The following is a 55,637-nucleotide window of genomic DNA, read 5'->3' as shown; positions in this document are numbered from 1 at the left end:
TGTGCTGCGTCACACTGGACGGGAGGGCCAGAACTTCCGCCAGCCGTCGGCCTCGAGGGTCGTCGGCTCCAGCCCGGCGTCCCGCGCGGCCTGCTCGGCGGCCTGGACGTCCTTCGCGAACTGCTTGGCCAGCGCCCGCAGCTCCCCTTCGGGGTCGACACCCGCGCGACGCGCCGTCGCCGCGATGCGGAACAGCTGCTGCGCCGTGCCGGACCCGGCCGGGAAGAGGTCGAGCGGGATGCCCGCGCGCCCGGACCGCTGGCCGAGCTTGCCGGCCAGCGCCACCGCGGGCTGGCCGAGCGCGACGCCGTCCACAATGGACTTGCGCTGCTTCTCCCGCTGCTTCAGCTCTTCCCACTTGAGGTTCTGGTGCTCGACCGTGTGCACCTGGTCGGCGTCGGCGAAGACGTGCGGGTGCCGGCCGACCAGCTTCGCGACGAGCGCGCCCGCGACGTCGTCGATGCTGAAGGGATCTTCGGGGTCTTCGGCCGCGACGCGGGCGTGGAAGAGCACCTGCAGCAGAACGTCGCCGAGCTCTTCGCGCAGCGCCTCGCGGTCGCCCTCCTCGATGGCGTCGAGCAGCTCGTAGGTCTCCTCGACCAGGTACTGCCGCAGCGAGTCGTGCGTCTGGACCGCGTCCCAGGGGCAGCCGCCGGGCGAGCGCAGCCGGTCCATCACGTCGGCGGCCTCGACCAGCGGCGGCACCGGCGTCTCGATGACCCTCGCGCCGGTGGCGATGAGCAGCGACGCCGCGGGCTCCTCCCGCGAGCCGGCCAGCAGCACGACGTCCACCAGCGAAGGCGCCTCGGTGACGGCCGGGACGCCGAACACGGCCGGGTCGACGTCCGTGGCCGCGTAGACCGCGGTGGACTCACGCAGGATCTTCAGCGCCGCGCCGGGCAAGGTCGCCCCGCGGACGACAACGACGACGCCCGCGCTCACCGCTGGGCGGGTGCGCCACCACGCAGGGGCAGCACGGTGCCCTTGGTGGCGTCCTGGTTCGGCGCGAGGTTCATGCTCACAACATCCCACACGCCGTACCGGGGGTTGACGCGCAGCCCGCCTTCGCCGAGGTAGGGCTGCAGCAGCCGGGTGCCGATCTTGGTCAGCTGGTCGTCCGTCGGCTTCTGCGCCTCCTGGTCCGCCGGCAGCGCCTGGGTGGTGCCGCGGGTGTGGAGGACGAAGACGTACCAGTCCGGCTTGGCCGGCATCCGCGCCTGGAACGCGACGACGCTGTTCGCGGCCGAGCCGAACAGCGCGGTCTCCGCGAGCGAGAGGTACTGCGAAGCGCCGAAGAGCTCGGTGAGGCCGGCGTCGGAGTAACCGCCAGGGCCGGGCGCACCCGTCTGCTGGGCCTGTTGCGCCTCCTGGCTCGCCTGCTGGATGGTGCCCTGGATCTTGCCCGGGTCGTCCGCGAACTGCTTCGCGAGGTCGAAGGCGCGGGTGCGGGCCTCGGGGTCGTTCTCACTGGTGGCGCTGACGCCGACGTAGTCCGCCCCGACGGACAGCTTCGGCAGGTACTTGGCCGCCAGCTGCTGCTCGAGGTAGGTGTCGGTGGCGCGCTCGGTGCGGTCACGCAGGTTCGCGACGATCTGCGGCACGGCGACCGCGTCACCCTGGCCGGTGTCCTTGACCGGGGTGCTCGTCTGCGTCGCGGCCTGCTGCGCGATCTTCCCCTGGTCCGCGACGAGGTTCTCCTGCTTCGCGGCCCGCAGGACGAGCTCGTGGAGCACCGTCTGCTTGACGATCTCGCGGCCCAGCAGGTCGAGCTTGTGCTCACCGGCGAGCTTCTGCGCGTACGGCTGTTCGCGGACGGCCTGGTCGATCATCGACTGGACCTGGTCGAGGGAGACCGAGCGGTCGCCGACGATGACGGCGCTGCCGACCTGGCTCGGACCCGACCCGCACCCGGCGAGCAGAAGAGCACCGGCAACAACCGCGACCAGCGCGCGAGGGCGCCCCATGATCCGCATCACAGCGCATACCCTCTCACACCATCGCACCCGAAACGCAACACCCGTGCGGTGTGGGCGGGCGTAATCTCGACGGCATGGACCACTGGCTGACCATCGAGGTCTTCGATGGCGAGTCCACGGCTTCGTTGTGGCGGCTCGCCCGCGGTGACGCGCTCACCGAAGCAGCATTGACCAACGGCGCCGAGCAGTGGGTGTGGCACGAACACCGCTGGGGCGTGGTGCTGGAGATCGAGTTCAAGTCCGAGGAAAGCCGCGACGCGTTTCGCACCCTTCCGGTCGTTACGGCGGCTTTGGACGCGGTGCCCGATCCGGCGCGGGGATTGCTCGTGTACCCGGGGCGTGGTGGGGGTGCGGGATCAAGGATGCCGCGCAAGCCCCGGCCGTTGCCGATGGCCGGAGCCGGGGCGGTTCCGGTGCCGGTGGAGTCGGTGAAGATGGGGTTGGCGGAGGCTTTGCCGCCGATGTTCAGCGAAGTCGGGTGAGGAGTTCGCGCCAAGTTGTGGTGGACGCGGTGAGGGTGCCGCCGGTGCGGTCTTTGGTGTCCCGGACGAGGATTTCACGGCCGGTGAGGATCTCGACGCACTCGCCGCCATTGGTGCTGTAGGTGCTGGTCCGCCAGCCGATCTCAACGCACTCGTCGCCGTTGGTGCTGTAACTGCTCTTACGCCAGATCACCATCATCCCGCCGCACTCCCGGTGAGTAGAGGTTTCTCGCCAAGTCGAAGAAGAACTCTCTAGATTGTGCCTCATCGAGCGCGACCCGATCCAGACCGCGGAGAAGGCTCCGGTAGGCCGCGATTTCCGCGGGCTCCTCGAGGAATAGCGAGGAAACCTCGCTGTCGATGTAGACCACCGGATCGAAGGATTCCGATTCGATCAGCTGGAAATGCCCTGCCATCGCAGGATGGCCGCCGTAGCTGGCGGGGATGATCCGGATCGAGGTGTTCTCGCGACCGGCGAGGCGATGCAGCTGAGCGAGCTGGCCGCGCATGACATCGGGCGCTCCGCGCCCGATGGGCAGCCGCAGAACGAATTCGTGCAGGTAGAAAACGAAGGCGACGGCAGGCTTCTTGTCCAGGAGGACCTGGCGGGACATGCGGGCGAAGACCAGCTCGTCGATGCGGTCCGGCTCGGTCGCGTTGCCGATCTCGGAGATCAAACTGCGGGCGTAGTCGGCGGTTTGCAGCAGGCCCGGCACCGAGCAGCCGTGGAACTGCGAGATGGCGGTGGCCCGCTCCTCGTGCCAGATGAGTGTGCGCAGCTGAAGGGGCTTTTCGAGGAGGCCGGGCCTGCGCATCTCGTCCCCCAGGGCCATCAGCTCGCGGTATTCCGCTCCCCGGACCCCGAGCACCGTCAGAAACCGCGCCAGCTGCACCGGATCCGGCCTGAGCAGCCCGCGCGTCACCGACGACACCCACTGCGCGCTCATCTCCAGGCGGCGCGACATCTCGCGGACGCCCCAGCCCTTCTCCGTCATGCGCTGGAGCAGCCGCTCGCCCAACTGCCTGCTACGGATGTTCATGGGGCGAACGTAAAGCCACCAAGACGGAAAACCCCTGCGCCACAACGGGAGTTCCCCCGAAGTGGCGCAGGGTGTCCACTCCGCTTTACACCGCCGCGGGCTTCTTCGTCAGCTGGTTCAACAGCTTCGTGCACCAGTCCAGCAGCTCGTCGTCGCGCAGCATTGGCGCACCGATGCGGCCGCCTGCCGGGCCTTCCGTGGGCTTCGGGATCGAGACCGTGTTCGTCACCGCCTTGAACGTCGCCTTCGGGTACAGCCGCTTCAGTCTCACCAGCTGCGAGTCCGCGAGCGGCAGCGGCGCGAAGCGGATCGTGTTGCCCTGGACCGCCACCTCCGTCACGCCCGCTTCGCGGCACGTGTGGCGGAACTTCGCCACCGCCAGCAGGCGGTTCACCGGCGCCGGCGGCTGGCCGTAGCGGTCGATCAGCTCTTCGCGGACCGCGTCCAGGCCCTCGGTGTCCGGCGCCGCCGCGATCTTGCGGTACGCCTCCAGCCGGAGGCGCTCGCCCGGGACGTAGTCGTGCGGGATGTGGGCGTCGATCGGGAGGTCGACGCGGACGTCGGCCATCTCCTCGTCCTCCGCCGGCTCGGCGCCCGCGTGCCGACGGAACGCGTCGACCGCTTCGCCGACCAGCCGGACGTACAGGTCGAACCCGACCCCCGCGATGTGCCCCGACTGCTCCGCGCCCAGGATGTTGCCCGCGCCGCGGATCTCGAGGTCCTTCATCGCGACCGCCATGCCCGCGCCGAGCTCGGTGTTCTGGGCGATCGTCGCGAGGCGGTCGTGGGCCGTCTCCGTGAGCGGCGCCTCCGGCGGGTACAGGAAGTACGCGTACCCGCGCTCGCGCCCTCGCCCGACGCGCCCTCGCAGCTGGTGCAGCTGCGCCAGCCCGAGCAGGTCGCCGCGCTCGACCAGGAGCGTGTTCGCGTTCGAGATGTCTAGGCCGGTCTCGACGATCGTCGTGCAGACCAGGACGTCGTACTCGTTCTCCCAGAAGCCCTGGATGATCTTCTCGAGCTTCTCCTCGTTCATCTGCCCGTGCGCGGTGACGACCCGCGCCTCCGGCACCAGCTCCCGGATGTGCCGCGCGGCCTTCTCGATCGACGAGACGCGGTTGTGGACGTAGAACACCTGGCCGTCGCGCAGCAGCTCGCGCCGGATCGCCGCGCCGACCTGCTTGTCGTCGTACGCGCCGACGTAGGTCAGGATCGGGTGGCGGTCCTCCGGCGGGGTCAGGATCGTCGACATCTCGCGGATGCCGGCCAGCGACATCTCGAGTGTGCGCGGGATCGGCGTGGCGGACATCGTCAGCACGTCGACGTGCGTGCGCAGCGCCTTGATGTGCTCCTTGTGCTCGACGCCGAAGCGCTGCTCCTCGTCGACGATCACCAGGCCCAGGTCCTTGTAGCGGATCCCGGTCTGCAGCAGGCGGTGCGTGCCGATCACGATGTCGACCTCGCCGCTCGCGAGCTGCTCGAGGATGACGTCCGACTCCTGCTTGTTCGTGAACCGGGACAGGCCCTTGATCGTCACCGGGAACGAGCGCATCCGCTCGTGGAACGTGCTCAGGTGCTGCTGCGCGAGCAGCGTCGTCGGGACGAGGACCGCGACCTGCTTGCCGTCCTGCACCGCCTTGAACGCCGCGCGCACGGCGATCTCCGTCTTGCCGTAGCCGACGTCGCCGCAGATGACGCGGTCCATCGGGACGCCGCGCTGCATGTCCGACTTGACCTCGTCGATCGCGGCGAGCTGGTCGTTGGTCTCGGTGAACGGGAAGGCGTCCTCGAGCTCGCCCTGCCACGGCGTGTCCGGCCCGAACGCGTGCCCGGGCGCGGCCTGGCGCGCGGCGTAGAGCTGCACCAGCTCGGCGGCGATCTCCTTGACCGCCTTCTTGGCGCGCGCCTTGGTGTTCTTCCAGTCGGAGCCGCCGAGCTTGTTCAACGTCGGCAGCTCGCCGCCGACGTACTTCGACACCTCGTCGAGCTGGTCGGTCGGCACGAACAGGCGGTCGCCGGGGTGGCCGCGCTTGGACGAGCCGTACTCCAGCAGCAGGTACTCGCGGGTGGCGCCGGCGACCGTCCGCTGCACCATCTCGACGAACCGGCCGATGCCGTGCTGCTCGTGCACGACGTAGTCGCCGTTCTTGAGCGCCAGCGGGTCGACGGCGTTGCGCCGCCGGGATGGCATCTTGGTGTTCAGGTCCTTTGTGGACGTTCCGGTGCCCGCGCCGCGGCCGGTCAGGTCCGCCTCGGTGAGCACGACCAGCGCACGCTCGGGCGAGAGGAAGCCGTCGGTCAGGCCGCCGCAGGTGACCGTGACCAGGCCCGGCGCCGGCGCGCTCTTCAGTCCGTCGCCCGCCAGGGCGGCCGGGACGTCGGCGGCCGAGAACTGCTCGACCGCGCGGGTCGCCGTGCCGTGCCCGGCGACGACGAGCACCGCCGTGCCGCCCGAGGCGATGTGCGCGCGCAAGTCCGTCGTCGCGCGTTCGAGCTCGCCGCGGTAGGCAGGCGCGGCCTCGACCGAGACGCGGAAGACGTCGGGGTCTTCGCTGGTCAGCTGGGTGAGCGTCCACCAGGCGCGTTTGGTGTCCTGGGCGTGGGACGCGATCTCTTCGAGGCCGCGGTAGGCGGACGCGCCGAGGTCGATCGGGGCCTGGCCGCCCGCGGCGGCCGTCGTCCAGGACGCTTCGAGGAACTCCTGGCCGGTGCGGACCAGGTCGGCGGCGCGGGCGCGGATCTTCTCCGGGTCGGTGAGCAGCACGTGCGAGCCCACCGGCATCGCGTCGGTGAGCAGCTCCAGCTCGTCTTCGCAGAGCACCGGGATGAGCGCTTCCATGCCCTCGACGGGGATGCCGTCGGCGAGCTTGGTGAGCATCTCGGCCAAGTGGGCGTCGGCTTCGTACGTCTTCGCGAGCTCCGCGGCCTTCTCCTTGACCGGCGCGGTGAGCAGCAGCTCACGGCACGGCGGCGCGGTCACACTCGCGATCTCACCCGGCAGCGACCGCTGGTCGGAGACGGCGAACGCGCGGATCTCGCTGACCTCGTCACCCCAGAACTCGACGCGGACCGGGTGCTGCGCGGTCGGCCCGAAGAGGTCGAGGATGCCGCCGCGCACGGCGAACTCACCGCGCTTCTCGACCATGTCGACGCGGGAATAGGCCAGCTCGACGAGCCGTTCGAGCAGCTCCTCGAACGGCTGCTCCTCGCCGACCACGAGGTCGATCGGCTTCAGCGAGCCGAGGCCGGGGGCCATCGGCTGGATCAGGCTGCGGACGGTCGCGACGACCACCCGCAGGTCGTCCTCGCCGGTCTTGAGCCGGTGCAGGACCTCGAGCCGGCGGCCGACGGTGTCGGCGCGCGGCGAGAGCCGCTCGTGCGGCAGGGTCTCCCAGGAGGGGAAGTCGGCGACGCGGCCGCGGCCGAGCAGGGCGCCGAGCGACGCGGTCAGCTCGTCGGCCTCGCGGCCGGTGGCGGTCACGGCGAGCACGGGCCTGGCCGCGCCCTCGTCACTGGCGAGGGCGGCCGCGACGAGCTGGCGAGCGGCGATCGGGCCCTGCAGTTCGAGCAGCGGCGCACCGGCGCGCTCGACCACGCCGCGCAGCGCCGGGTCGGGAAGGATGGCGGTGAGGAGTCCGGACAATGGAGCGTCGGTCACGGTCCCAGCCTACGTGCCACCCCCGACAGGTTTCCGATCACGGCTGGTCGCGCAGCAGTTCCGCCACCTCCGCGAGCCGGGGCAGCTGCTCGTCGAACACCTTCGGCTCCGTGCTCGCGATGCGCAGCAGAACGTGCTCCGCGCCTTCGTACTCCCGAAGCCGCGAAGCGACCTCCGCGACGCTTCCCGTCACCTGCATCTGGATCCCTTGCACAAACGAAGCGGGCATCCCGTAGTTGGTCAGGCAGTACTCCTCCAGCAGCGCGCGGCCGCGGTCCGCGTCGTCCTCCACCAGAACCGTCGCGAACAAGGCGGGGGTGATCGGGCGCGAGGACCGGATCTTCGCCAGACCGGACACGTAGTCGGCCGGCGAAGGCGGGTACGGCAGCCAGCCGTCGTACAGCCGTCCGACGCGTTCCAGCGCGCCCGGCGTGTACGCCGCCAGCCACACCGGCGGCCCGCCCGGCCGCGCGGGCGCCGGGAACGACGGGAGCGAGTCGTAGTGCAGCACCTCGCCGTGGAACGACGGCTCGCCGTTCCACGCCGCCCGCCACAGGCCCACGATGTCGTCCAGCCGCGCCCGCCGCCGCTCCCACGGGACGCCGACAAACGCGAACTCCGGTTCGCTCCGCCCCGCGAACCCGGCGCCGACGGCGACCGTGAGCCGGCCGGCGCTGAGCAGGTCCAGGGAAAGCAGCTGGTTCGCCGAGAGCAGCGGGTCCCGCAACGCCGGGAGCAGCGCGGACGTCCCCAAAGTCACCCGCGAGGTCCGGGCGGCGAAGGCCGCGAGCATCGCGAAGGCGTCGAGCGGGGCTCGCGCGAGGGTGTCGCCGACCCACACCGAGTCGAGCCCGAGCTCTTCGGCGTGCACCGCGGCGTCGACCAGCTCGGGCGCGGTCCGCCCGGCGTCGAGGATGGGCTGGTAGGTCGGCACGACCAGGCCGTATTTCGTCATGCCGGAAGCCTCCGCGAACCGGGGTATGCGCTCAATTCCCCGCGGGGAATGGCCCGCCCGAGCAGGATGGACCCGTGGACTTCGGAACGGCGCTCAAGGACTGGCGGACCCGGCGCCGCCTCAGCCAGCTCGACCTGGCGTTGCGCGCGGGCACGACCCAGCGGCACGTCAGCTTCATGGAGAGCGGGCGCTCGGTGCCCGGCCGCGGCATGGTGCTGCGGGTCGCCGAGTCGCTCGAACTGCCCCTGCGCGAGCGCAACGGCCTCCTGCACGCCGCCGGCTACGCGCCGACGTACCCCGAGACGCGGCTCGACGACCCGGTGATCCGGCCGGTGCTCGACGGCCTGCGGCGGCTGCTCGACGGCCACCGGCCCTACCCCGCGATCGTCGTCGACCGCTACGGCGTGCTGGTCGCGAAGAACGACGCCTTCGGCCTCCTCACCGAAGACGTCGCGCCGGAGCTCTTGGAAGAGCCGGTCGACACGCTGCGCCTCGCGCTGCACCCGCGCGGGATGGCGCGGCGCGTCCGCAACCTCGACGACTGGGCGCGCCACATCCTCGAGCGCATCCGCAACGACCTGGCCCGCACCCCGGACGACCGGCTCGCGCGGCAGCTCGCCGAGCTGGCGGGCTACCTGCCGCCGGCGTCGGCGCCCGGCCCGGAGCACCTGGGGTTCGCGGTGCCGGTCCGGCTGGCCACCTCGGCCGGCGAGCTGCGCCTGATCACCGCGATCACGACGTTCGCGACGGCGGCGGACGTGACCGTGTCCGAGCTGAAGCTGGAGACGTTCCTGCCCGCGGACGCCGAAACCGCGCAACGGCTTCAGACCACCAGCCCGGTCAGGTGACCCACCAGCAGCTCCGCGCTCGCCCACAGCACCGCGGCGCTCACGCTGCCCACGGCGAACCGCCGGTACGGCATCGCGGCCGAGCCCGCGACGCGCGGCATCACCGTCCGGACGCCGACCAGGCAGCGCCCGGCGATCACCGCGGGGACGCCGTAGCGCGCGACGGCCGCCTCCGCGCGTTCCCAGCGGTCCTGGCCGACGCGGCGGGCCAGCCGGCGTCCCCAGTGCCGTCCTTCGAGGTAGGCGAGCTGGTCGCCGAGGACGGCCGCCGCGACCGCGACCGCCAGCGCGAGGCCCAGGTCGAGCGTGCCCCGCTCGGCGAGGAACCCCATCAGCAGCAACGCCGACAACGTCGGCAGCACGATCCCCGGCAGCAGCGCGGTTTCCGCCGTCACGAGGGCGGCGCAGACCAGGTAGACGACCAGCGGGGGCGCGTCAAGCAGTGGCCGCAGCAGGCTGTCCATGCCGGGTCCTCCCCACCGCCACCGGCAGCGCAGCGCGGTAGACGAACGCCGGCGGCAGGTTCCCCCAGACCACCGAAGTGCGCTCCACGACCGCGAAACGGCTTCGCAGCGAAGCGGCGAAGCGACGCGCGGGCGGTGTCCAGGCCGTGTGGGCGTACACGAACGTCGTGAACCGGCCGTTCGCGGCCAGCGCCGTGGTGACCGCGTCGAGGATGCGCCACTGCCGGTCCGCGGTCATGGCCGTCCACGGCAGGCCCGAGACGACGACGTCGACGTTCGTGGCGGACAGCTTCTCAGCGGAGGCGGTCACGACGTCCACCTGCGGAAACCGTGAGCAGAGCGCGTCGGCGAATCGCGGGTTGATCTCGAAAGCCGTGAGACGCGCTTCGGGGCGAAGCAGCGCGAGGACCGCTTCGGTGAACACGCCGGTGCCCGGCCCGAGCTCGACGACGGACGTCGCGCGCTCCAGGCCGAGGCCCGCGGTCATCGTCTCGGCCAGCCGGGCGGAGCTCGGCGCGATCGCGCCGGTCAGCATCGGGTGGCGGAGGAACTCCCTGGTGATCGACATGGCCCCGACGCTAGGAACCACCCGGGTGGCCGCGAATCCGCCGGTCCGGCCGCCCTTGTCCTCCCGCGAGAGGACAAGGACCGCCCTCGGGTAGGACGCCGTGGCGGGCGGATCGCGTTACGTTCGGTGCGTGGAACGACTCGTGGTCTGGGTGCGCCGGCACCGGTGGACGGTGGACCTGCCGCTGTACGCCGTGTTCCTCTTCCTCGCGCCCAGCTTGAGCGGCGAAGAGCCGTGGGCCACCCGCGCGTTCTCCATGGTGTTCCTGCTGCCGCTGCTGGTCCGCCGCCGGTTCCCGCGGACCGTCGCGGTGCTGACCGTCGCCGGGGCAACGGCGGTGTACACGAACGAGATCTGGGCGTACGACCGCGGTCGCACCGAGCTGGCCATGGCGGTGGTGCTGTTCACGCTGGTCGCCCGGGGCGACCGGCGGTTCGCCGCGCTGACCGCCGCGTGTGTCCTCGTGCTGGACGTCATGTGGGGGTTCACCTGGGGCACCTACACCGACAACCCGACCTTCACGATCATCGGCGTGCTGCCCCTGCACATCGCCGCGTGGGCGCTCGGGGAGTTCTTCCGCGCCAAGGAACAGCTCACCGTCGAAGAGGAGAAGCGGGCCGACGCCCAGACCCGCGCGGCCGCCGCCGAGGAGCGCACGAGGATCGCGCGCGAGCTGCACGACGTGCTCGCGCACAGCATGAGCGTCATCGTCTTGAACGCCGAGGGCGCGAAGCTCGCGCGGCACCGCGATCCCGCCGTCGTCGACCGGACGCTCGACACCATCGGCCGCACCGGCCGGGACGCCCTCGCGGAACTGCGCCGGCTCCTCGAGGTCCTGCACGCGGGTCAGGAGGCGCGCAGCCCCCAGCCGACCGTCGCCGAACTGCGGGAGCTCGTCGAGAAGTCCGGGCGAGACATCACGCTCGACGTCGGCGGCGACCTCGGCGGCCTGCCCGCGAGCGCCGCGCTGCAGGCGTATCGGATCGTCCAGGAGGCACTGACCAACATGATCAAGCACGCCCCGGCCGACGCGACCGGCCGCGTAGCCGTTCGGTTCGAACCACCCGGGATCCGGATCGAGGTCACGAACACCGGCGGCCGGGCCGCGCCCGCCCCGGCGCCCGCGCTGCCGTCGTCCGGCCGCGGGCTGGCCGGGATGCGCCGGCGCGTCGAGATGTTCCACGGCGAGCTGGAGACCGGGCCGCTGCCGGACGGCGGCTACCGCGTGCGCGCGAGCCTGGTGGTCGCGCCGTGACCACCCGGGTGCTGCTCTGCGACGACCAGGAGCTGGTCCGCGTCGGGCTGCGGATGATCCTCGAAAGCCAGGACGACCTCGTGGTCGTGGGCGAGGCGGTGAACGGCGAGGACGCCGTCGCGAAGGCCCGCGAGCTACGGCCGGACCTGGTGCTCATGGACGTCCGGATGCCGGTGCTCGACGGGGTCGCGGCGACCGGGCGGATCTGCGCCGAGCTGCCGGACGTGCGGGTCCTCGTCGTCACGACGTTCGACCTCGACGAGTACGCCTACGCCGCGCTGCGGGCCGGGGCCAGCGGGTTCCTGGTGAAGGACGCGCCGTCGGAGGAGATGCTCGTCGCGGTCCGCGGGGTGCTGCGCGGCGACTCGATGGTCTCGCCGTCGGTCACGCGGCGGCTGCTCGACCGCTACCTCGCCGACGACCGCGACCCCGTCGACACCGCGAAGCTCGACGCGCTGACCGAGCGCGAGAAGGACGTGCTCGGGCTCATCGCGCGCGGGCTGTCGAACGGCGAGATCGCGACGAAGCTGTATATCGGCGAGACGACGGTGAAAACGCACGTCGGGCGGATCCTCGGGAAGCTGCGGCTGCGCGACCGGGTGCACGCGGTCGTCTTCGCGTACGAGTCCGGGCTGGTGCGACCGGGTTCCTGACGAAGGCCCCGATCCCGCACGGTGATTTCACCGGTTGCTGGCAGGATGGGCCGTATGCGGAGTGTGCTGGGTCTCCTCGGTGTGGTGTCCCTGCTGGTCGCGGGCTGTTCGGGGGCGGCGAGCCAGCCGGTCCAGAGCGTCCCGCCCGCGGCCACGCCGGCCGCGACCACCGGGAAGTTCAAGGTCGAGACGGTGACCGCCGGCCTGCAGCACGGCTGGGACATCGGCTTCCTGCCCGACGGCGGTTTCCTCGTGCCGCAGCGGCCCGGCAAGCTCGCGCTCGTCCGCGACGGGCGCGCGAGCGAGGTCCGCGCCGACTTCTCCGACGTCCTCGTGCAGGGTGAGGGCGGGCTGCTGGGGATGGTGCTCAGCCCGGACTTCGCGACCAGCCGCGAGTTCATCACCTGCCAGGACCACCAGGAGGGCGGCAAGGCCGTCGACATCCGGCTGGTGACGTGGAAGCTGGCCGAGGACGGCGCGAGCGCGACCCGCGTCAAGAACCTGCTGACCGGGCTGCCGGTGAACCCGAGCGGCCGCCACTCCGGCTGCCGCCCGACGTTCGCCCCGGACGGCGCGCTGCTGGTCGGCACCGGCGACACGGCCCGCTCGACGATCGCGCAGGACCGCCACTCCTTGGGCGGCAAGGTGCTGCGGCTGGACGCGAAGACCGGGAACCCGTTGCCGGACAACCCGTTCATCACTTCGGCCGACCCGCACGAGCGGCTGATCTACACCTACGGGCACCGCAACGTCCAGGGCGTGGCGATCCGCCCGGGCAGCGGCCAGGTGATCACGGCGGAGCACGGCCCGACCTTCGACGACGAGGTCAACCTCCTGAAGCCGGGCGCGAACTACGGCTGGGACCCGTCGAAGGGCGGCACGGACTCCAGCTACGACGAGAGCGTCCCGATGACGGACCTCAAGCGCTTCCCGGACGCAGTGAGTCCACTGTGGACGTCCGGCAAGATCACCGAGGCCATCAGCGGCGACGCGTTCCTGACGGGCCCCCAGTGGGGCCCGAACGACGGCGCGCTGGTGGTGGTGGCGCTGAAGGGGCAGAAGCTGCTGCTGTACCACTTGGACCCGGCGGGCAAGGTCCTGGACGTGACGCTGCCCCCGGAGTTCGACGACAAGTTCGGCCGGCTGCGGGCGGTCCGGAGCGGGCCGGATGGCGCGCTGTATGTGACCACGTCGGATGGGACGGATGACAAGCTGTTGAAGGTCACGCCCGCCTGAGTATGAAAAAAGCACGCCGAGCCGGTGTCACGGACACTGTCGCGCGGCCGCCGGATCGCGGAACATGGTCGGTACCAGGAGTTTTCGCCCGCCACCGACGAGTGTTGGACGCGGTCCGAAGATAGCGTTCCCGCGGCAGCACCGCGCCGGTCCCCGAGCGCCACCGCCGACCTGGCGGTCGGGGACCGGCATTCCAAACCGTGCCTGGTTGCCGAGGTGGGCCCCGCCGCTGACGTGCACCGCCGGACCGGCGTCGTGCCCGGCGGCGGGGCCTCGCCAGAAACCGTGGGTCGCGGGGTGCGCCTAGGATCGGGGCATGACCAAGATCGACCCGGCCACCTCGGCGCTCGTGCTCGTCGACCTGCAGGAGCGGATCGTGGTGCTGCCGACCACGCCGTACAGCGGCGAAGAAGTCGTCGCGAACGCGCTGCGGCTGCGGGCAGCCTTCCGTGCGGCCGGGGCGCCGGTCGTGGTCGTGCAGGTGTCGCGGCCGGACAACCCGCCGGGCAACGAGCTCGTCTTCGACGCCCAGGACGACAAGATCGTCACCAAGTACACGATCGGCGGCTTCGCGAACACCGACCTCGACGAGTACCTGCGCGGAAAGGGCGTCCGGACCGTCTACTTCGGCGGCATCGCGACGGAGTTCGGCGTCGAGTCCACGCTGCGCGCGGCGTCCGACCACGGCTACGACACGGTCGCGGTGTCGGACGCCATGACCGCGCTCGCCGAGATCTCCCACGAGAACGCGATCACCAAGATCTTCCCCCGCCTCGGCACGGTCGTGACGACCGAAGAAGCGCTGGCGGGCTTGGCATGATCGACAAGATCGCCTGGCTGAACGTCGTGGACGGCCGCATCCTCGCGACGCGCTCACGCGGCAAGGACCTGTTCTACCTGCCCGGCGGCAAACGCGAGCCGGGCGAGACCGACGTCGAGACGCTCGTCCGCGAGATCCGCGAGGAGGTCGGCGTCGAGATCAAGCCGGAGTCGATCACCCCGGCGGGTGTCTTCGAAGGCCAGGCGCACGGCCGCGCGGAAGGCACGGTCGTGCGGACGACGTGCTACTCGGCGGAGTACGAGGGAACCCCGCGGGCCTGCAGCGAGATCGAGGAAATCGACTGGCTCGGGTACGCCGACCGGCCACGGGTTTCGCTGGTGGCGCAGCTGATCTTCGACCACCTGCACACCGCCGGCGTGCTCAGGTAGCCAGGAACTCCGCCAGGTCCGCGCTGAGGCGCCGCAGCTCTTCGCCCGCGGTCACCCCGGTCCGGACGGTGCAGGACCAGGGCCGTGTCTCGTCCCCCGCCGGTTCGAGGCCGTGCACCGTCCACGCCAGCTCGACGAAGTGGCCGTGGTGGATCGCGCGGAGTTCGAGGTCGCCGCGAAAGGACTTCCACCCCCGCTCGCCCGGCCAGCCGCGGAAGTCCCGGTCGAGACCGGCGGCGAAGGAGCCCAGACCGTCGCCGGTCAGCGTGCCGCCGGGTCCGGAGACGAAAAGGTCACCCGAGCAGCTTCGGCTTGTCTTCCAGGTGGGACAGCCCGTTCCACGCCAGATTCACCAGGTGCGCGGCCACTTCGTCACGCTTGGGCTTGCGCGCGTCCAGCCACCACTGGCCGGTCAGCGCGACCATCCCCACCAACGCCTGCGCGTACAGCGCCGCCAGTTTCTCGTCATAACCGCGGGCCGCGAACTGCTGGGCCAGGATGTGCTCCACCTGGCTCGCGATGTCGTTCAGCACCGTCGAAAACGTGCCCGTCGAGCTCGCCACCGGTGAGTCGCGGACGAGAATCCGGAAGCCGTCGTGGGAATCCTCGACGTAGGAAAGCAAAGCGATCGCGGCCTGCTCCAGCATCACGCGGGGGTGGCCGCCGTGCAGGGTGGAAACCATGCGGTCGAGCAGCAGCTGCGTTTCGCGGTCGACGACCACCGCGTAGATGCCCTCTTTGCCGCCGAAATGTTCGTACACCACGGGTTTCGAGACGTTGGCGCGGTGCGCGATCTCCTCGATCGACGTGCCGTCGAACCCTTTTTCCGCGAACAGCGCCCGCGCCACGTTCAGCAGCTGCTGACGGCGCTCACTGCCCGTCATCCGGACACGGGTCACCGGGGCGGCCGGACGTGCCCCGGTGACCTGCTGCTCACGCTTCGAACGTCGTCTCCCCGCCACTCTCGGCAGCCTACGGGACTAGTGCTTCTCCGTCGTGATACGGGCCAGCCGCTGCGGCGTCGGCCAGCGCACGTCGTGCACCCAGCCGAACTTCTCGAAGATCCAGATCAGCCGCGCGGAGATGTCGATCTGGCCGCGCTTGACGCCGTGGCGCGCGGACGTCGGGTCGGCGTGGTGCAGGTTGTGCCACGACTCGCCGAAGCTGAAGATGGCCAGCGGCCAGAAGTTGGCCGAGTTGTCGCGCGCGGTGAACGGGCGGTCGCCGATCATGTGGCAGATCGAGTTGATCGACCACGTCACGTGGTGCAGCACGCAGATGCGCACCAGGCCGGCCCAGAAGAAGGCGGTGACCCCGCCCCAGACCGACCACGAGATCAGGCCGCCGGCGATGCCCGGCAGCACCAGGCTGATCAGCGCCCACAGCCAGAACAGGTCGTCGACCTTCTTGATCGCCGGGTCCTTGACCAGGTCCGGCGCGAAGCGCTCGGCATTGGTCTGGTCACGCTCGAACAGCCAGCCCATGTGCGCGTGCCAGAAGCCCTTGGCGATGGCCCACGGCGACGTGCCGAACGCCCACGGCGAGTGCGGGTCGCCGTCGCGGTCGGAGAAGGCGTGGTGACGCCGGTGGTCGGCGACCCAGGTGATGACCGGGCCCTGCAGCGCGATGCTGCCGGCGATGGCCATGACCACGCGCAGCCACTGCTTGGCCTTGAACGAGCCGTGCGTGAAGTAGCGGTGGTACGACACCGTGATGCCGAGCCCGCTGATCGCGTAGAACACCACGAAGATGCCGACGTCGACCCAGCTCAGTCCCCAGCCCCAGGCGAACGGCACCGCGACCAGCAGCGCCACCAACGGCGCGATCACGCCGAAGTAGACCGAAAGCTGCACGCCGATGCCGCGCTGGCCTTCGATGACAGGTTTGGGCCCCTTCGGGGCCGGAGACTCCCCGCTGGGCTGCGAACGGTCGAGCGTGGCCGTCATACGCTTCACTTCTTCCTGCGCGGTGCCCTGGATAGGGTCGCCTAACCTACGATGCCGTAAGTTACGGTACAGGAGGTTTCGGCGGCTGGGGAGTGCCGGAACCTCACACCGGTACTTCGGAACCGGGGACCCGGCGGACGGGCTCCTAACGCAGCCCGCGCGCGGGCTACACCCGATCGTCGCTATCCTGACCAGGATCGATCCGCCGTAGTGTAATCGGCAGCACTTCAGATTTTGGTTCTGACAGTTCAGGTTCGAATCCTGGCGGCGGAGCAGCAGGAGGACCGAACCCACGACACCGGGAGGTTGGCGCTGACCGAAGAGGCGACCGACCCGGTGGCGGCCAGACGGCCCGCCCTCGCCGAAATGTCCGACGCGTGGTTGGTCGGACGTGCGCGCGAGCTGATCGCCGCGGTCCAGCGACAGGAGTACACCCAGCAGCTGCAGATCGTCGAGCTGATGGACGAGCTGCTCGACGAGACCCAGCGGCGCGGCGAGCCGACGATGGTGGCGCAGCTGCTGCGCGCGTCGGCGATCGCCCGGCTGATCACCCGCGGTCTGGCCGCGGAGGCCGAGCCCCGGCTCGACGAGATGCTCGCGCACACCCGGCGTCACGGCCTCGCCCTGCTGCGGGCCGACGCGCACGCGCTGCGCGGCCGCCGGCTGGTGATCGCCGCGCAGGAGGACCCCGCGCTCACCGAGATCGCCCGCGCGCTGGCCATCCTCGACGACTCGGCGATCCCGAACCGCCAGATCGGCATCCGCGCCTGGAACCGGATGTTGTGGTCGACGCTGAACGACTGCTGGATCGTGCTCAACCAGCTCGGCGTGTACGAGGCCGCCGAGGAGGTCATCGGCCGCGCGGCCGCCGCGATCCGCGAGAGCGCGAGCCCGCATGAGATCACGTTGCAGCTGATGAACCGCGTCAAGATGCTGCTCGGCTGGGGCCTGCGGCTCGAGCGCATCGACGAGTACGACGAAAGCGCCGAGAAGTTCCGCACGGCCGCGTCCATGGCCGTCGCCGCCGAGGGCCCGTTCACCGAGTCGCTGTTCCCGCGGAAGGCGAACGTCCCGGCCGTCGACCAGGTCGGCGTGCTCGCCGCGGCGCAGGCGCTGCACGGCCCGAGCGCCGACCAGATCGACCGGCTCCGGCAGCTGCACGAAGGCACCGGCTACCCGGGTGAACGCGAGATCGTCGCGATCGCGCTGGCCCGCTGCCTCGACAAGGCCGGCCGCCGCGGTGAGGCCCTCGACGTGCTGCGGTCGGCCCGGGAGTCCCTCGGTGACGACACGTCGCAGCCGTCCATGCGGCTGAACATCGCGCGTGAGCTGGCTCGGCTCGACACGAGCCCGGACTACGCGTCCGGGGCCAGCGAGTCGCTGATCGACTACGCGCGGCGGCTCGAGACCGAGATGTGGAGCCTCCGCGAGTCGCAGATCGCCACGCTGAACGCGCGTCGCGAGCACGAACGGCTCTCGGCCGAGCATGGCGCGATCACCCAGCAGGCCCTGCAGGACCCGCTCACCGGCCTGCCCAACCGCCGCGCGCTGGACGAGAAGCTGCGCCAGCTCGCGTCGTCGGCGGACGCGCAGCCGCTCGCGGTCGCGCTGGTCGACCTCGACGGCTTCAAGGGTGTCAACGACAAGCAGTCCCACGCCGAAGGTGACAACGTGCTGCGTGTTGTCGCGAGCACGCTTCGTGACGCGTTGCGCGGTGACGACCTGGTGGCGCGCTACGGCGGGGACGAGTTCATCGTCCTGCTCCCGGGCACTCCGGCGTCCGCGGCGAAGATGGCGCTCGGCCGCGCGGTGAAGTCCGTCGCGGGCCTGCCGCACCACCTTTCGCACGGCGTCACGCTGTCCATCGGGCTCGTCTCCCTGCGGCCGCAGGAGCGGGGCGAGCAGGTCCTCGCCCGCGCGGACGCGGCCATGTACCAGGCGAAACGCGGGGGTGGCAACCAGGTGGCGTCGGCCAACTCGATGGCCGCGGACCCGGCGTCGGCGTGGGCGGGTGAGGGCCTTCCCACCGACCCGACGTGGGAGCCGGAAGAGCCCAGTTAGGATCTGAGCCCGACAGAAGCCACCTGCTGGTAACCGTTGGGAGCGCCGTTGACCGGCCCGCTGAGCACGTTGATCCTCGCCGCGGGTGAGGGCACCCGCATGCGATCCGCGACCCCGAAGGTGTTGCACCCGATCGCCGGGCGGCCCCTCGTCGAGCACGCCGTCCGGGCCGCCGCCGGCCTGGACCCCGAGCACCTCGTCGTGGTTGTCGGCCACGGCCGCGAGGCCGTCGGCTCCCGGCTCGCCGAGGTCGCCACGGCCCTCGGCCGCGCGGTCGGCACCGCCGTGCAGGCCGAGCAGAAGGGCACCGGCCACGCCGTGTCCTGCGCGCTCGCGACCCTGCCCGCCGACCTCACCGGCACCGTGATCGTCAGCTACGGCGACGTCCCGCTGCTCGACACCGCGACCCTGGGCGCCCTCCTCGACGAGCACACCGAGGCGAAGAACGCCGTCACCGTGCTGACCGCGGTCGTCGCGAACCCGGCGGGCTACGGCCGCATCACGCGCGACGCCGCGGGCAAGGTCACCGGGATCGTCGAGCACAAGGACGCCACCCCGGAGCAGGCGGAGATCACCGAGATCAACTCCGGCGTCTACGCCTTCGACGCCGCTGTGCTGCGCGACGGCCTTTCGCGGCTCTCGACCGACAACGCGCAGGGCGAGCTCTACCTCACGGACGTCCTGGGCATCGCGAACGGCGACGGCCTGCACGTCGGCGCGCTGGTCGTCGACGACCCGTGGCTGACCGAGGGGGTCAACGACCGCGTCCAGCTCTCGGTGCTCGGCGCCGAGCTCAACCGCCGGATCGTGCAGCGCTGGCAGCGCGAGGGCGTCACCGTCGTCGACCCGGCCTCGACCTGGATCGACGCCGGCGTGACGCTGTCGCGCGACGTCGTCATCAACCCCGGGGTGCAGCTCAAGGGCGCCACCTCGGTCGGCGAAGGCACGACGCTCGGGCCGGACAGCACCCTGACGAACATGACCATCGGCGCCGGCGCCTCCGTGGTGCGGGTGCACGGCTCGGACTCGGAGCTGGGCGACGGCGTCAACGTCGGCCCGTTCACCTACCTGCGGCCCGGCACGAAGCTGGGCGAGAAGGGCAAGCTCGGCGCGTTCGTCGAGACGAAGTCCGCCGACATCGGCGCCGGCACGAAGGTGCCGCACCTGACCTACGTCGGCGACGCCACGATCGGCGAGCACAGCAACATCGGCTGCTCCAGCGTGTTCGTGAACTACGACGGCGTGAACAAGCACCGGACCGTTATCGGGTCGTATGTCCGGTTGGGCGCGGACAACACGTTCGTCGCCCCGGTGCAGGTCGGTGACGGCGCTTACAGTGGGGCGGGTGCCGTGATCCGCGAGGACGTCCCCCCGGGCACACTCGCGGTGTCGGCGCCGCCCCAGCGCAACATCGAAGGCTGGGCGATCCGGCGCCGGCCGGGTACGCCCGCGGCGGAGGCGGCCCAGGCCGCCCTCGACGCCGAGTCAGCAGCAGGAACCGACGGGGAGTCGCCAGCATGAGTCCGAAGTCAGGTACGCCGAAGAAGAACTTGATGCTCTTCTCCGGACGGGCGCACCGGGAGCTCGCGGAAGAGGTCGCCGAGCACCTCAACGTGACGATCACCCCCCAGACGGCGCACACCTTCGCCAACGGTGAGCTGTTCGTCCGGTTCGAGGAGTCCGTCCGCGGCACCGACGCCTTTGTCATCCAGGCGCACACCACGCCCATCAACGAGTACGTGATGGAGCAGCTGATCATGGTGGACGCGCTCAAGCGGGCGAGCGCGAAGCGGATCACCGTGGTGATGCCGTTCTACCCGTACGCGCGCCAGGACAAGAAGCACAAGGGCCGCGAGCCGATCTCGGCGCGGCTGATCGCGGACCTGTTCAAGACCGCTGGCGCCGACCGGATCATGACGGTCGACCTGCACACGGCGCAGATCCAGGGCTTCTTCGACGGCCCGGTCGACCACCTGATGGCGCAGTCCGTGCTGGCCGACCACATCAAGAAGACCTACGGCAACGCCGACATCACGGTCGTCTCGCCGGACTCGGGCCGCGTGCGGCTGGCCGAGAAGTGGGCGCAGCAGCTGGGTGACCGGCCGATCGCGTTCATCCACAAGACACGCGACCCGGACAAGCCGAACCAGGCCGTGGCGAACCGCGTGGTCGGCAAGGTCGAGGGCAAGCTGTGCGTCCTGATCGACGACATGATCGACACCGGCGGCACGATCGTGAAGGCCACGGAGGCCCTGATCGACGAGGGCGCGGCGGACGTGGTCATCGCGACGACCCACGGCATCCTGTCCGACCCGGCCACTTCGCGGCTCTCGGCCTGCAAGGCGCGCGAAGTCATCGTGACGAACTCGCTGCCGATCCCGGAGGAGAAGCGGTTCCCGGGCCTGACGGTCCTGTCGATCGCCCCGATGCTGGCGGAGGCCATCCAGCAGGTCTTCGAGGACGGCTCGGTGACTTCGCTCTTCGACGGCAACGCCTGATTCCCCGGAAAGCCCGCTCTCCCACGCGGAGGGCGGGCTTTCCGCTGTCCGAAACGGACGACACGCGTACCTGACTGGACGACACGAACCCCAGCCCGGGGCCCGGCCGTGTCGTCCGGCTGGGCACGCGAGTCGTCCGGCTGGGCACGCGAGTCGTCCGGCTGGGCACGCGAGTCGTCCGGCTGGGCACGCGAGTCGTCCGGCTGGGCACGCGAGTCGTCCGCCGGGCGCGAACTTCGCGCCCGGCGGGGGTTTCCGGCGCTAACGTCGCCGGCATGGGGAACTTCAAGTTCGGCGTCAGTCTCCGGGGCATCGGCGGCCGGGACGCGTGGATCGCCAAGTGCCGTCGGGCCGAGGAGCTCGGCTACGACGTCATCACCATCCCGGACCACCTGGGCACCGGGTCACCGGCGCCGTTCCCGGCGCTCGCCATGGCCGCCGCCGTCACCGAGCGGCCGCGGCTCGGCACCCTCGTCTCCAACGTGCCCTTCTACAACCTCGCCCTCTTCGCCCGCGAAGCCTCCTCGACGGCCGCGCTGCTCGACGGGCGCCTGGACCTGGGCCTCGGCGCCGGGCACATGAAGGCCGAGTTCGACAACGCCGGGCTGCCGTGGCAGAACGCCGCCGGCCGCATCGGCTACCTCGAAGAGAGCCTCGCCTACCTGCGGAAACACTTCGACGACGAAGGGCTCGCGATGCCGCGCCTGCTCATCGCGGGCAACAGCGACGGCGTCCTCGACCTGGCCGCCGAGCACGCGGACGTCGTCGGCTTCGCGGGCCTGAAGCAGCAGCCCGGCAAGCCGCCCGGCACCTTCAAGCTCGACGTCGACATGGACGAGCGCGTCGCGTACTTCCGCGCCAAAGCGCACCGCGACGTCGAGTACAACATGCTGGTCCAGCACGTCGAGGTCACCGACGACCGGCGAACGGCCGCCGAGGCGTGGCACGAGAAAACTCAGCGGAGTGCTGTCGAAACCGCCGAAGACCTCCTCGACGCGCCCCAGCTGCTGCTGGGCACGGTCGAGGAGATCGCCGGACAACTGGAAACCCGCCGCACCCGCTACGGCTTCGAATACATCACCGTCTTCGAGCCGAACCTCGAAACCTTCGCGCCGGTGCTGAAAGAACTTCAGTAAGCGACGGTGAACCGCGCGCGGCGGTGCTTCGGCTGCTCGATCTCGTCGACGTACGCGGTCGCGAAGTCGTCACCGCCGATGTGCGACTTGCCGTTCTCGTCGGTCAGCAGGATGTCGCCGCCGACGCGGAACCCGCCGCGCCGCTCGCCCGGGATCCAGGCGCCGAACTCGGCGGCCGGGCTGACGTAGAACCAGTCGAGACCCTCGGGCTGCGCGCGCAGCAGGCCGAGCACCTCGGCGTGGTTGCCGGCCTCTTCCTTGTACTCGGCGGGGAACTCCGGGGTGTCGAACAGCCGCGGGCCGCCCTCGGCGACCAGCAGGCTCGCCGCGCCGCCGACGAACGACAGCCGGACGTCGTTCTCGCGCGCGATCCGCGCCAGCGACGGCACGGCGTCGATCAGCTTCTCGCCGTCGAGCGCGCGGGCCGGCGTGGCGACGACGATGACGTCCGCGTCCTTCACGACCTGCGAGACGAACTCCTCGTCGTGCAACGAACCCTGCACCGCTTCGACACCTTCGGGCACCGTGCCGGTGTTGCGCGCGACGCCGACCACCTCGTGCCCGCGCCGCAGCGCCTCGGCGCCGATCCTGCCCCCGGCGTACCCGGTCCCCCCGAAAACCACCAGCTTGGCCATGTCGTCTCTCCCGTTCGAATTCGGCTGTCTCCAGCCGATGCTAGGAACGGAAGATCACCTACTTCAACGGAAGCAACGCACCCCCGGGTAGGTGTCCAGCTCAGCCGCCCAGGCCCGCGAACTCCGCCGCGACCTTCTGCTTCACCGCGTTGACGTCGAGGGCCGCGCGGACCTCCGCCGTCGCGTTCGGCTTGGACAGCACCTGGTAGCTGGCCGTGCGGTTGGGCAGCTTGAACTTGACCGTGCAGGACATCTTGATCGTCGCGTACGGCTCGGCGTCGGCCGCCGACGTGCAGGTCTGCGCGCCGAGCGAGTCGGCGCTCACCTCGACCGAGAGGTTGATGTGGACCACGCTCTTCTCGCCCGAGGCCGGGGAGCCGACCACGCTGGTGGAGACGTCGACCGTCGTCGTGCACGAGCCGACGAAGTCCTTGCAGTCGAGCGTGTCGTTCGTGACCACCGCGCTGGCCTGCACCAGGCCCTCGAACGGCTGGCCCAGCCCACCGACGGTGTTGTCCAGGTCGGTGTGGAACGTCTTGAGCGCGTCACCGGTGATCGGGTCGACGCGGAACTCCGCGCCGTACTTCGGCCCGGCCTGCGGGTCGAGCAGCACCGGGGCGAAGCTGACGACGCGGTTCGGCTTCGCCGTCGTGACGCGCAGGACGCTCGGCGCGGCGCCGAGCTGGTAGACCTCGGTGCCGTCGGGCAGCTTCGCCTTCACCGGCTCGCTGAACCGGTCGAGCCCGGCCAGCGCCTTGCGCAGCCCGTCGGCGAGGGTCTTGGGCGCGAACCGGGCCGCCGGGTCGAAGGGCAGTTCGGAGCCGAGCGAACGCACCCAGCTCGTGCCGAACTGCGTGCCCTCGTCGATGGCGTGGGCCTTCCAGTAGTCGGCGTCGGCCTGCAGGTAGAACTGGCCGGCCGCGGCCGTCACCTGCACGACGCGGCCTTCGAGCGGGAGCCCGCCGACGGCGCTGCCGCCGCGGGTGACCCGGAACTGCTGTTCGGCGCCCTTGGTCGTCGACTTCAGCGAGAGCGCCGGCGCCTGGGCGAGCGCGGTCAGGGCGGCGTCGACGGCGGCGCGCTGCTCCGCGCGGCGATCGGCCGTCTGCTGCCCGGCCGCGGAGACGCCGGCGGTGCCGGGGACCGCCACCTGGCAGCCGGCCAGCAGCCCGCCCAGCAGCAGCACCGCCGCCACCATGCTCCGTCGAGCCCGCATCTTCCCCGCCCCCTGCTCTGCCGCCACCCGAGCACACCTCGGCCGGCGAAGTCCCGCCACCGGATTTGTGTCGTCACAAACCGGGGTCCAGGAGGGTTCTAGCGTGGCGCGGGCACCCGCCGCAACCCACCGTGATGAGGTTGGTTTACACTCTTGAGGTTGTCTCGGCGAGGCGGGGCCCTTCTGGGGTGCCCGGCGTGATCGACGCGGCGGCTCGAGTAGCCCCCGTCGTCGTGCACGCCCGGAAACTCGCCGCCGAAACTTCTGAAAACACCGGCTTCCCCCCGCCGCAGCATGCTGTCTTTGATTTGAAGGAGTGCCACACCGTGTCCGAGGTACGTCTGTCCGTCGAGCCGCGCACCGAGTTCGGCAAGGGCGCCGCGCGCCGCACGCGTCGCGCCGGCAAGATCCCCGCCGTCCTGTACGGCCACGGCTCGGACCCGCGGCACTTCGCGCTGCCGGCCATCGAGTTCGCCCGCGTCGTCCGCGAGAACGGCTCCAACGCCGTCATCACCCTCGACCTCGACGGCTCCAACGAGCTGGCGCTGACGAAGACCATCGTCGTGCACCCGCTCAAGAACTACATCGAGCACGTCGACCTGCTGGTCGTGAAGCGCGGCGAGAAGATCGTCGTCGACGTCCCGCTCGTCGTCTCCGGCACCCCCGGCCCCGGCGGCCTGGTCAACCAGGACGTCGACACCCTGACCGTCGAGGTCGAGGCGCTGCACATCCCGGAGCAGTTCGAGGTCTCGATCGAGGGCGCCGAGATCGGCACCCAGATCCTCGCCGGCCAGGTCGAGCTGCCCAAGGGCGCCACCCTGGTCAGCGACCCCGAGTCGCTGGTCGCCGCCGTCAACGAGCCGCAGCGTGAAGAGGCCGACGAGGACGAGGCCACCGCCGAGGCGGGCGAAGAGTCGGCCGAAGCCGCCGAATAACATTTCCGCATGACCGAAGACCTGCCCGGGGCCGGCGAGCTGATCCTGCTCGCCGGCCTCGGCAATCCCGGGCCCCAGTACGCCGGAAACCGGCACAACGTCGGGTTCATGGTGCTGGACGAGCTCGCCGCCCGCATCGGCGGCAAGTTCAAGACGCACAAGAGCGGCGGCGAGGTGCTCGAAGGCCGCTTGGCCGGGCGCCGCGTCGTGCTCGTGAAACCGCGGTCGTACATGAACCTCTCCGGCGGCCCGGTGGTCGGCGCGGCCCGGTTCTACAAGGTGCCGCCGACCGGCGTGGTCGTGGTCCACGACGAGCTGGACGTCGACTTCGGCGCGCTGAAGCTGAAGTTCGGTGGCGGCGACAACGGCCACAACGGACTGCGTTCGATCACGAAGTCGCTCGGCACGCGTGACTACTACCGCGTCCGGTTCGGCATCGGCCGCCCACCGGGCCGGCAGGACCCGGCGGACTTCGTGTTGAAGGACTTCTCGACGGTCGAGCGCAAGGAGCTCCCGTTCGAGGTGGACCGCTGCGCGGACGCGACCGAAGCGCTGGTCGGCACCGGTCTCGCGGCCGCGCAAAACGCCTTCCATGCAGGCTGACAACGGTGGTTAGGTAAGGCCATGACCCCTGACGAAGTCCGGGCGATCGCGTTCGGCAAACCCCGCTTCGGCCGGCGCGGCTACAACGAGGACGAGGTCGACGCCTTCCTCGACCTGATCGCCGAGGCGCTGGCGGGGCGCAACATCCTGACCGCCGACGACATCCACTACGTCGAGTTCACGATCATGGCGGTCGGGATGCGCAGCTACGACCAGTCCCAGGTCGACCTGTTCCTCGACGAGGCCGAGGCCGCGCTCGTGGCGCTGCGGAACCCGCAGCCGGTGGCCGAGGAGCGGCGACCCCAGGGGCCGCGGAAGTGGTTCGGCCGGTCCTGACGGTGTGAGTCCGGCCACACAGCGCTGCGTAGTCCCGGCTCACTCACAGGCGGACGGAGGGCGCCCGTCGGGGTGAGCTTCGAGGTCGGCCCCTTCCGGGGAGCCCGTCCCCGGGCTAGGACGGTGTACGGCAGTTTCGTACCGCCCAACCCCGGAATCGGAGACTCCATGTCGTTCACCGCCGAAGACCTCGCCGAGGTCACCTTCGGTAACGCCCCGATCGGCCGCCGTGGCTACGCGAAGCACGAGGTCGACGAGTTCGTCCGGCGGATCGCCAAGACGATCACCGAGGAGGACGACCTGACCGCCGCCGAAGTGCACCACGTGATGTTCGCGAAGCCGTTGATCGGCAAGCGCGGTTACGACGAGCGCGAGGTCGACGAGTTCCTCGACCGGGTGGAGGACCAGCTCGCCGCCCGCACGGGCCACGCCCCGGACCTCCCGGGCGCCCGCTCGCCTTCGGAGGCGACGGCCGAGCGCGCGGCCCCGCCCACGATCCGCGCCGAACGCCTGCAACAGCGCTAAGACGCCGCTTTCACGTGAAAGCTCCGCCTCCAGGTGGGAGCTTTCACGTGAAAGCTCCGGTCAGGAGTCGGCGTTCTTCTTGATCTTGTCCGCGAACTGCTGCGCCGTCGCCGCGCGCTTGACCTTGCCGGACGGCGTCTTCGGCAGGCTCCCCGCCGGCAGCACCACGACCGCGTACGGCCGCATGTCGACGGCGTCGCGGACCCGGGCCGAGACCTGCTTCGTCAGGTTCTTCTCGGCCTCGGCGTCGCCCGCCAGCTTCGACTCGACGACCACGGCGAAGCGCTCACGACGGCTTCCCGCGTCCAGCCGCACGGCCACGGCGTTGCCGGCCCGCACACCCTCGACCGACGTCGCCGCGCGCTCGATGTCCGTCGGGTACAGGTTGCGGCCGCCCATGATGATGACGTCCTTGCGGCGGCCGCAGATGACGATCTGGCCGTCGACCAGGTACCCGAGGTCGCCGGTGTTCAGCCAGCCGTCGGCGTCCTGCGTGGCGACCGGGCCGTCCATGGTCAGGTAGCCGGGCGTCACGGCCTCGCCGCGCAGCCGGATCTCGCCGACCTCCCGCTCGCCGAGCCGCGCACCCGCGTCGTCGACGATCTCGGCTTCGAGGCCGTCCAGCGGGCGGCCGAGCACGGCGAACGACCGGACGTTTTCGGTGCCGCGCCGCGGGTCGCCCTCGGGGACCGGGACAGCGCGGTTGCCGGCCTCCAGCGCTTCGGCCTCGACGACGTCCAGGGTGAGCCCGGTGAACAGCGGCGCGAACGACACCGCGAGCGTCGCCTCGGCCATGCCGTAGGCCGGGAACACGCACTCCGCGGGCATCTTGAACCGCGCGCCGGCGTCCACAAAGGTCTGGACGGCGGTCTCGTCGACGGGCTCGGCGCCGTTCAGCGCGATCCGCAGCTTCGAGAGGTCATAGGCGTTGTCGTCGTCGACGCGCGCCATCCGGCGCCCGACGATGGCGTACGCGAAGTTCGGCGCCGCGGTGGTCGTCCCGTGGTACTTCGTGATCAGCTCGGGCCAGATCAGCGGCCCGGACAGGAACTCGACCGGCGTGATCTTGACGAGCTCGACGCCGAAGGTCATCGGCACGGTCAGGAAGCCGACCATCCCCATGTCGTGGAAGGTCGGCAGCCAGGACACCATCACGTCGGTGTCGAAGTCGAACTCTGCGCGGTCGACCATGGCCTTGACGTTGGAGTACAGGTTCCCGTAGGTGATCCGCACGGCCTTCGGGTCGGCGGTCGAGCCGCTGGTCAGCTGGAGCAGCGCGGTCTCGCCCTCGTCGGTGGTGACGACGTCGGCGAGCGGCTCGGCGCCGGCCAGCTCGTTGATGAGCCGGAAGCCGATGCCCTTCTCGGCCAGGACCGGGGCGAGCTGGTCGAACGGCTCGCCCAGCAGGACCAGGTCCGAGCCGATCATCCCGAGCACCCGCACGGTGTCCTCGGCCCACTCGGCGAGGTCGGTCCGCGGCGTCGGCTGGTGCAGCATGGTGACACTGCCCCCGGCCAGCCAGACGGCCTGCACGGTCGGCGCGATCAGCACCGGCGCGGCGGCCAGCACGGCAACGGCCCCGCCCCGCTCGAACCCGCCGGCGACCAGGCCACCGGCGATCCGCCGGGCCTGTTCGTGCACCTCGGCCCAGGTCCGCCGGACCGGCTCCTTCGGCTCCCCGGTGACCATGCCCCGCTGCTGACCTCGCGCCGTCGCGGTGGCGACGAGCGTGTCCACGAACCTGCTCATGGGGCAGACATTACTGGCAGCTGTGTCACTCCAGCAGTTCGGACGTCTCCAGCCAGCGGCCTTCGACCTCCTCGATCTCGCCCTGGACGCCCTTCAGCTCCGCGTTGAGCTCCATCAGCTTCGCCGGGTCCGTCGCGGCTTCCAGCAGCGACGCGTGGAGCTTCTGCTCCTTGCTGTGCAGCTGGTCGAGCTTGCGCTCCAGCCGGCCGAGGTCCTTCTGGGCCGCGCGCAGGTCCGCCGCCGACTTCTTCGCCTCGGCCTTCGCCGCCGTCGGGGTGGTCGCGGCCGCCGGTTCCTTGGCGACCGCCCGGCGGTTCAGGTACTCCTCGATGCCGCCCGGGAGGTGCGTGATGCGGCCGTCGCCGAAGAGGGCGACGATCGTGTCGCAAACCCGTTCGACCAGGTACCGGTCGTGCGAAACCACGACCATCGTGCCCGGCCAGCCGTCGAGGAGGTCCTCCAGCTGCTGCAGGGTGTCGATGTCCAGGTCGTTCGTCGGCTCGTCGAGCAGCAGGACGTTCGGCTCGGCCATCAGCAGCCGGCACAGCTGCAGCCGCCGCCGCTCGCCGCCGGACAGGTCGCCGACCGGCGTCCACTGGCGCGCCTGCGGGAAGCCGAGCTTCTCCCCCAGCTGCGACGCCGTCATCTCCTGCTTGCCGAACACCACGCGCCCGGCCACCTGCTCGATCGCCTGCAGCACACGCAGGTCGCCGGGCAGGTCGTCGAGCTCCTGGCGCAGGTGCGCGAGTGCGACGGTCTTGCCCTCGATCCGGCGGCCGGTCGAACCCTGGACGTCGCCGCCGAGCAGCTTGAGCAGCGACGTCTTGCCCGAGCCGTTGACACCGACCAGGCCGATCCGGTCACCCGGCCCGACCCGCCAGGTGACGTGGTCGAGCAGCGTCCGGTCGCCGACCGTGTACGTCGTGTCTTCCAGCTCCAGCACGGTTTTGCCCAAGCGCCGCTTCGCGAACGCCATCAGCTCGACGGAGTCGCGCGGCGGCGGCACGTCCGCGATCAGAGCTTCGGCCGCGTCGATGCGGTAGCGCGGCTTGGACGAGCGGGCCTGCGGGCCGCGGCGCAGCCACGCCAGCTCCTTGCGCGCCAGATTCTGCCGCTTCTCCTCGGCCGTCGCGGCGAGCCGCGCCCGCTCGGCGCGCGCGAAGATCCAGTCGGCGTAACCACCTTCGTAACTCTCGACGCGGCCGTTGGCGACCTCCCAGGTCACACTCGCGACGGTGTCGAGGAACCACCGGTCGTGCGTGACGACCACAACCGCGATCCGCCGGGTCAGCAGGTGGTCGGCCAGCCACTGGACACCTTCGACGTCCAGGTGGTTGGTCGGTTCGTCGAGCACGACGAGGTCGAGCTCGCCGGTCAGCGCGGCGGCCAGCGAGACCCGGCGCCGCTCGCCGCCGGAGAGGTTCGCGGTGGGCGTGTCGAGCCCGATCGCGGTGATGCCCAGGCCGTCCACAATGGACCGGACCCGCGCGTCGGCGGCCCATTCGTGCTCGGCGCCGTAACGTTCGAGCACCACCTCGCCGACGGTGCTGCCGTCCGGGAGCTCGGTCCGCTGCGTGACGACGGCCATCCGCAGGCCGCCGACATGGCTCACCCGTCCGGAATCCGGCTCGGCGAGTCCGGAAAGGACTTCCAGGAGCGTGGTCTTGCCACCACCGTTGAGGCCGACAACACCGATGCGCTGCCCGGCCGCGACGCCCAACGAGACGCCGTCCAGCAGCGGCTTCACCCCGTAGGACTTGCTCACCGCCTCCAGGTTGACCAGGTTGGCCATCCGCTCAGCCGTTCCTTTCCACGATGACGAACCGCGTCGCCACGACCTGGGTCGTGTCGTCCACGGTGAATTCCGGATCTCCCAGCGCGGCACGCAGTTCGGCGCTCTGCCAGTAGTCCGTGTGGTCGGCGCGCCAGTCGGCGACGCTCGTGAAACCCTCGCCCTCGTCGAGCACGTGCTGCAAGTCCACTTCGGACAGCGGAAGGACGCGCACCTCGGTGTTTTCGAGCACCGCGACACCTTCGCCCGCCGAGTCGATCATCAGCTCACGTTCGCCGACGACAGGCAGCTCTTCGCCGTACTTCTCGTATTCGGCGACCAGGCCGGTGGTCGACGTCTTCTCCCCGCGCAGGATCGCCGCGACCAGCTTGTCCCGCAGCGGCCCCGGAAACGCGAACTCCGCCTTCTTCATGCGTGCACCCGCGGCGGCGTGGGCCGCGGCGCGTCGTCGCCGCCGACCACCCGGGCTCCCGGGACCGGGCCGTGTGCCACCCGGACCGTGCGGCACACTCCCGCGCCCGACAGCTCGGCCGCCACCTCCACCGCCGAATGTGCGTCTTCGCAGAGGAACGCGCACGTCGGGCCCGAGCCGGACACCGTGCCCGCCAGCGCGCCCGCGTTGACGCCCGCCCGGAGCGTGCGGCGCAGGCCGGGGCGCAGTGAAACCGCCGCCGCCTGGAGGTCGTTGCCCAGCAGCAAGGCCAGCTGGCGCGGGTCGCCCGAGGCCAGCGCCTCGACGACCGGGGTGTGGGAGCCGATGCGCGGCGGGTTGCCGTCCGCGCGCAGGCGGTCGAGCTCGCCGAACACCTTCGGCGTCGAGAGCCCTTCGGAGTCGAACGCCAGCACCCAGTGGAAGGTGTGCCGCGACAGCACCGGCACCAGGTGCTCACCGCGCCCGGTGCCCAGCGCGGTGCCGCCGTAAAGCGCGAACGGGACGTCGCTGCCCAGGCCCGCCGCGATCTCGGCCAGCTCGTCACGCGTCACTTCGAGGTTCCAGAGCGAGGCCAGCCCGACCAGCGTCGCCGCCGCGTCGGCGCTGCCGCCCGCCATGCCGCCCGCGACCGGGATGCCCTTGCGCAGCACCACGCGGACCTTCGGCTCCTCGGTGCGGCCGGCGTGCGCCGCCAGCGCCTCGACCGCCCGCCAGGCCAGGTTGGTGCCGTCGGTGGGCACCGTGCCCTCACCCTCGCCGTAGATCTCCAGGCCGGGGTCGTCGGCGACCGCGACGGTCACCTCGTCGGTCAGCGAAAGCGCCTGGAACACGGTGACCAGCTCGTGGTAACCGTCGTCGCGCAGGTCGTCGACCGAAAGGTGCAGGTTGACCTTGGCCGGGACCCGGACGGTGACTGGGGGCGGAACTACGGCGAGCACGCGACCAGCCTACGTCCCCGCACCGGTCGCGCTCCGGCCAGGAGAAAGGACGTCCAGCGCGACGGCGAGCGCGACGTCCGGCGGGGTGCTCGGCTCGGCTTCGACGCTGTTGAGCTGGACGGCGACCAGGGCGAGCCGCGCCCGCAGGCCGGCCTCGGGGTCGCCGGACCCGCCGCTCAGCCGCCTGTGCAGCTCGAGCATGCGCTCGGCCAGCCCGGCGCCCGCCGCGATGACCTTCAACGCCGTCGTGTTGCGCTGCACCAGGCCCATCACCGGGCCGAAGCGGTCTTCGACCAGGGCGGCGTACGCGGTGAGCAGCTCGGCCGGCCGGGTTTCGCGCGCCAGGAGCTCGTCGAGCGCGGTGCCCCAGTCCTCGAGCAGGCTCGAGACGATGTCTTCCTTCGTGCGGAAGTGGTAGTACAGCGCGGCTTTCGTGACTTCGAGCCGCTCGGCGATCTCCCGCAGCGAACTGCCTTCGTACCCCTGCTCGGCGAACAGCTCGAGCGCGACGCGCTGGATGCGCTCGCGGGTGTCGGTGCGCCGCCCGGCCATGCCTCACCTCTCAACTTACTTGACGGCCGACTAGTGTTGGCTTAGCTTGGCATTGCTTGTCGGCCGACAAGCAATGCATCCACAGCTTACCCCGGGGGTCCGTCATGACCACAGCCGCACCACCACGCACGGCGAGCCGGTGGCTCGCCCTCGGCGCGCTGGGCCTGGCCCAGCTCATGGTCGTGCTCGACACGACCGTCGTGAACATCGCCCTGCCGTCGGCGCAGCACGCGCTGGGCATGTCCGACACCGGCCGCCAGTGGACGATTTCCGCGTACACGCTGGCTTTCGGCGGCCTGCTGCTGCTCGGCGGCCGGCTCGCCGACCGGATCGGCCGCCGCACCACGCTGATGGCCGGGGTCGCCGGGTTCGCCGTCGCGTCCGCGATCGGCGGCGCCGCGCCGTCGCCGGCGTGGCTGATCGGCGCGCGGGCCGCGCAGGGTGTGTTCGCGGCGCTGCTCGCGCCGTCGACGATGTCCCTGCTGACGCTGACCTTCACCGAACCGCGTGAACGCGCGAAGGCGTTCGGGATCTTCAGCGCCATCATGATGTCCGGCTCCGCGGTCGGGCTCACCGTCGGCGGCGCGCTGACGGAGTTCCTAGACTGGCGCTGGAGCCTCTACGTCAACGTGCCGATCGCGATACTGGCCGGGCTGGGCGCCTGGTTCGCCGTGCCCGCGGCCGCCGCGCACCGGGAGACCAAGCTGGACTGGACCAGTGCACTGCTCAGCTGCGGCGGGATCGTGCTGCTCGTGCACGCACTGTCCGAAGTGGCCACTGAGGGCTGGAACTCCTTGGTGGTACTGGGTTCCCTGACAGCCTCCATTGTGCTGCTCGGACTGTTCGTGCGCCGGCAGGCCCGGCACCCGCACCCGCTGCTGCCGCTCACGGTGGTGCGCGACCGTGCCCGCGCCGTCGCGTACCTGACGATCGGGGCGGCGTCGTTCGGCGCGTTCGGGATGTTCCTGTTCCTGACCTACCAGCTGCAGGTCGTGATGGGGTACGGCGCGCTGGCCGCGGCGCTGGCGTTCCTGCCGACGCTCGGCGCGAACATGCTGACGTCCACACAGGTGTCGAGCCGGCTGCTGGCCCGCGTCGGACCGCGGCCTCTCTTGGCGGGCGGGCTGTTCGTGCTCGGCTGCGGGCTCCTGCTCGCCACACGGCTGACGCCGGACGCGTCGTACGTCACGGTGATCCTGCCGATGCAGCTGCTGCTGGGGGTCGGGGCCGGGCTGAGCATGCCGGTGGTGCTGAACGTCGCGACCCGCGGGGTCGGCGCGCGTGAAGCGGGCGCGGCGTCGGCGTTCGTGACGACGTCACAGCAGGTGGGAGCTTCGCTCGGGACGGCGGCGCTGAACACGATCGCCACCGCGGCGGCGGCCGGGCTGACCACGCCGGCGGCGATCGTCCACGGTTACACGACGGCCGCGGCCTGGGCGGCGGGCCTCATCGGCGCCGCGGCGCTCACCGCGTTGCTGGTCCTGCCGCGCGGCACCCGCTGACCCCGAGCGCCCCAATGTGGCCTTCGGTGCGTTCAACGCACCCAAGGCCGCCTTGGGGCGCTGGAGGTCAGGCGGCCGCGACACCCTGGGGGCCGCGAGCCGTGTGCGTGACGTGGCCACCGCGCTCGGTGACCCACGCGAGGGCCGCGTCGGCGCGCTCGCCGCGGACGCCGAGGCGGAAGCGGCCGACCGGGGTGTCGCCGATCCGGGTCAGGCCGCCGCCGATGGTGGCGAACTCGACGTCGAACCGGCCCGCCGCCTCGGGCAGCAACGCGCCGACCGACGCGAAGCCGACCAGCACGACGTCGACCGAGCGGTCGTAACGCGCACCCTGCGAGCGGGGGGTCTCGATGGCCGGCAGCAGCGCCTGTGCGGTGCGGCTGGCCGGGTTGGAGATCAGGTCGAGCACCGTGCCGCGCTCGACGACCGTGCCGTCCTCCAGCACCGCGACGTCGTCGCAGACCCGGCGGACCACCCCGGCGTCCGGCGTGGTGACCACCACGGTGACCCCCAGCTCGGACCGGGCCCGGTCGAGCACGGTGAGCACCGCGCCGGCCTCCTCCGGGTCGACACCGGCGGTCGGGTCGTCCGCGAGCAGCACGGCGGGGGCCGCCGCGAGCGCCTTCGCGACCGCGACCCGGCGGAGCTGACCGACGGACAGCTCCGAGGGGCGCTGCGCGGCGCGCGGCGTCAGGCCGACGAGGTCGAGCAGGGAGCCGACGCGGCTGCGGCGCTGCGGGCCGTCGACCCCGAGCTGCTCCAGCGGGGAGGCGATGTTGCCGGCGATGGTGCGCTCGGCGATCAGCTCCGGCTTCGAGCCGACGATGCCCAGCTGGCGGCGGATCTCCCGCAGCCGGCGGCCGTCGAGGGTGCCGGTGTTGAGGCCGTCGAGCCGGACGACACCACGGTCGGGACGCTCCTGCAGCGCGATGCAGCGGGCCAGGACGGACTTGCCCGAACCGGCGGGACCGACCACGCCGAACAGCGAGCCGGCCTGGACGTCGACGCTCACGTCGCGCAGGGCGACGACCGAGTTTCCGTTGGTGGCGAAGGACTTGGACAGGTTTTCGACGGTGATCACGAAGGCTCCAGAAAACGGGGCGCGCTCACTCGGAGGCGCCCGGCCGCAGACGAAATCCGTCCTCTATGGACGGTGCGAGAAGAAGAGGTGGACCGGCTCGGGAAAGCTCAGTTGGAGCGTCGACATGCGGTCACGGAGCGGCGGCCTTCGTCGACTACGCGACGCCTGGTCAGCAGCAGGGGGCGAGCTACCCTCTTCATCGGAAACGGCCTCCATCGGTCCTGGCGGTAGCACCTGCCCTGTGGAGGGTGGTTGCTGCGACTTCGGCGAGCCAGGTCTCTCAGTCGCTCGGGATGGACATACTGAGTAAACCGATCCCGCAGAGCGAACGCAAGCCCGTTGGCCCAGATCACACGACTGGCGGCGTCCGGATGGCGAGACGCGCACGCCGGGAGACGTCGGCGAGCACCCTGCCGGTTGACATCCACAGTGGACGTCGCCCGCGGCTAGCGGGCGGCGGCGAGCCGGGCGAAGTCGTGGACGTCGAGCTGCTCGCCGCGCGTCTTCGGGTCGATCCCGGCGGCCGCCAGCAGCTCGCCGGCGCGCTCGGCCGAGCCCGCCCAGCCCGCCAGCGCGGCCCGGAGCGTCTTCCTGCGCTGTGAGAAAGCGGCGTCGACGAGCCCGAAGAGCCGTTCCCGGTCGTCGGACGCCGGCGCGTCGCCGCGCTCGAAGGCGACGAGCGCGGAGTCGACGTTTGGTACCGGCCAGAACACCGAGCGTGGCACCGCGGCGACCTTGCGCGCCGGGCCGTACCAGGCGAGCTTGACGCTCGGCACGCCGTAGATCCGGCTGCCCGGGCCCGCCGCCATCCGGTCGGCGACCTCGGTCTGGACCATCACGAGGCCGGAGGTGAGCGACGGCACTTCGGCGAGCAGGTGCAGCACCACCGGCACGGCGACGTTGTAGGGGAGGTTGGCGACGAGGGCAGTCGGCGCCGGCAGCTCGGCATCGGTGACGCGCATGGCGTCGGCCTCGAGGACGGTGAGGCGCTCGGCGGCGTCCGGCCCCCGCTCGGCGACAGTCTTCGGCAGCCGTTCGGCCAGCTTGGGATCGATCTCGACGGCGACGACCCGCGCGCCGGTGGCGAGCAGCCCCAGCGTCAGCGACCCGAGGCCGGGCCCGACCTCGAGCACGACGTCGTCCGGACCGACCGAGGCGAGCTCGACGATCCGGCGGACGGTGTTGGGATCGTGCACGAAGTTCTGCCCGAGCTTCTTCGTCGGCCGCACGTCGAGTTCGGCCGCCAGCCCGCGGATCTCGGCAGGTCCCAGCAGTTCAACCACCGGCCGAGCTTACCGATGGGACATCTCGCGCCCCCGGACGGTCGGTTCGCGGTGATCGAGGACGGAACTCGCGTGATCAGGGACGGAACTCGCGTGACTGAGCGCGGAACTCGCGTGATTGGAGGGGCATCTCGCGTGATTGAGCAGGCATCACGCGTGACTGGGCGGGCATCGGGTGTGATGCCCCGCCAATCACGGGTGATGCCTCTCCGGACACGCGTGATTCCCCTCGGGACACGCGTGATGCCCCTCGGCGCACGCGTGATGCCCCTCGGCGCACGCGAAAAGGCCCCCGTCCGGGGAGGACGGGGGCCGGTTCGGGAGTTCGTCAGGCCTTCTTGCCGCAGACCGGCCAGGCGCCGTAACCGCCGCGGGCGTCGCGGACCTTCTCGGCCACCGAGATCTGCTGCTCGCGCGTCGCCTGGCTCGGCAGCGCCGCGTACTGGGAGCCGCCGTAGGCGTTCCAGGTCTGCTTGTCGAACTGGAGGCCGCCGTAGTAGCCGTTGCCGGTGTTGGTGGCCCAGTTGCCGCCCGACTCGCACTGCGCGATGCGGTCCCACGAGGACGCGTCGCCGATGACCGGGTTCGCCGGCTTCTTCGTGCCGACGTGGATGATCTTCGGCTTGGCCTCCGTGATGACCTGCTCGGAGACGCTCTCGCGCGAGACCTCTTTGCCGTTCTTCTGCGTGACCTTGTAGGTCACCATCTTCTCGCCGGGCGTGCCGGGGTCCTCGACCTCGGTCTTGCCCTTCTCGAGGTTCGGGTCGTCGACCTTCTGCTCGGGCGGGTCGATGGTCTCCTTCTGGACGACCGTCGAGACGCCGGTGCGGCTGATGTGCACCTCGGCGCCGTCGGTCAGCTTGACGTCCAGGCCACCTTCGGCGGCGTCCTCCGGGCCCAGGGTGAGCTTGTACTCGCCCAGGAACTCCTTCGTGGTGACCGCGGTCGTCTTGACCGGCTTCGGCGCGTTCGCGCCGTCGTACAGCGTGATGTTCTTGAGGGTCTTGATCTCGACGGTGGCGCCCTGGAGGGGCAGCTCGCCGTCCTTCGCCATCGACATCCACGTGCCGGGCTTGTCCATGCCGGTCATGCCGAGCTGGCTGAGCGCCTCACCCAGGTGGGTCGCGCGGACCCAGGAGGTGTGCTCCGCGCCGTCGACGATCATCTTCAGCTGACGGCCGCGCTCGAGCTTGATGACCCCGCCGTCGCCGACCTCGGCCTGCGGGGACGGGGAAAGCGAGTCGTGCGCGCCGACGGACAGGCCCGCGTCCTCGAGCACCTCGCCGACGGTGTCGCCGAACGAGTGCACGGTCTGCTGCTGGCCGTCGACGTCGACGGTGACGCTCTTGTTCATCGCCAGCGCGGCGGCGCCACCACCGGCGATGCTGATCATGACGCTGAGGACGGCGCCCTTGAGGAACCGGCGCTTCCAGACCTTGGTGGTCTCGCGCAGCCCCTCGTCCAGCATGGCCCGCTTGGCCTGCGGGGACGCGGTGCGGTCCGCCTCGATCTCGTCCGGGATGACGATCGGCGGCAGGTAGGTCGTCTCGGCGTTGATGAGCCGGATCAGCTCGTCGACGTCGACGTCGATCTCGGCCATCATCGCGTCGGCGTCGGGGCCGAGGGCGGCGAGGATGTCCTGCTGCGTGATGTTCGGGTCGTCGGAGAAGTCGAGCTGGCCGTACGCGGTGTCCTCGAAATAGCTCCGTTCGAGGACGGCGGAGCGTGCTCCAGCCTGTCTGCTACCTGTCACCGGGGATCGTTCCCTTTCACGAGACGGCGGTCGGGGGCGCCGTCTCTACGACTGGGCGTGACGATCGGAAGCTGCTGAGCGCAGGCCCGACCGGCACGATCACGGGACAGTAACGGGTCTCGCCGGGTTGCGCAAACACCCCCCGGAGTGTCGTGATCTGGGTCACTAGATCGAGTGGGCGATCAAGGAACACCGATGTCGCAGTGCGTTTATCCCGTTGTGACACTGGGGAGTCGGTAGACCCGCTCGGCAGTGGTCCGGACCGATTCGGCGACTTCGTGGACAGCTTCGCCCCTGAGCGCCGCGAGGTGACGGACGGTGTAAGCCGCGCCGAACGGCTCGTTCGGCCGCCCTCGGAACGGGTGGGGGGTCAGAAACGGCGCGTCGGTTTCGACGAGGTACTGGTCCGCCGGGCAGAGCCGGGCCGCCTCGTGGAGCCCCTTCGCGTTCTTGAACGTCACCGTGCCCGCGAAGGAAAGGACGTACCCCGCGTCGACGCACTTGCGGGCCATTTCCGCGTCCCCGGAAAAACAATGGAAGATTACGGCATTCGGCGCATTCTCTTCGGCCAGGATGCGCAGCACGTCGTCGTGGGCCTCGCGGTCGTGGATCATCAGCGGCTTGTCCAGCCGCTTGGCGAGGTCGATGTGCCAGCGGAACGCCTCCTGCTGGGCGTCGTGCGGCGAGTAGTCCCAGTAGTAGTCGAGGCCGGTCTCGCCGACGGCGACCACGCGGTCCTGGCCGGCCAGGCGCTCCACTTCGGACTTCTCGGCCTCGCCGAAGGCCTTGGTCCGCGTCGGGTGGATCGCGACCGCGGCCCACACGCGCGGGTCCCAGGTCGCCGCCTCGGCCGCCCAGCGGGCGGAGGCGAGGTCGTCGGCGACCGTGACGACGCGGGCGACGCCGGCGCGCTCGGCGCGGTCGACCATGGCCGTGACTTCGGCCGCGGTGACCGCGCCGCACGCGTCGAGATGGGTGTGCGCGTCCACCACCGACACCGGGAGCCTGTCCGGGACAGGCGGCAGCTCGCGCTTCTCGTCACCCATGCACTACCTCTTACTCCTTGACGATCGGTGCCCATTCCGGGCCGGTCTCACCCAGCGCCGGGTCGAGCTTCGTGAACAGCGGGGTCGGCTTGGCCAGCGGCTTGCCGACCTCGATCGGCTTCGACTCCCACTTCGCCTGCTCGGCCGCGTAGTCGCCGGTGAGGATCGGGTTGACCCGGCCGTCGATGTCGAGGTCGTCGACCTCCTTGAGCTCCGGCTGGGCGGCCCAGACGCCGGTGCCGCCGAGGGCCTCGTGGACCTTCTGGGCCGAGTGCGGCAGGAACGGCGTCAGCAGCGTGTTCGCGTCGGAGACGACCTGCAGCGCGGTGTGCAGCACCGTGTCGCGCCGCGTCGGGTCGTCCTTGAGCTTCCACGGCTCCTGGTCGGAGATGTACTTGTTCGCCGCGGTGACGACCTTCATCGCCTCGCCCGCCGCCAGCTTGAACCGGGACCGGGCCAGGTGCGCGCCCGCGGTGTCGAAGGCCTTGCGGGACAGGGCCTTCAGCTCCTCGTCGGCCGCCGTCGGGGCTTCCGGACGCGGGATGGCGCCGACGTTCTTGTGCGCCATCGAGATGGACCGGTTGACCAGGTTGCCCCACTCGTTGGCCAGCTCGAAGTTGGTCCGGCGGACGAACTCGTCCCAGGTGAAGTCCGTGTCCTGGGTCTCCGGGCCGGCGACCGAGATGAAGTACCGCAGCGTGTCCGGGCCGAAGTCGCGCAGGAAGTCCTCGACGTAGATGACGCGCCCGCGCGAGGTCGAGAACTTCGAGCCGCTCATGGTGAGGAACTCGCTGGAGACGATCTCGTCCGGCAGGTGCAGCCTGCCGTACTTGCCGGGCTCGCCGCCCTTGTCACCCTCGCCGTTGTGGCCGAACAGCAGCGCCGGCCAGATCTGGGCGTGGAAGGTGATGTTGTCCTTGCCCATGAAGTAGTACGACCGGGCGTCGGCGTTGTTCCACCACTCCTGCCACGCGTCCGGGTTGCCGGAGCGCCGCGCCCACTCGACGCTGGCCGAGAAGTACCCGATCACCGCGTCGAACCAGACGTAGAACCGCTTCAGCGGCTGGTCGCGCCAGCCGTCGAGCGGGATCTTGACGCCCCAGTCGAGGTCACGGGTGATCGGCCGGGGCCGCATGTCGTCGATCAGGTTCTTGGTGAAGTTGAGGACGTTCGGGCGCCAGTCGGTCTTGGTGCCCAGCCAGTCGCCGAGGGTCTTGGTGAACGCCGGCAGGTCGAGGAAGTAGTGCTCGGTCTCGACGAACTTCGGCGTCTCGCCGTTGATCCGCGACTTCGGGTTGATCAGCTCCGCGGCGTCGAGCTGGTTGCCGCAGTTGTCGCACTGGTCGCCGCGCGCGCCGTCGTACCCGCAGATCGGGCAGGTGCCCTCGACGTAGCGGTCGGGCAGCGTGCGGCCGGTGGACGGGCTGATCGCCCCGCGCGTGGTCTTCGGCACGACGTAGCCGTTGCGGTGCAGCGCCAGGAAGATCTGCTGCGTCACCTCGGCGTGGTTGCCGGTCGTGGTCCGGGTGAACAGGTCGTAGGAGAGGCCGAGGCCCTGCAGGTCGGTGCCGATCTGGCGGGTGTACTTGTCCGCCGTCAGCTGCGGGGTCGAGTTCTCCTTGTCGGCCTGGACCGTGATCGGGGTGCCGTGTTCGTCGGTCCCGGACACCATGAGCACCCGGTTGCCGGCCATTCGCTGGTAGCGCGAGAAGACGTCGGACGGGACGCCGAATCCGGACACGTGGCCGATGTGGCGGGGGCCGTTGGCGTAGGGCCAGGCCACCGCGGTCAACACGGGGGTGCTCATACCTTATTAGCCTACGGAGGGCGTCACGCGCTTTGTCGGGAGGGAGGCCCAGTTGTCCGCGACACGGTTGCTGGTGCTCGGTGTGGTCCGCATGTACGGCCGCGCGCACGGGTACCAGGTGCGGCGTGAACTGCTGAGCTGGTCGGCGGACAAGTGGGCCAACGTCCAGCCGGGGTCGATCTACCACGCGCTGAAGAAGATGACCACCGAGGAGCTGCTGGAGCAGGTCGACGTCGAGCCGGGCGACGGCGGCCCGGACCGCGTCGCCTACCGGCTCACCGACGTCGGCGAGCAGGAGTACCAGGTCCTGCTCTCCAAGGCCCTCTCCGATCCGGAGCTCAACCACCCGGACCTGTCGGCCGGGATCTCGCTGATGACGACGTTGCCACGGGCCCGGGTGGTCAACCTGCTCCGGCACCGGCTGGTGCACCTGGAGGCCGAGCAGCGGCAGGCCGTGCTGATGCTCGACGAGGTGAAGGCCAGCATGGAGCTGGGCACGCCCGAGCACGTCGGCGAGCTGTACCGGCTGTGGGGCGGGATCACGGACGCGAGCCTGACCTGGCTCGAAGGCCTGATCGCCCGGCTGGAAGCGGGCGAGTACGTGATGGCCGGCGAGTAATCAAGTTTGACTAGCGAGCTCTCCTTGGGGGACAGTGTGCGCTTCCAGTAGTCAAGTTTGATTAGGAGATCCCATGATCACGGCACGCGGCCTCGAGCGGCGGTTCCGCCGCAAGGGCCGCACTGGGGGCGAAGTCCACGCGGTGAAGGGCGTCGACCTCGACGTCGAAGCGGGCGAGCTGGTCGGCTTCCTCGGCCCGAACGGCGCCGGGAAGACCACGACCCTGCGCATGCTCACCACGCTGCTCGAGCCGACCGCGGGCACCGCGACCGTCGGCGGCCGCGACCTGCTGACCGACCCGCTCGGCGTGCGCAAGCGGATCGGCTACGTCGCCCAGGGCGGCGGCAGCGCGCCCGAAAGCAAGGTCGCCGACGAGCTCGAGCTGCAGGGGCGGCTCTACCGGATGAGCAAGGCCGACGCGATCGCGCGCGGCGCCGAGCTCGCCGAGCAGCTCGATCTCACCGGGCTGGACCAGCGGCCGGCCAAGACGCTGTCCGGCGGGCAGCGGCGGCGGCTCGACATCGCGCTCGGGCTGATCCACTCGCCCGGCCTGGTGTTCCTCGACGAGCCGTCGACCGGGCTCGACCCGCAGAGCCGCGCCAACCTGTGGGAGCACATCCGCCGCCTGCGCGCCGAGCAGGGCGTCACGGTCTTCCTCACGACCCACTACCTCGACGAGGCCGACGCGCTGTCCGACCGGCTGATCGTCATCGACGACGGCCGGATCGTCGCCGAGGGCACGCCGGACGCGCTGAAGGCGCGGGTCAGCGGCGACCGCGTCGAGGCCGGCGTCGAGCCCGGGCAGGGCACGGACGCCGCCGAGATCGCCGGGCGGCTGGCCGGCGCGCACGAGCTGTCGGTCACCGACGGGCTGGTGCGCTTCCGCGTGCCGCGCGGCGACGTCGCGCTGCCGGAGCTGCTGCGGGCACTGGACGCCAAGGGCATCTCGATGCTGTCGATGCAGGTCCACCGGCCGACGCTGGACGACGTCTTCCTGACCCTGACCGGGCGCTCGCTGCGCGAAGCCGAGGAGGGCACCCGTGCTGCGTGACACCTGGCTGATCTTCCGCCGCGACATGACCGCGGCGCTGCGCAACCCGACGTGGATCCTGATCGGGATCATGCAGCCGCTGCTGTACCTGTTCCTGTTCGGGCCGCTGATGGTCAAGGCCGTCGGCCTGCCCGAAGCGGACGGCTGGATGCTGCTCACCCCGGCGCTGGTCGCGCAGCTGGCGCTGTTCGGCAGCTCGTTCGTCGGGTTCGGGCTGCTGGCCGAGTACCGCTCCGGCGTGGTCGAGCGGTTCCGGGTGACGCCGGTCAGCCGCGGCGCGCTGCTGCTCGGCAAGGTGCTGGCCAGCGCCCTGCAGGCGGTCGTGCAGGCGGTGCTGATCATCGTGCTGGCGTACCTGGCGTTCGACCTCGACGCGCCGGTCGGCGGGGTGCTGCTGAGCCTCGTGATCGTCTTCCTGCTGGCGGTTTCGCTCGCATCGTGCTCCTACGCGCTGGCGTTGACGCTCAAGAGCGAGGAAACGTTCCCGGCGCTGCTCAACGCCGTGCTCATCCCGCTGCTGCTGCTTTCCGGGATCCTGCTGCCGATCACGGCGGGCAAGGCGCCGCAGTGGCTGTACACGGTTTCGCAGATCAACCCGTTCCGGCACGTGGTGGACGTCGAGCGCAACGCCTTCCGCGGCGACTTCACGATGGACGCCTTGTTCACCGGCGGCGTCGTGGTGCTGGTGATGGCGGTGGTGTCCGTGTGGTGGGGCACCCGAACGTTCCAGAAAGAAAACGCCTGATCAAACCAGGCGTGGGTCACTGCGGGTCCGCTCCCGGCGACGTATGGTGTGCTCTCATCTACGCGCCGGGGGCGGACTGTGACGGAGCCGGAAGCCGAACTCGGCATCTCGCTGTCCCACCGCGAGCGCGTCGCCGACTGGCAGGCCGTGCGCGCCGCGCAGAACCGGTTCGTGTCGGTGACGATCAGCGAGAACGTCAACTGGAGCAGCTCCGCCGCGGAACGGAACATGGCGGGCGCGCAGGAGGCCGGGCTGCACGTCGGCGGCCGGCACTACGCGCGGCCCGGCGCGGTGCACGACCAGGCCGACCACTTCGTCCGGACGGCCAGCAAGCTCGGCGCGTTCGCGCCCGGCTCGCTGGCGCCGGCGCTGGAGGTGGCGGCCCCGAGCGTCGACGACCGGTTCATCAAGGCGTGGATCAAGCACGTCCGGCACGCGGCGCGCCTCGAGCGTGTGCTCGTCTACGCCGACTACGACTGCTGGCAGCACCGGCTGCACCCGGACCGCTGGGCCGACTCCGAAGTGGTGCTCTGGCTGATCCGGCACAACGGCATCCCCGGGCGGGCGGGCTGGTTCCACTCGCGGCTCGGCATCCACCAGCACGCGTGCGCGCCGGACGTGCCGGGCATCACCGGGCCGGTCGAGCAGAACGCCGTCGTGTACCCGTTCACATTGGGTGACCTTCTGCTTTGACGTGTGGTGGTATGGCGCCATGCGCGTGACGAGCAGGGCACTTCGGACGAAGGTGACACCCGCGCGCGCTTTCTCGGCACTCGCCCACCACAACGCCTCGCGCGGGCTCCCGCCGCCGGCCATGCTGTCGGGCGACTGGTTCGGCTCACCGGCGGTGATCGCGCCGTCGCTTTCCGTTTCCCCGTCGGGCTTTCCGGCTTCTCCCGGCGAGGTCGACGCCCCGCCCGGCGTGGTCGGCGGCGGCTGGTTCGGGTACCTGGCCTACGACGCCTCCGGCGCGCTTCCGGGCGCCGCGTGGGGCTGGGCGGACCACGTGCTGCGGTGGACCGCTTCGGGCGCCTGCCACCTCGAGTCCCTGGACGGCGGCGGACCGTCGGTGTCCACAATGGAGTCACTGCTGGCCGTGCCGCCGCCCGCCGCGTCGTGGACGGCCGGGCCACTGCACCGGCCGCTGCCCTCGGAGCACCGGGACGCGGTGAAGGCGTGCGTGCACGCGATCGAGGCCGGGGAGCTGTTCCAGGCGAACATCTGCAGCCGGTTCACGGGGTCGTTCTCCGGCTCTCCCGCCGGGCTGTTCGCCGCCGGTGTGTCTTCGCTGGCACCTCGCCGGGCGGCGTTCCTCTCGGGCTCGTGGGGCTCGGTCGTCTCGTTCTCGCCGGAGCTGTTCCTCGCCCGGCACGGCCGGGCGGTGCGCTCGACGCCGATCAAGGGAACACTCCCCCGCCGCGGGCCCCAGGACGACGGGAATGCCCGGCTGCTGCGGCAGTCCGCCAAGGACGTCGCGGAGAACGTGATGATCACCGACCTGGTGCGCAACGACCTGGGCCGGGTGTGCGAGGTCGGGACGGTGACGGTGCCGTCGCTGCTGGAGGTCCGGCCGGCGCCGGGGGTCTGGCACCTGGACTCGACGGTGACGGGCGTGCTGCGGCCTTCGGTGTCGGACGCCGACCTGCTGGCGGCGACGTTCCCGCCCGGCTCGGTGACGGGCGCGCCGAAGATCCGCGCGCTGGACCTGATCGCGGCGCTGGAGCCGGTCGGACGCGGGGTCTACACGGGCGCGGTCGGGCTGGTGTCGCCGGCGGCCGGGCTGGAGCTGAACGTCGCGATCCGGACGTTCGAGATCGCCGACGGCCGGATCGCCCTGGGCGTCGGCGGCGGCATCACCGCCGACTCGGACCCGGAGGCGGAGTGGCAGGAGTGCCTGCACAAGGCGGCACCCCTGGAAGCGCTGCTCGCCAAGATGTCGTGAGTGGTAATTCGGGTTAGAACCCTAATTACCACTCACGACATCACTTGCCGGGGTCGAGCAGCAGCTTGCCGACGGTGGCGCGCGACCGCAGGGCCTCGTGCGCGCCGCGGGCGTCCGACAGCGCGTACTCGCCGCCCGCGATCGCCTTGAGCCGGCCGGTCAGCACCAGGCCGAACAGCTCCCGCAGCGCCGAGCCGAAGACGTTGCCCGGCAGGCGGAAGACGTGCGGCAGCCACATCCCGCTGATCGTCGTGCTGTGCCCGAGGACGTTGCGGAGGTCGACCGGCTTCGGGCTTTCGCGCCCGGCCATGCCGTAGAACGCCAGCCGGCCGAACGGCGCGAGCGCGGCGATGCTCTGGTCGGTCGTCGTCCCGCCGACCATGTCGAGCACGATGTCGACGCGGCGGCCGTCGTTCGCCGCGATCAGGGCCTGCGTCATGTCTTCCGCGCGTGAGTCGATCGCGACGTCGGCCCCGAGCTCGAGGGCGAGCGCGCGCTTCTCCTCGCTGCTGGCGGTGGCGATCACCCGGCCGGCGCCCCACGCCTTGGCGAGCTGCACGGCGATCGACCCGACACCCCCGGCGGCGGCGTGCACGACCACCGACTCGCCCTCGGCCAGGTAGGCGTTCCGGCGGAGCAGCACCCAGGCGGTCGCGCCCTGGACCAGCATGGACAACGCCGTGAGGTCGCTGATGCCGTCGGGCACCGGGAAGGTCATGGCCTCGGCCGCGACGGCCCGCTCGGCGTACCCGCCCCCACCGTTGAGCAGGGCGACGACCCGTTCGCCGGCCTCGGTGCGCCCGACGACCTCACCGCCGGGCACGAGAGGCAGCTTGCTGGGCGCGAGGTAGGAGTTCTCGGCCTGGTGGGTGTCGGCGTAGTTGACGCCGATGCGCTCGACGTTGACGAGCACCTCGCCGGGGCCGGCCACCGGGTCCGGCAGCTCGACCGGCGTGAGCACCTCGGGCCCGCCGAACTCGGTCACCTGCACTGCGCGCATCTGCTGTCCTCCCGGTGGCTGATGTGAGACATTCTGGCATATGTCTCACGAGTTCGAACTGGCACGCGAGTGGTTCCTGTCCGGCAAGCGGGTGGACATGGGCGAACTGGCCGAGACGCTCTCGATCAGCCGCGCGACGCTCCACCGCCGGGTGGGGTCGCGCGACCGGCTGCTGGGCGAGATCCTCTGGTCCCTGTCGGCGGCGTCGATCGCCCGGCTGCTGCCGTCGTGCGCCGGGCGCGGCGCCGCGGGGATCGCGGACTTCGTGAGCGGGTACGTCCGGTACGCGAACGACTCACCGCCGTTCCGCGACTTCCTGCGCCGCGAGCCGGAGCGGGCTCTGCGGCTGCTGACGACCCGGGCGAGCGTCTGCCAGCGGCGGATCATCGCGGAGCTGGAGTCGCTGCTGGCGTCGGAGGTCGAGGCCGGGCGGCTGGTGACGCCGCTTCCGGTGCCGGACCTGGCCTATCTCCTGGTGCGGATCGGCGAGTCCTTTGTGTACACGGACGTGATCACCGGGGACGCGCCCGACGCCGGGAAGGCCCACGCCGCGGTGACGGCGCTGCTGACGTAGGTCAGCCGTCCTCGGCGCCCACCGGAGTCACCGCGGCTTCCGCGAAGCCAGCACCGCGTCGTAAAGCTCCTTTTTGGACACCCCGGTCGCCTCGGCGACCTCCGCCGCCGCGGACTTCAGGCGCTCGCCCGCCGCCACGCGGGACGCGACCTCTTCCACCAGGTCCGCCACCGACACCTCGCGCGGCTCGGCTCCCGACAGCACCACCGTGATCTCGCCGCGAACCCCGTCCGCGGCCCACGCGGCCAGCGAGGCGAGCGAACCCCGCTTCACCTCTTCGTACGTCTTCGTCAGCTCACGGCACACCGCGGCCCGCCGGTCCTCGCCCAGCACCGACACCGCGTCCGACAACGTCGACGCCAGCCGGTGCGGGGACTCGAAGAACACCGCCGTGCGGGGCTCGTCGCGCAACGACGACAGCCAGCGGGAGCGCTCGCCCGGCTTGCGCGGCGCGAACCCCTCGAAACAGAAGCGGTCGCACGGCAAACCGGACAAAGCGAGCGCCGTGGTCACCGCCGACGGGCCCGGCAGGCACGTGACCGGAAGGTCCTCGGCGACGCACGCCGAAACCAGGCGGAAGCCCGGATCGGACACACTGGGCATTCCGGCGTCCGTCACCAGCACCACGGTCTCGCCCGCGCGTAACGATTCGAGCAGCTTGGGCAGGCGCGCCGTCTCGACGTCCTCGTAGAAACTCACCACCCGGCCGCGCGGGGTCACGCTCAGCGCCGCGGTCAGCGACCGCAGCCGCCGGGTGTCCTCGGCCGCGATGACGTCGGCTTCCGCCAGTGCTTCCGCCAGGCGGGGCGAGGCGTCGCGGACGTCGCCGAGCGGGGTCGCCGCCAGGACCAGGCGGCCGGAAGGAACCGGTGAGCTCACCCGGCCAGCCTAGGCTGATCAGCGGATCCGGACGACGCACGCCCCGGCCCGCCCGTAGGATCGCCCCCGTGACCGCCGTGCTGACCCGTCCCGACGACGAAAGCGTCCGGCCGGACCCGGTGGAGGAGCTCCGGCCGCCCACCGACCGCGAAGTGACCCTGCTCGGCCGCGGCATGCCGGCCGACCGGCTGCGCGGCTGGGTCGTCACCCTCGTGCTGACCGTGATCGGCGGCATCGTCCGGCTGCAGAACCTGGGCACGCCGACCGACAAGGGCAGCCCGGTCTTCGACGAGAAGCACTACGTCCCGCAGGCCTGGCAGGTGCTGCGCAACGGCGGTTACGAGGACAACTACGGCTACGAGCTGGTCGTCCACCCGCCGCTGGCGAAGCAGCTGATCGCGGTCGGCGAATGGCTGTTCGGCTACAACGGCTGGGGCTGGCGGATCATGCCCGCGCTGGCCGGCACGCTCATCATCTTCCTGACCATCCGGATCGCCCGCCGGCTCACCCGCTCGACGCTGCTCGGCGGCATCGCGGGGGTCCTGGTGATCAGCGACGGTGTGCTGCACCTGCAGTCGCGGATGGGCATGCTCGACATCTTCATCGCGCTGTTCGTGCTCGCCGCGTTCTCCTGCCTGCTGGTCGACCGCGACCAGGTGCGCACCCGGCTCGCGACGGCCGTGCGCGAGGGCTGGGTCAACGAGTCCGTGTGGGGTCCGAAGCTGGGCTTCCGCTGGTGGCGGTTCGCGACCGGGCTGATGATCGGGCTGACCTTCGGCGTCAAGTGGTCGGCGCTGTACTACATCGTCGCGTTCGGGCTGCTGTGCGTCTTCTTCGACGTCGCGGCGCGGCGCGCGGCCGGCGTCGAGCGGCCCTGGCTGGGCACGATCCGCCGGGACGTGCTGCCCGCGCTGTGGGCGATCCTGCTGGTCCCGCTGCTGATGTACCTCGCCGCGTACTGGGCGTGGTTCGCCAGCGAGACGGCCACCGACCGGCACTACACCGAGATCAAGGACATCGCGCCCGGCGTCTGGGGCTGGATCCCGGCGTCGCTGCGCTCGCTCGGCGACTACTCGGCGAACGTCCTGCACTTCCACGAGACGCTGGTGACGCCGAAGGACAACCCGCACCCGTGGGAGTCGAAGCCGTGGACGTGGCCGATGGGGCTGCGCCCGATGCTCTACAGCTACGACGGCGACGTCACCGGCTGCGGCGAGTCCCGCTGCGTCAGCGCGACGATGCTGGTCGGCACGCCGGCGATGTGGTGGCTGGCGATCCCGATGCTGGGTTGGTCGGTGTGGCGCTCGATCTTCCGCGCGGACTGGCGCTACGCCGCCGTGCTGGTCGGCTACCTCGGCGGGTACGTCTTCTGGTTCACCAACATCGACCGCCAGATGTACTTCTTCTACGCGACACCGCTCGCCGCGTTCCTGGTGCTGGGACTGACGTTGTGCCTGGGCCAGGTCCTGGGCAGCGCGCGCCGCGGGTTCGAGAGACGCGGGACCGGTCTGCTCGTCGTGTCGCTGTACGTCGGGCTGGTGGTGGCGAACTTCGCCTGGCTGTGGCCGATCCTGAACGGCATCGCGATCACGAACGGCCATTGGGAGGCCGAGCGCTGGCTGCCGTCCTGGCGGTAGCTCAGCCCGCGAAGTAGGCGCCCGGCGTGACGCCGACCGCGCGGCGGAAGGCCGCCACGAACGCGCTCGCCGAGCTGTAGCCGACGCGCTGGGCCACCGTCTCCAGCGGCAGCCGCTGGGCCAGCAACGGCAAGGCCGCACGCAACCGCACCTGCGTGCGCCAGGTCCCGAACGTCATCCGGCATTCGCGCACGAAGATCCGGGCCAGCGTGCGCTCCGCCGCGCCGACGTCCCGGCCGAACTCCGCGAGGCTGCGCGGGTCGGCCGGGTTGCCCAGCACCGCCGCCTCGACGTCGCGGGCGCGCGGGTCGGCCGGCGAGGGCACCGCGATCGGCACCACGTCGAGCGGCTCCAGCAGGTCGAACGCCACGGCTTCGGCGCACAGCCGGGCGGCGGCCCCGACACCGTCACCGGTCAGGTACTCCAGCAGCTCGCGCAGCAGCGGCCGGACGGCCACCATCCGCGGCTCCGGCCAGCTCACCGGCGACAGCGCGGGGTCGGCGTAAATACCGCGCAGCGCCACCCGGCCGAGGGCGCCGGTGCGATGCGGGACGCCGGCGGGCATCCAGAGCGCGCGGGTCGGCGGCAACACCCAGCCCGCGTCGCCCGCCTTCACCGCGACGACCCCGCGCGCGGACCAGACGAGCTGGTGCACGGGGTGCTCGTGCAGCGGGAACCAGGTGCCGGCGGGCAGGTCGACCTCGCCCAGCAGCATGGCTCCGGAATGACCGATCAGCGACATCACTTGGCAGCCTATCGACTACCGGTCACCCGGGCGGCTGCCTAGCGTCGAAGTCATGCCGATGAACCTGATCCACCGCAAGATCTGCAGCTCGGAGAAGTGGGCGAACACCGTCGAGGAGCGCCTGACGCCGTGGCTGCGGGACCGCGACCTGGGTGACGACGTCCTCGAGATCGGGCCCGGGTTCGGCGCCACCACGAAGGTGCTGCTCGACGTCGTGCCGAAGCTGACGGTCCTGGAAATCGACCACGCGTCCACCGAGCTGCTGCGCGCGAAGTTCGGCCACCGCGCCGACGTCGTCGAGGGCAGCGGCGCGGAGATGCCGTTCGAGTCCGGGCGCTTCTCGGCGGTCGTCTGCTTCACGATGCTGCACCACGTCCCGACCGCGGCGCTGCAGGACGCGATCTTCGCCGAGGCGGCGAGGGTCCTGCGCCCGGGCGGCACGTACTGCGGCAGCGACGGCCAGCTCAACCTGCGCTTCCGCCTGCTGCACATCGGCGACACGATGAACGTCGTCGACGCGGCGACGTTCCCCGGCCGCCTCGAGAAGGCCGGGTTCGAGCAGGTCGACGTCCAGCTGGAACCGAAGCAGCTCGTGATCTTCGAAGCCGTGAAGCCCGCTTAGCGGCGGGGCAGCTGGCTGCCCGGCTGGCGCGGCACCACCCGCGTCACCGGGCCGTCCGCGGACTTGCCGGCCCGCGAAAGCCACCCCTCGACCTCGCGCCGCACGGCGTTGAGCGTCGGGCGGCGGCGTGGCTCCGGGTCCAGGGAGGCCGCCAGCAGCCGCGCGTGGGCGCTGCGCTGTGGGAGGCGGGACACGGGTTCGGCGCGGGCGGCGGCCATCAGCGCCGCCATCGGGGTCTCGCGGGTGCCACGCGGGGGCTGGCCGGACAGCGCGTAGCTGATCGTCGCGGCCAGCTGCCAGGCGTCCGACGCCGGGGAGGCCGTCGCGCCCATCGCCTGCTCCGGGGCGACGAAGTCGGGCGTGCCGATCATCATGCCGGTCGCCGTCATCTTCGAGTCGCCCTGGCTGCGGGCGATGCCGAAGTCGATGAGGTGGGCCAGGCCGCTGGGGTCGAGCACGATGTTCGACGGCTTGATGTCGCGGTGCAGGACGCCCTTCTCGTGCGCCGCGGCGAGCGCGCCCGCCATCGTCGCCCAGAGGCGGCCGGCGGCGACGTCGTCGAGCGGGCCCTGGCCGTCGACCAGCTCGGCCAGCGGGCGGCCTTCGAGGTACTCCATGACCAGCGCGAGGCCGTCCGGCTCCTCGGCCAGGTCGTACACCTTGACGCAGTTCGGGTGGCTGACCACGGCCAGCGCGCGGGCCTCGCGCTGCATGCGCTCGGCGGTGTCGCGGTCCGGCGCGTGCGCGATCTTCAGCGCGACCGTGCGGTTGAGCTGGGTGTCGACGGCCTGCCAGACCGTGCCGAAACCACCGGCACCGAGCTGCTTGACACGCCGGTAGCGGCTGCCGCCGGCGTTGCGCGAGCCGGGCGGCGGCGGGACCGGGCCCGGGGCCGCGGCCAGCGCGCCCGCCATCGGCGGCGGCGGGGGCTCGGGCGCCGAGGCCAGCGCCGTCTTCGGGTACGGCCGGTTGACCGGGGGTGGCGGGGGCGGCGGCGGGGTGGGCCGCGGCTGGACCTGCGACGGCGGCGGGCCCTGCGGCTCCTGGTCGCGCCGCGGCGGCACGTCCGGCCGGTTGATGACCGACCACGGCGGCGGCCCGACCATCGCGACCGGGATCAGGCCCAGCACGCTGAACGGCAGGAACCCGAGCCAGAAGTGCAGCGCGGTGTTCGCCTCCATGCCGACGCTGAACAGCAGCATCGCGGCGAACGGGATCCAGAAGAACCGGGACGGCCACTTCGGGCCGCGGCGGAAGGCCGTGCGGCCCTGCAGCATGACGAACAGCAGCGAGCCGGCGCCGAGCACCACGAACGCGAGCAGGTAGACGAAGAACGGGATGTCGCTGCCGTTGCGGGAGAACAGCACGTCGTAGACGGACTGGCCGCCGCCGAGGTAGTTGCGCTGGTTGTCCACCCAGCAGCCGCCGGGGCTGTTGAGGCTCGACCACTCCTTGCTGGTCAGGCCGCTTTCCTCACCCGCCCACGCCGCGCGGTAGACCCCCGACACGCCGTTGGACAGCAGCCACGGCAGCACCAGCGTGGTGACCAGGCCGATCCCGCCGAACACCGAGAGTGTCGTCACGTCGTACCGGTTGCCGGTGCCCTTGCGGATGATCGACACCGCCAGCGCGCCGATCGGCGGCAACAGTGCGACGAGCGCGCCGGCCGCACTCGTGGCCCAGACCCATTCGCCGGGGCAGAAGCCCGGGCCGAACAAGGAATGGGCTAGCGAGAGCAACGCGCTCGCGAGTCCGTTCACCGCCGGGCTCCCCTCACTGTCCGTGTTCACTTCGTACCGCCGTGCGGCGTTTCCTCGCAGTCCAGCTTAGGACGCTCCCGGCCGCCGTGAGGTTGCCGGGTCTTTCCGTGACGCATCCGGTGGTCGCGCGGTTCCGCCGGCGGCCCGCGCAGTCGAGAAGACGCCGGGGCACCCCCGTTCGCGGAAACCTGACAGGGACAGCGGGCCGCCATTTCGGCACCCCGGCGTCACGAAGGAGCGGAGAATGGGCGCGTACTCCGAGGCTTACCGGCGCAGCCTGGCCGAGCCGGAGGCGTTCTGGCTGGCAGCGGCGGAAAAGATCAGCTGGACGAAGGCGCCGAAAACGGCCCTCGACGACTCGCAGCCACCCTTCTACCGCTGGTTCCCCGACGGGGAGCTGAACACCTCGTACAACACTTTGGACCGGCACGTCGAGGCCGGGCGGGGCGAGCAGGCCGCGCTGATCTGGGACTCGCCCGTGACCGGACAGCAACGCACCTACACGTTCGAGGAGCTGCGGGACACGGTCGCGCGGTTCGCCGGCGCGCTCGGTTCCCTGGGGGTCACGAAGGGTGACCGCGTCCTGCTCTACCTGCCGAACGTCCCGGAAGCCGTGATCGGGATGCTGGCCTGCGCCCGGATCGGCGCGGTGCACTCGGTGGTCTTCGGCGGGTTCGCGCCGAAGGAGCTGGCCGCGCGGGTCGAGGACGCGAAGCCCAAGGTGATCCTGGCGGCCTCCTGCGGCATCGAGCCGACGCGGGTGATCGAGTACAAGCCGATCATCGAGACCGCGCTCAAGATGACCGAGCACCAGCCCGAGCACGTCGTCGTGCTGCAGCGCGAGCAGGCGCTCGCCGAGCTGACCGGCCGTGACCTGGACTGGCGCCGGCTGGCCGCGGACGCCACGCCGGTGGCGCCGGTGCCGCTCGCGGCCACCGACCCGCTCTACATCCTCTACACGTCCGGGACGACCGGGCGGCCGAAGGGCGTCGTGCGGGACAACGGCGGTCACGCGGTCGGGCTGGCGTACTCCATGGACGCCGTCTACGACATCCACGCGGGGGACGTCTGGTGGGGCGCGTCGGACGTCGGCTGGGTCGTCGGCCACTCCTACATCGCCTACGCGCCGCTGCTGGTCGGCGCGACGACCGTGCTCTACGAGGGCAAGCCGGTCGGCACGCCGGACGCGGGCGCGTTCTGGCGGGTCATCGCCGAGCACCGGGTCCGGGGGCTCTACTGCGCGCCGACCGCGCTGCGGGCGATCAAGAAGGTCGACCCGGACGCCGTGGAGCTGGCGAAGTACGACATCTCGGCGTTCAAGACCCTGTTCCTGGCCGGGGAGCGGCTCGACCCGGAGACCTACCACTGGGCGCACGGGAAGCTGGGCAAGGCGATCATCGACCACTGGTGGCAGACCGAGACCGGCTGGCCGACCGCGTCCAACCTCTGCGGCCTGGAGCCGATGCCGGTCAAGGCCGGGTCCGTGACGAAGGCCGTCCCGGGTTCGGACATCCGGATCCTCGACCGCGCGGGCAACGAGCTGCCGGCCGGGCGGGAAGGGGCCATCACACTGAAGCTGCCGCTGCCGCCGGGGTCGCTGCCGACGCTGTGGGGTGACGACGAGCGCTACCGCCAGGCCTACCTCTCCCGCTACGAGGGCTACTACCTGACCGGCGACTCGGGGTACTTCGACGAGGACGGCTACCTGTTCGTCATGGGCCGCACCGACGACGTCATCAACGTCGCCGGCCACCGGCTGTCCACCGGGTCGATGGAGGCCGTGCTGGCGTCGCACCCGGCGGTGGCCGAGTGCGCCGTCATCGGCGTCGCCGACCAGCTCAAGGGCCAGCTGCCCCGCGGGTTCGTGACGCTCAAGGCGGGCGCGGACATCCCCGAGGATCAGCTGCGTGCGGAGCTGGTGGCCATGGTCCGGGAGGACATCGGCCCGGTCGCCGCCTTCCGCGACGTGTCCATTGTGGACGGACTGCCGAAGACGCGGTCCGGGAAGATCCTGCGCCGGGCGATGCGCGCGATCGCCGACGGCCGCGACGAACCGATGCCCTCGACGATCGAGGATCCGGCGGTGCTGGACGCCATCCGGCCCGCTCTCCGCGGTTCGTAAAGTACTGTTCCAAATGCTCCGGCTGGTCTGTACCTTTGGGAGGAGTCCCCGACCGGAGGTGCCCTGATGCGCTTGTCCAGAGCCGTCCTGACCACGGCGATCGTGAGTCTCACGGCGGTCGGTGCGCCCGCCGCCGCGGCGGCCTCCCCTGCCGCGCCCGAACGCAGCGTGACCGACGTGGTCCCGGCGCCCGTCTCGGCGAAGGCGGACCCGAAGGCGGACTTCCGGCTCACGCCGTTCACCGTCATCAGCGCCGACCGGGGCGCCGGCCAGGTCGCGGACTACCTGCGCGGCCTGCTGCGCCCGGCCACCGGTTACCCGCTGCCGGTCATGCCGCACGCGTGGGGCCTGCCCGCGATCTCGCTGGAGCTGGGCCACGACGCCCGCACGGGCACCGAGGGTTACGAGCTGAAGGTCGAGCGCGACGGCGTCTCGCTCAAGGCCAACACCGCGGACGGCCTCTTCGAGGGGGTCCAGTCGCTGCGGCAGCTGCTGCCGTCGGCGATCGACGCGAAGCGCGTCCAGCACCGGACGTGGACGGTCGCGGGCGGCACGATCCTCGACTACCCCCGCTTCGGCGAGCGCGGCGCGATGCTCGACGTCGCCCGGCACTTCTTCCAGCCGGACCAGGTCAAGCGCTACATCGACCAGATCGCCCAGTACAAGATCAACACGCTGCACCTGCACCTGGCCGACGACCAGGGCTGGCGGATCGAGATCAAGAGCTGGCCGAAGCTGGCGACGGTCGGCGGCAAGACGGCGGTCGACGGCGACCCGGGTGGCTACTACACGCAGAAGCAGTACAAGGACATCGTCGCGTACGCGGCTTCGCGGCACATCACGGTGATCCCGGAGATCGACATGCCGGGCCACACGAACGCGGCGCAGTCGACCTACGCCGAGCTGAACTGCGACGGCAAGGCCGTCCCGGTGCGCACGGACACCGAGGTCGGCTACAGCTCGCTGTGCATCTCCTCGCCGATCACGTACAAGTTCGTCGACGACGTCGTCCGCGAGCTCGCGGCCATCACGCCGGGCCAGTACCTGCACATCGGCGGCGACGAGGCCCACGCGACACCGCCCGCGGACTACCTGACCTTCCAGCAGAAGGTGCAGCCGATCGTCGCCAAGTACGGCAAGAAGGTCACCGGCTGGCACGAGATCGCGAAGTCCACGCTCCCGACGTCGGCGATCCCGCAGTACTGGGACTTCGGCGGCGACAACGAGTCGGTCGCGGCCGCGGCGGCCCGGGGCAACAAGATCCTCATGTCGCCGGCGAACTACGCGTACCTGGACATGAAGTACGACGAGTCGACGCCGCTGGGCCAGGACTGGGCCGCGCTGGTCGAGGTGAAGGACGGGTACAACTGGGACCCGGCGTCGCTGGTGACCGGCGTCGGCGAGAAGTCGGTCGCGGGCGTCGAGGCGCCGCTGTGGACCGAGACGCTCCGGACCAGCGCCGACCTCGAGTACATGGCGTTCCCTCGGCTGCCGGGGATCGCGGAGATCGGCTGGTCCCCGAAGTCGACGCACAACTGGGACGCCTACCGCGCGCGGCTGGCGAAGCAGTCTCCGCGCTGGGTGACCCAGGGGATCAACTTCTACCGCTCCCCGCAGGTCGACTGGAAGTAAGCCCGGTCGTGGGGGGGGGGGGGGGGGGGGGGGGGGGGGGGGGAGGGAGGGGGGGGGGTGGGGGGGGGGGGGGGGAGGGGAGGGGGGGGGGGGGGGGGGGTTGTTCCGGAGGTGGGCTGTGCGCTGGCTTCTGGGGTGGGT

General features: G+C 71.1%; 53 protein-coding genes, 1 tRNA gene and 1 riboswitch. Of the genes, 27 read left to right on the top strand and 27 right to left on the bottom strand.

The genetic code is table 11. The features are described from left to right. Positions 1-9: 9 nt before the first annotated feature. Complete coding sequence (locus ACZ63E_RS39770) at positions 10-942, bottom strand: nucleoside triphosphate pyrophosphohydrolase (RefSeq protein WP_465341479.1); 933 nt, start codon at positions 940-942, stop codon at positions 10-12. Further along, positions 939-1,964 carry a hypothetical protein gene (locus tag ACZ63E_RS39765; protein ID WP_465341478.1) on the bottom strand — a complete coding sequence of 342 codons (1,026 nt, stop codon included), beginning with the start codon at positions 1,962-1,964 and terminating at the stop codon, positions 939-941. Before ACZ63E_RS39765 ends, ACZ63E_RS39770 begins: the two co-directional genes overlap by 4 nt. An 86-nt stretch (positions 1,965-2,050) precedes the next feature. On the opposite strand from ACZ63E_RS39765, the gene ACZ63E_RS39760 reads away from it, so the two are divergent. Then, a complete protein-coding gene (locus tag ACZ63E_RS39760) occupies positions 2,051-2,458 on the top strand; it encodes a hypothetical protein (protein WP_465341477.1) in 408 nt (135 codons plus the stop codon). On the opposite strand, the gene ACZ63E_RS39755 is transcribed toward ACZ63E_RS39760, so the two are convergent. From ACZ63E_RS39755 to ACZ63E_RS39740, 4 genes are all read right to left on the bottom strand, one after another. After that, positions 2,442-2,657, bottom strand: a complete 216-nt coding sequence (locus ACZ63E_RS39755) for a DUF397 domain-containing protein (protein WP_465341476.1) — start codon at positions 2,655-2,657, stop codon at positions 2,442-2,444. The genes ACZ63E_RS39760 and ACZ63E_RS39755 overlap by 17 nt on opposite strands. Then, positions 2,638-3,498, bottom strand: coding sequence for a helix-turn-helix domain-containing protein (locus ACZ63E_RS39750; RefSeq protein WP_465341475.1), 861 nt, complete (start codon positions 3,496-3,498; stop codon positions 2,638-2,640). The genes ACZ63E_RS39755 and ACZ63E_RS39750 overlap by 20 nt, the downstream gene beginning before the upstream one ends. 85 nt (positions 3,499-3,583) lie before the next feature. Further along, entirely contained in the window at positions 3,584-7,138 is a 3,555-nt protein-coding gene (gene mfd, locus ACZ63E_RS39745; protein ID WP_465341561.1) for a transcription-repair coupling factor, read from the bottom strand. Positions 7,139-7,190: 52 nt separating this feature from the next. Next, positions 7,191-8,108 carry an LLM class flavin-dependent oxidoreductase gene (locus ACZ63E_RS39740; protein ID WP_465341474.1) on the bottom strand — a complete coding sequence of 306 codons (918 nt, stop codon included), beginning with the start codon at positions 8,106-8,108 and terminating at the stop codon, positions 7,191-7,193. Positions 8,109-8,182: 74 nt separating this feature from the next. On the opposite strand from ACZ63E_RS39740, the gene ACZ63E_RS39735 reads away from it, so the two are divergent. Further along, positions 8,183-8,956 carry an MmyB family transcriptional regulator gene (locus ACZ63E_RS39735; RefSeq protein ID WP_465341473.1) on the top strand — a complete coding sequence of 258 codons (774 nt, stop codon included), beginning with the start codon at positions 8,183-8,185 and terminating at the stop codon, positions 8,954-8,956. Here the strand turns inward: ACZ63E_RS39735 and ACZ63E_RS39730 are convergent. Both ACZ63E_RS39730 and ACZ63E_RS39725 read right to left on the bottom strand, forming a co-directional pair. Then, complete coding sequence (locus ACZ63E_RS39730; RefSeq protein ID WP_465302431.1) at positions 8,932-9,420, bottom strand: DedA family protein; 489 nt, start codon at positions 9,418-9,420, stop codon at positions 8,932-8,934. The genes ACZ63E_RS39735 and ACZ63E_RS39730 overlap by 25 nt on opposite strands. Next, positions 9,392-9,988 (bottom strand): class I SAM-dependent methyltransferase, encoded by a 597-nt coding sequence (locus ACZ63E_RS39725; protein ID WP_465341472.1) that lies wholly within the window; start codon positions 9,986-9,988, stop codon positions 9,392-9,394. Before ACZ63E_RS39725 ends, ACZ63E_RS39730 begins: the two co-directional genes overlap by 29 nt. A gap of 130 nt (positions 9,989-10,118) precedes the next feature. Between ACZ63E_RS39725 and ACZ63E_RS39720 the strand changes: the two genes are divergently transcribed. From ACZ63E_RS39720 to ACZ63E_RS39700, 5 genes are all read left to right on the top strand, one after another. Next, positions 10,119-11,243, top strand: coding sequence for a sensor histidine kinase (locus tag ACZ63E_RS39720; RefSeq protein ID WP_465341471.1), 1,125 nt, complete (start codon positions 10,119-10,121; stop codon positions 11,241-11,243). Then, positions 11,240-11,896: a response regulator gene (locus ACZ63E_RS39715; RefSeq protein ID WP_465341470.1), complete on the top strand. Its 657-nt coding sequence runs from the start codon at positions 11,240-11,242 to the stop codon at positions 11,894-11,896. Before ACZ63E_RS39720 ends, ACZ63E_RS39715 begins: the two co-directional genes overlap by 4 nt. 54 nt (positions 11,897-11,950) lie before the next feature. Continuing rightward, on the top strand, positions 11,951-13,132 hold the full coding sequence (locus ACZ63E_RS39710; protein ID WP_465341468.1) for a PQQ-dependent sugar dehydrogenase: 1,182 nt from the start codon (positions 11,951-11,953) through the stop codon (positions 13,130-13,132). Positions 13,133-13,448: 316 nt separating this feature from the next. Next, on the top strand, positions 13,449-13,952 hold the full coding sequence (locus tag ACZ63E_RS39705) for an isochorismatase family protein (protein ID WP_465341467.1): 504 nt from the start codon (positions 13,449-13,451) through the stop codon (positions 13,950-13,952). Beyond that, a complete protein-coding gene (locus tag ACZ63E_RS39700; RefSeq protein WP_465341466.1) occupies positions 13,949-14,341 on the top strand; it encodes an NUDIX hydrolase in 393 nt (130 codons plus the stop codon). Before ACZ63E_RS39705 ends, ACZ63E_RS39700 begins: the two co-directional genes overlap by 4 nt. Here ACZ63E_RS39700 and ACZ63E_RS39695 read toward each other — a convergent pair. The 3 genes from ACZ63E_RS39695 to ACZ63E_RS39685 form a co-directional block, all read right to left on the bottom strand. Next, positions 14,334-14,591: a DUF6228 family protein gene (locus tag ACZ63E_RS39695; RefSeq protein ID WP_465341560.1), complete on the bottom strand. Its 258-nt coding sequence runs from the start codon at positions 14,589-14,591 to the stop codon at positions 14,334-14,336. The two genes, ACZ63E_RS39700 and ACZ63E_RS39695, sit on opposite strands and share 8 nt — an antisense overlap. Before the next feature lie 43 nt (positions 14,592-14,634). Next, entirely contained in the window at positions 14,635-15,225 is a 591-nt protein-coding gene (locus ACZ63E_RS39690) for a TetR family transcriptional regulator (RefSeq protein ID WP_465302778.1), read from the bottom strand. A gap of 96 nt (positions 15,226-15,321) precedes the next feature. Beyond that, positions 15,322-16,287, bottom strand: coding sequence for an acyl-CoA desaturase (locus tag ACZ63E_RS39685; RefSeq protein ID WP_465341465.1), 966 nt, complete (start codon positions 16,285-16,287; stop codon positions 15,322-15,324). Positions 16,288-16,488: 201 nt separating this feature from the next. Here ACZ63E_RS39685 and ACZ63E_RS39680 point away from each other — a divergent pair. The 5 genes from ACZ63E_RS39680 (at position 16,489) to ACZ63E_RS39660 (ending at position 21,982) form a co-directional block, all read left to right on the top strand. Beyond that, positions 16,489-16,560: transfer RNA gene (locus ACZ63E_RS39680), tRNA-Gln, on the top strand. A gap of 33 nt (positions 16,561-16,593) precedes the next feature. Further along, positions 16,594-18,348 (top strand): GGDEF domain-containing protein, encoded by a 1,755-nt coding sequence (locus ACZ63E_RS39675; protein ID WP_465341464.1) that lies wholly within the window; start codon positions 16,594-16,596, stop codon positions 18,346-18,348. A gap of 48 nt (positions 18,349-18,396) precedes the next feature. Then, positions 18,397-19,869 (top strand): bifunctional UDP-N-acetylglucosamine diphosphorylase/glucosamine-1-phosphate N-acetyltransferase GlmU, encoded by a 1,473-nt coding sequence (glmU, locus tag ACZ63E_RS39670; RefSeq protein WP_465341462.1) that lies wholly within the window; start codon positions 18,397-18,399, stop codon positions 19,867-19,869. Then, positions 19,866-20,846: a ribose-phosphate diphosphokinase gene (locus tag ACZ63E_RS39665; protein WP_465302405.1), complete on the top strand. Its 981-nt coding sequence runs from the start codon at positions 19,866-19,868 to the stop codon at positions 20,844-20,846. Before glmU ends, ACZ63E_RS39665 begins: the two co-directional genes overlap by 4 nt. 275 nt (positions 20,847-21,121) lie before the next feature. After that, positions 21,122-21,982, top strand: coding sequence for a TIGR03621 family F420-dependent LLM class oxidoreductase (locus ACZ63E_RS39660; RefSeq protein ID WP_465341461.1), 861 nt, complete (start codon positions 21,122-21,124; stop codon positions 21,980-21,982). On the opposite strand, the gene ACZ63E_RS39655 is transcribed toward ACZ63E_RS39660, so the two are convergent. After that, on the bottom strand, positions 21,976-22,617 hold the full coding sequence (locus ACZ63E_RS39655; protein ID WP_465341460.1) for an NAD(P)-dependent oxidoreductase: 642 nt from the start codon (positions 22,615-22,617) through the stop codon (positions 21,976-21,978). The two genes, ACZ63E_RS39660 and ACZ63E_RS39655, sit on opposite strands and share 7 nt — an antisense overlap. Before the next feature lie 100 nt (positions 22,618-22,717). Further along, positions 22,718-23,812 (bottom strand): hypothetical protein, encoded by a 1,095-nt coding sequence (locus ACZ63E_RS39650; protein ID WP_465341559.1) that lies wholly within the window; start codon positions 23,810-23,812, stop codon positions 22,718-22,720. A gap of 347 nt (positions 23,813-24,159) precedes the next feature. Here ACZ63E_RS39650 and ACZ63E_RS39645 point away from each other — a divergent pair, with 347 nt between their 5' ends. The 4 genes from ACZ63E_RS39645 (at position 24,160) to ACZ63E_RS39630 (ending at position 26,232) form a co-directional block, all read left to right on the top strand. Further along, entirely contained in the window at positions 24,160-24,768 is a 609-nt protein-coding gene (locus ACZ63E_RS39645) for a 50S ribosomal protein L25/general stress protein Ctc (protein ID WP_465341459.1), read from the top strand. A gap of 9 nt (positions 24,769-24,777) precedes the next feature. Next, positions 24,778-25,371, top strand: a complete 594-nt coding sequence (gene pth / locus ACZ63E_RS39640) for an aminoacyl-tRNA hydrolase (RefSeq protein WP_465341458.1) — start codon at positions 24,778-24,780, stop codon at positions 25,369-25,371. A gap of 21 nt (positions 25,372-25,392) precedes the next feature. Then, a complete protein-coding gene (locus ACZ63E_RS39635; RefSeq protein ID WP_465302395.1) occupies positions 25,393-25,707 on the top strand; it encodes a DivIVA domain-containing protein in 315 nt (104 codons plus the stop codon). Positions 25,708-25,875: 168 nt separating this feature from the next. Beyond that, positions 25,876-26,232 (top strand): DivIVA domain-containing protein, encoded by a 357-nt coding sequence (locus ACZ63E_RS39630; protein WP_465302393.1) that lies wholly within the window; start codon positions 25,876-25,878, stop codon positions 26,230-26,232. Positions 26,233-26,292: 60 nt separating this feature from the next. Here the strand turns inward: ACZ63E_RS39630 and ACZ63E_RS39625 are convergent, their stop codons facing one another. Genes ACZ63E_RS39625 through ACZ63E_RS39605 form a run of 5 tightly spaced genes read right to left on the bottom strand, consistent with a single transcriptional unit; the run spans position 26,293 to position 31,696 of the window. Then, positions 26,293-27,981 carry a fatty acyl-AMP ligase gene (locus ACZ63E_RS39625; RefSeq protein ID WP_465341457.1) on the bottom strand — a complete coding sequence of 563 codons (1,689 nt, stop codon included), beginning with the start codon at positions 27,979-27,981 and terminating at the stop codon, positions 26,293-26,295. 25 nt (positions 27,982-28,006) lie between these two features. Then, positions 28,007-29,773, bottom strand: a complete 1,767-nt coding sequence (locus ACZ63E_RS39620; protein WP_465341456.1) for an ABC-F family ATP-binding cassette domain-containing protein — start codon at positions 29,771-29,773, stop codon at positions 28,007-28,009. A gap of 4 nt (positions 29,774-29,777) precedes the next feature. After that, positions 29,778-30,185 (bottom strand): ASCH domain-containing protein, encoded by a 408-nt coding sequence (locus ACZ63E_RS39615; protein ID WP_465341455.1) that lies wholly within the window; start codon positions 30,183-30,185, stop codon positions 29,778-29,780. Beyond that, a complete protein-coding gene (locus tag ACZ63E_RS39610; protein ID WP_465302385.1) occupies positions 30,182-31,144 on the bottom strand; it encodes a 4-(cytidine 5'-diphospho)-2-C-methyl-D-erythritol kinase in 963 nt (320 codons plus the stop codon). The genes ACZ63E_RS39615 and ACZ63E_RS39610 overlap by 4 nt, the downstream gene beginning before the upstream one ends. 9 nt (positions 31,145-31,153) lie before the next feature. Beyond that, positions 31,154-31,696 (bottom strand): TetR/AcrR family transcriptional regulator, encoded by a 543-nt coding sequence (locus tag ACZ63E_RS39605; RefSeq protein WP_465341454.1) that lies wholly within the window; start codon positions 31,694-31,696, stop codon positions 31,154-31,156. Positions 31,697-31,800: 104 nt separating this feature from the next. Here ACZ63E_RS39605 and ACZ63E_RS39600 point away from each other — a divergent pair, with 104 nt between their 5' ends. Then, the gene (locus ACZ63E_RS39600) at positions 31,801-33,198 is read left to right on the top strand and encodes an MFS transporter (protein ID WP_465341453.1); all 1,398 of its coding nucleotides are present in this window, start codon (positions 31,801-31,803) and stop codon (positions 33,196-33,198) included. A 67-nt stretch (positions 33,199-33,265) separates the two neighbouring features. Here the strand turns inward: ACZ63E_RS39600 and ACZ63E_RS39595 are convergent, their stop codons facing one another. From ACZ63E_RS39595 to metG, 5 genes are all read right to left on the bottom strand, one after another. Then, complete coding sequence (locus tag ACZ63E_RS39595; RefSeq protein ID WP_465302379.1) at positions 33,266-34,279, bottom strand: methionine ABC transporter ATP-binding protein; 1,014 nt, start codon at positions 34,277-34,279, stop codon at positions 33,266-33,268. Positions 34,280-34,472: 193 nt separating this feature from the next. Further along, positions 34,473-34,579, bottom strand: a riboswitch (SAM riboswitch). Positions 34,580-34,725: 146 nt separating this feature from the next. After that, complete coding sequence (rsmA, locus tag ACZ63E_RS39590) at positions 34,726-35,562, bottom strand: 16S rRNA (adenine(1518)-N(6)/adenine(1519)-N(6))-dimethyltransferase RsmA (RefSeq protein ID WP_465341451.1); 837 nt, start codon at positions 35,560-35,562, stop codon at positions 34,726-34,728. Between the two features lie 328 nt (positions 35,563-35,890). Next, complete coding sequence (locus ACZ63E_RS39585; protein WP_465341450.1) at positions 35,891-37,315, bottom strand: transglycosylase family protein; 1,425 nt, start codon at positions 37,313-37,315, stop codon at positions 35,891-35,893. A 209-nt stretch (positions 37,316-37,524) separates the two neighbouring features. Further along, the gene (locus ACZ63E_RS39580; protein WP_465302373.1) at positions 37,525-38,361 is read right to left on the bottom strand and encodes a TatD family hydrolase; all 837 of its coding nucleotides are present in this window, start codon (positions 38,359-38,361) and stop codon (positions 37,525-37,527) included. A gap of 10 nt (positions 38,362-38,371) precedes the next feature. Then, complete coding sequence (gene metG, locus ACZ63E_RS39575; RefSeq protein ID WP_465341449.1) at positions 38,372-40,168, bottom strand: methionine--tRNA ligase; 1,797 nt, start codon at positions 40,166-40,168, stop codon at positions 38,372-38,374. Positions 40,169-40,220: 52 nt separating this feature from the next. On the opposite strand from metG, the gene ACZ63E_RS39570 reads away from it, so the two are divergent. The 5 genes from ACZ63E_RS39570 to ACZ63E_RS39550 all read left to right on the top strand — a co-directional run bounded on the left by ACZ63E_RS39570 (position 40,221) and on the right by ACZ63E_RS39550 (position 44,525). Beyond that, positions 40,221-40,787, top strand: a complete 567-nt coding sequence (locus ACZ63E_RS39570; protein WP_465341448.1) for a PadR family transcriptional regulator — start codon at positions 40,221-40,223, stop codon at positions 40,785-40,787. A 73-nt stretch (positions 40,788-40,860) separates the two neighbouring features. After that, positions 40,861-41,838 carry an ATP-binding cassette domain-containing protein gene (locus ACZ63E_RS39565; RefSeq protein ID WP_465341447.1) on the top strand — a complete coding sequence of 326 codons (978 nt, stop codon included), beginning with the start codon at positions 40,861-40,863 and terminating at the stop codon, positions 41,836-41,838. Next, complete coding sequence (locus ACZ63E_RS39560; RefSeq protein ID WP_465341446.1) at positions 41,828-42,583, top strand: ABC transporter permease; 756 nt, start codon at positions 41,828-41,830, stop codon at positions 42,581-42,583. Before ACZ63E_RS39565 ends, ACZ63E_RS39560 begins: the two co-directional genes overlap by 11 nt. A 78-nt stretch (positions 42,584-42,661) precedes the next feature. Beyond that, entirely contained in the window at positions 42,662-43,276 is a 615-nt protein-coding gene (locus tag ACZ63E_RS39555; RefSeq protein ID WP_465302364.1) for a glycoside hydrolase family 25 protein, read from the top strand. A gap of 19 nt (positions 43,277-43,295) precedes the next feature. Next, positions 43,296-44,525, top strand: coding sequence for an aminodeoxychorismate synthase component I (locus ACZ63E_RS39550; protein ID WP_465341445.1), 1,230 nt, complete (start codon positions 43,296-43,298; stop codon positions 44,523-44,525). A gap of 40 nt (positions 44,526-44,565) precedes the next feature. On the opposite strand, the gene ACZ63E_RS39545 is transcribed toward ACZ63E_RS39550, so the two are convergent. Next, positions 44,566-45,525, bottom strand: coding sequence for a quinone oxidoreductase family protein (locus tag ACZ63E_RS39545; protein WP_465341444.1), 960 nt, complete (start codon positions 45,523-45,525; stop codon positions 44,566-44,568). Positions 45,526-45,565: 40 nt separating this feature from the next. On the opposite strand from ACZ63E_RS39545, the gene ACZ63E_RS39540 reads away from it, so the two are divergent. Then, positions 45,566-46,099, top strand: a complete 534-nt coding sequence (locus ACZ63E_RS39540; RefSeq protein ID WP_465341443.1) for a QsdR family transcriptional regulator — start codon at positions 45,566-45,568, stop codon at positions 46,097-46,099. Positions 46,100-46,126: 27 nt separating this feature from the next. Here the strand turns inward: ACZ63E_RS39540 and rsmI are convergent, their stop codons facing one another. Continuing rightward, a complete protein-coding gene (gene rsmI / locus ACZ63E_RS39535; protein ID WP_465341442.1) occupies positions 46,127-46,978 on the bottom strand; it encodes a 16S rRNA (cytidine(1402)-2'-O)-methyltransferase in 852 nt (283 codons plus the stop codon). 68 nt (positions 46,979-47,046) lie between these two features. On the opposite strand from rsmI, the gene ACZ63E_RS39530 reads away from it, so the two are divergent. Beyond that, positions 47,047-48,615: a dolichyl-phosphate-mannose--protein mannosyltransferase gene (locus ACZ63E_RS39530; protein WP_465341441.1), complete on the top strand. Its 1,569-nt coding sequence runs from the start codon at positions 47,047-47,049 to the stop codon at positions 48,613-48,615. 1 nt (position 48,616) lies between these two features. Here the strand turns inward: ACZ63E_RS39530 and ACZ63E_RS39525 are convergent, their stop codons facing one another. Then, positions 48,617-49,330 carry an AraC family transcriptional regulator gene (locus tag ACZ63E_RS39525; RefSeq protein ID WP_465341558.1) on the bottom strand — a complete coding sequence of 238 codons (714 nt, stop codon included), beginning with the start codon at positions 49,328-49,330 and terminating at the stop codon, positions 48,617-48,619. Positions 49,331-49,412: 82 nt separating this feature from the next. On the opposite strand from ACZ63E_RS39525, the gene ACZ63E_RS39520 reads away from it, so the two are divergent. Beyond that, a complete protein-coding gene (locus ACZ63E_RS39520) occupies positions 49,413-49,982 on the top strand; it encodes a class I SAM-dependent methyltransferase (protein WP_465341440.1) in 570 nt (189 codons plus the stop codon). Here ACZ63E_RS39520 and ACZ63E_RS39515 read toward each other — a convergent pair. Continuing rightward, positions 49,979-51,742, bottom strand: coding sequence for a serine/threonine-protein kinase (locus ACZ63E_RS39515; protein WP_465341439.1), 1,764 nt, complete (start codon positions 51,740-51,742; stop codon positions 49,979-49,981). The two genes, ACZ63E_RS39520 and ACZ63E_RS39515, sit on opposite strands and share 4 nt — an antisense overlap. A gap of 244 nt (positions 51,743-51,986) precedes the next feature. On the opposite strand from ACZ63E_RS39515, the gene ACZ63E_RS39510 reads away from it, so the two are divergent. Then, the gene (locus tag ACZ63E_RS39510; protein WP_465341437.1) at positions 51,987-53,864 is read left to right on the top strand and encodes a propionyl-CoA synthetase; all 1,878 of its coding nucleotides are present in this window, start codon (positions 51,987-51,989) and stop codon (positions 53,862-53,864) included. A 66-nt stretch (positions 53,865-53,930) separates the two neighbouring features. Beyond that, positions 53,931-55,496: a beta-N-acetylhexosaminidase gene (locus ACZ63E_RS39505; RefSeq protein ID WP_465341435.1), complete on the top strand. Its 1,566-nt coding sequence runs from the start codon at positions 53,931-53,933 to the stop codon at positions 55,494-55,496. The last annotated feature ends 141 nt before the right edge of the window (positions 55,497-55,637 follow it).

The organism is Amycolatopsis sp. NPDC104819, assembly GCF_055583145.1.
The sequence above is the reverse complement of the archived record's forward strand: the minus strand, read 5'-3'. Positions and strand labels throughout refer to the sequence as shown.

Excerpts from the sequence above, each read along its gene's own strand:
- ACZ63E_RS39655 (WP_465341460.1), bottom strand. The coding sequence starts at position 22,617 with ATGGCCAAGCTGGTGGTTTTCGGGGGGACCGGGTACGCCGGGGGCAGG.
- ACZ63E_RS39550 (WP_465341445.1), top strand. The coding sequence starts at position 43,296 with ATGCGCGTGACGAGCAGGGCACTTCGGACGAAGGTGACACCCGCGCGC.
- ACZ63E_RS39730 (WP_465302431.1), bottom strand. The coding sequence starts at position 9,420 with ATGGACAGCCTGCTGCGGCCACTGCTTGACGCGCCCCCGCTGGTCGTC.
- ACZ63E_RS39630 (WP_465302393.1), top strand. The coding sequence starts at position 25,876 with ATGTCGTTCACCGCCGAAGACCTCGCCGAGGTCACCTTCGGTAACGCC.
- ACZ63E_RS39725 (WP_465341472.1), bottom strand. The coding sequence starts at position 9,988 with ATGTCGATCACCAGGGAGTTCCTCCGCCACCCGATGCTGACCGGCGCG.
- ACZ63E_RS39520 (WP_465341440.1), top strand. The coding sequence starts at position 49,413 with ATGCCGATGAACCTGATCCACCGCAAGATCTGCAGCTCGGAGAAGTGG.
- ACZ63E_RS39505 (WP_465341435.1), top strand. The coding sequence starts at position 53,931 with ATGCGCTTGTCCAGAGCCGTCCTGACCACGGCGATCGTGAGTCTCACG.
- ACZ63E_RS39580 (WP_465302373.1), bottom strand. The coding sequence starts at position 38,361 with ATGGGTGACGAGAAGCGCGAGCTGCCGCCTGTCCCGGACAGGCTCCCG.
- ACZ63E_RS39510 (WP_465341437.1), top strand. The coding sequence starts at position 51,987 with ATGGGCGCGTACTCCGAGGCTTACCGGCGCAGCCTGGCCGAGCCGGAG.
- metG (WP_465341449.1), bottom strand. The coding sequence starts at position 40,168 with ATGAGCACCCCCGTGTTGACCGCGGTGGCCTGGCCCTACGCCAACGGC.
- ACZ63E_RS39660 (WP_465341461.1), top strand. The coding sequence starts at position 21,122 with ATGGGGAACTTCAAGTTCGGCGTCAGTCTCCGGGGCATCGGCGGCCGG.
- ACZ63E_RS39760 (WP_465341477.1), top strand. The coding sequence starts at position 2,051 with ATGGACCACTGGCTGACCATCGAGGTCTTCGATGGCGAGTCCACGGCT.
- ACZ63E_RS39665 (WP_465302405.1), top strand. The coding sequence starts at position 19,866 with ATGAGTCCGAAGTCAGGTACGCCGAAGAAGAACTTGATGCTCTTCTCC.
- ACZ63E_RS39545 (WP_465341444.1), bottom strand. The coding sequence starts at position 45,525 with ATGCGCGCAGTGCAGGTGACCGAGTTCGGCGGGCCCGAGGTGCTCACG.
- ACZ63E_RS39750 (WP_465341475.1), bottom strand. The coding sequence starts at position 3,498 with ATGAACATCCGTAGCAGGCAGTTGGGCGAGCGGCTGCTCCAGCGCATG.
- pth (WP_465341458.1), top strand. The coding sequence starts at position 24,778 with ATGACCGAAGACCTGCCCGGGGCCGGCGAGCTGATCCTGCTCGCCGGC.
- ACZ63E_RS39765 (WP_465341478.1), bottom strand. The coding sequence starts at position 1,964 with ATGGGGCGCCCTCGCGCGCTGGTCGCGGTTGTTGCCGGTGCTCTTCTG.
- ACZ63E_RS39605 (WP_465341454.1), bottom strand. The coding sequence starts at position 31,696 with ATGGCCGGGCGGCGCACCGACACCCGCGAGCGCATCCAGCGCGTCGCG.
- ACZ63E_RS39685 (WP_465341465.1), bottom strand. The coding sequence starts at position 16,287 with ATGACGGCCACGCTCGACCGTTCGCAGCCCAGCGGGGAGTCTCCGGCC.
- ACZ63E_RS39700 (WP_465341466.1), top strand. The coding sequence starts at position 13,949 with ATGATCGACAAGATCGCCTGGCTGAACGTCGTGGACGGCCGCATCCTC.
- ACZ63E_RS39705 (WP_465341467.1), top strand. The coding sequence starts at position 13,449 with ATGACCAAGATCGACCCGGCCACCTCGGCGCTCGTGCTCGTCGACCTG.
- ACZ63E_RS39540 (WP_465341443.1), top strand. The coding sequence starts at position 45,566 with ATGTCTCACGAGTTCGAACTGGCACGCGAGTGGTTCCTGTCCGGCAAG.
- ACZ63E_RS39635 (WP_465302395.1), top strand. The coding sequence starts at position 25,393 with ATGACCCCTGACGAAGTCCGGGCGATCGCGTTCGGCAAACCCCGCTTC.
- ACZ63E_RS39615 (WP_465341455.1), bottom strand. The coding sequence starts at position 30,185 with ATGAAGAAGGCGGAGTTCGCGTTTCCGGGGCCGCTGCGGGACAAGCTG.
- ACZ63E_RS39565 (WP_465341447.1), top strand. The coding sequence starts at position 40,861 with ATGATCACGGCACGCGGCCTCGAGCGGCGGTTCCGCCGCAAGGGCCGC.
- ACZ63E_RS39690 (WP_465302778.1), bottom strand. The coding sequence starts at position 15,225 with ATGACGGGCAGTGAGCGCCGTCAGCAGCTGCTGAACGTGGCGCGGGCG.
- ACZ63E_RS39755 (WP_465341476.1), bottom strand. The coding sequence starts at position 2,657 with ATGATGGTGATCTGGCGTAAGAGCAGTTACAGCACCAACGGCGACGAG.
- ACZ63E_RS39740 (WP_465341474.1), bottom strand. The coding sequence starts at position 8,108 with ATGACGAAATACGGCCTGGTCGTGCCGACCTACCAGCCCATCCTCGAC.
- ACZ63E_RS39625 (WP_465341457.1), bottom strand. The coding sequence starts at position 27,981 with ATGAGCAGGTTCGTGGACACGCTCGTCGCCACCGCGACGGCGCGAGGT.
- ACZ63E_RS39620 (WP_465341456.1), bottom strand. The coding sequence starts at position 29,773 with ATGGCCAACCTGGTCAACCTGGAGGCGGTGAGCAAGTCCTACGGGGTG.
- ACZ63E_RS39710 (WP_465341468.1), top strand. The coding sequence starts at position 11,951 with ATGCGGAGTGTGCTGGGTCTCCTCGGTGTGGTGTCCCTGCTGGTCGCG.
- ACZ63E_RS39600 (WP_465341453.1), top strand. The coding sequence starts at position 31,801 with ATGACCACAGCCGCACCACCACGCACGGCGAGCCGGTGGCTCGCCCTC.
- ACZ63E_RS39525 (WP_465341558.1), bottom strand. The coding sequence starts at position 49,330 with ATGCTGCTGGGCGAGGTCGACCTGCCCGCCGGCACCTGGTTCCCGCTG.